Annotated in this window: 48 protein-coding genes (2 of these 48 running past the window's edge); 20 read left to right on the top strand and 28 right to left on the bottom strand. The window is 72.4% G+C overall.

Translation table 11 applies throughout. From position 1 onward, the window contains the following. Positions 1-82 carry the end of a type ISP restriction/modification enzyme gene (locus ACIBNE_RS27600; RefSeq protein WP_399276308.1) on the top strand. It extends 1070 nt beyond the left edge of the window, so the window shows 82 of its 1152 coding nt (coding positions 1071-1152); its start codon lies off the left edge, out of view; it ends in the stop codon at positions 80-82. 193 nt (positions 83-275) lie between these two features. Here ACIBNE_RS27600 and ACIBNE_RS27605 read toward each other — a convergent pair whose 3' ends face one another. Then, the gene (locus tag ACIBNE_RS27605; RefSeq protein ID WP_399276094.1) at positions 276-989 is read right to left on the bottom strand and encodes a TetR/AcrR family transcriptional regulator; all 714 of its coding nucleotides are present in this window, start codon (positions 987-989) and stop codon (positions 276-278) included. 64 nt (positions 990-1053) lie between these two features. Here ACIBNE_RS27605 and ACIBNE_RS27610 point away from each other — a divergent pair, with 64 nt between their 5' ends. Together ACIBNE_RS27610 and ACIBNE_RS27615 are read left to right on the top strand one after the other, a co-directional pair. Then, positions 1054-2046, top strand: coding sequence for an ATP-binding cassette domain-containing protein (locus ACIBNE_RS27610; protein WP_399276096.1), 993 nt, complete (start codon positions 1054-1056; stop codon positions 2044-2046). Beyond that, the gene (locus tag ACIBNE_RS27615) at positions 2043-2837 is read left to right on the top strand and encodes an ABC transporter permease (protein WP_399276098.1); all 795 of its coding nucleotides are present in this window, start codon (positions 2043-2045) and stop codon (positions 2835-2837) included. The genes ACIBNE_RS27610 and ACIBNE_RS27615 overlap by 4 nt, the downstream gene beginning before the upstream one ends. A gap of 265 nt (positions 2838-3102) precedes the next feature. Here ACIBNE_RS27615 and ACIBNE_RS27620 read toward each other — a convergent pair whose 3' ends face one another. Next, complete coding sequence (locus tag ACIBNE_RS27620) at positions 3103-3372, bottom strand: hypothetical protein (protein WP_399276100.1); 270 nt, start codon at positions 3370-3372, stop codon at positions 3103-3105. A gap of 513 nt (positions 3373-3885) precedes the next feature. Between ACIBNE_RS27620 and ACIBNE_RS27625 the strand changes: the two genes are divergently transcribed. The 4 genes from ACIBNE_RS27625 (at position 3886) to ACIBNE_RS27640 (ending at position 10236) form a co-directional block, all read left to right on the top strand. Beyond that, positions 3886-5421 carry a DUF4331 domain-containing protein gene (locus tag ACIBNE_RS27625; RefSeq protein WP_399276102.1) on the top strand — a complete coding sequence of 512 codons (1536 nt, stop codon included), beginning with the start codon at positions 3886-3888 and terminating at the stop codon, positions 5419-5421. A 236-nt stretch (positions 5422-5657) separates the two neighbouring features. Beyond that, on the top strand, positions 5658-6914 hold the full coding sequence (locus ACIBNE_RS27630) for a tetratricopeptide repeat protein (protein ID WP_399276104.1): 1257 nt from the start codon (positions 5658-5660) through the stop codon (positions 6912-6914). Next, entirely contained in the window at positions 6911-8410 is a 1500-nt protein-coding gene (locus ACIBNE_RS27635) for a nickel transporter (protein WP_399276106.1), read from the top strand. The genes ACIBNE_RS27630 and ACIBNE_RS27635 overlap by 4 nt, the downstream gene beginning before the upstream one ends. Before the next feature lie 65 nt (positions 8411-8475). Next, entirely contained in the window at positions 8476-10236 is a 1761-nt protein-coding gene (locus ACIBNE_RS27640) for a serine/threonine-protein kinase (protein ID WP_399276108.1), read from the top strand. Here ACIBNE_RS27640 and ACIBNE_RS27645 read toward each other — a convergent pair. Beyond that, positions 10220-11038, bottom strand: coding sequence for an SGNH/GDSL hydrolase family protein (locus tag ACIBNE_RS27645; RefSeq protein ID WP_399276110.1), 819 nt, complete (start codon positions 11036-11038; stop codon positions 10220-10222). The two genes, ACIBNE_RS27640 and ACIBNE_RS27645, sit on opposite strands and share 17 nt — an antisense overlap. 222 nt (positions 11039-11260) lie before the next feature. On the opposite strand from ACIBNE_RS27645, the gene ACIBNE_RS27650 reads away from it, so the two are divergent. The 5 genes from ACIBNE_RS27650 (at position 11261) to ACIBNE_RS27670 (ending at position 15949) form a co-directional block, all read left to right on the top strand. After that, positions 11261-11608, top strand: a complete 348-nt coding sequence (locus ACIBNE_RS27650; protein ID WP_399276112.1) for a hypothetical protein — start codon at positions 11261-11263, stop codon at positions 11606-11608. Between the two features lie 445 nt (positions 11609-12053). Next, positions 12054-12893 (top strand): glycosyltransferase family 2 protein, encoded by an 840-nt coding sequence (locus ACIBNE_RS27655; RefSeq protein WP_399276114.1) that lies wholly within the window; start codon positions 12054-12056, stop codon positions 12891-12893. Next, entirely contained in the window at positions 12890-13960 is a 1071-nt protein-coding gene (locus tag ACIBNE_RS27660; protein ID WP_399276116.1) for a glycosyltransferase family 2 protein, read from the top strand. The genes ACIBNE_RS27655 and ACIBNE_RS27660 overlap by 4 nt, the downstream gene beginning before the upstream one ends. A 20-nt stretch (positions 13961-13980) precedes the next feature. Beyond that, the gene (locus ACIBNE_RS27665) at positions 13981-14751 is read left to right on the top strand and encodes a polysaccharide deacetylase family protein (RefSeq protein WP_399276310.1); all 771 of its coding nucleotides are present in this window, start codon (positions 13981-13983) and stop codon (positions 14749-14751) included. A gap of 103 nt (positions 14752-14854) precedes the next feature. Beyond that, positions 14855-15949: a DUF5925 domain-containing protein gene (locus ACIBNE_RS27670; protein WP_399276118.1), complete on the top strand. Its 1095-nt coding sequence runs from the start codon at positions 14855-14857 to the stop codon at positions 15947-15949. Positions 15950-16037: 88 nt separating this feature from the next. Here ACIBNE_RS27670 and ACIBNE_RS27675 read toward each other — a convergent pair whose 3' ends face one another. Then, the gene (locus ACIBNE_RS27675; RefSeq protein ID WP_399276120.1) at positions 16038-16412 is read right to left on the bottom strand and encodes a GntR family transcriptional regulator; all 375 of its coding nucleotides are present in this window, start codon (positions 16410-16412) and stop codon (positions 16038-16040) included. Positions 16413-16511: 99 nt separating this feature from the next. On the opposite strand from ACIBNE_RS27675, the gene ACIBNE_RS27680 reads away from it, so the two are divergent. Beyond that, entirely contained in the window at positions 16512-17435 is a 924-nt protein-coding gene (locus tag ACIBNE_RS27680) for a GNAT family N-acetyltransferase (RefSeq protein WP_399276122.1), read from the top strand. Further along, positions 17416-17904 (top strand): DUF402 domain-containing protein, encoded by a 489-nt coding sequence (locus ACIBNE_RS27685; protein WP_399276124.1) that lies wholly within the window; start codon positions 17416-17418, stop codon positions 17902-17904. Before ACIBNE_RS27680 ends, ACIBNE_RS27685 begins: the two co-directional genes overlap by 20 nt. Positions 17905-18064: 160 nt before the next feature. On the opposite strand, the gene ACIBNE_RS27690 is transcribed toward ACIBNE_RS27685, so the two are convergent. The 6 genes from ACIBNE_RS27690 to ACIBNE_RS27715 form a co-directional block, all read right to left on the bottom strand. Continuing rightward, positions 18065-19246 (bottom strand): MFS transporter, encoded by a 1182-nt coding sequence (locus ACIBNE_RS27690; protein ID WP_399276126.1) that lies wholly within the window; start codon positions 19244-19246, stop codon positions 18065-18067. Between the two features lie 92 nt (positions 19247-19338). Then, positions 19339-19944: a TetR/AcrR family transcriptional regulator gene (locus ACIBNE_RS27695; RefSeq protein ID WP_399276128.1), complete on the bottom strand. Its 606-nt coding sequence runs from the start codon at positions 19942-19944 to the stop codon at positions 19339-19341. 66 nt (positions 19945-20010) lie between these two features. Continuing rightward, positions 20011-20457, bottom strand: a complete 447-nt coding sequence (locus tag ACIBNE_RS27700) for a GNAT family N-acetyltransferase (RefSeq protein ID WP_399276130.1) — start codon at positions 20455-20457, stop codon at positions 20011-20013. Continuing rightward, positions 20454-21950, bottom strand: a complete 1497-nt coding sequence (locus ACIBNE_RS27705; RefSeq protein ID WP_399276132.1) for a tripartite tricarboxylate transporter permease — start codon at positions 21948-21950, stop codon at positions 20454-20456. Before ACIBNE_RS27705 ends, ACIBNE_RS27700 begins: the two co-directional genes overlap by 4 nt. A gap of 3 nt (positions 21951-21953) precedes the next feature. After that, positions 21954-22490 carry a tripartite tricarboxylate transporter TctB family protein gene (locus tag ACIBNE_RS27710; protein WP_399276134.1) on the bottom strand — a complete coding sequence of 179 codons (537 nt, stop codon included), beginning with the start codon at positions 22488-22490 and terminating at the stop codon, positions 21954-21956. Beyond that, positions 22487-23470 (bottom strand): Bug family tripartite tricarboxylate transporter substrate binding protein, encoded by a 984-nt coding sequence (locus ACIBNE_RS27715; RefSeq protein ID WP_399276136.1) that lies wholly within the window; start codon positions 23468-23470, stop codon positions 22487-22489. Before ACIBNE_RS27715 ends, ACIBNE_RS27710 begins: the two co-directional genes overlap by 4 nt. Positions 23471-23613: 143 nt before the next feature. Here ACIBNE_RS27715 and ACIBNE_RS27720 point away from each other — a divergent pair, with 143 nt between their 5' ends. Then, positions 23614-24285 (top strand): response regulator, encoded by a 672-nt coding sequence (locus ACIBNE_RS27720; RefSeq protein ID WP_399276138.1) that lies wholly within the window; start codon positions 23614-23616, stop codon positions 24283-24285. A 260-nt stretch (positions 24286-24545) separates the two neighbouring features. Then, a complete protein-coding gene (locus ACIBNE_RS27725; RefSeq protein WP_399276140.1) occupies positions 24546-25496 on the top strand; it encodes a lytic polysaccharide monooxygenase in 951 nt (316 codons plus the stop codon). Positions 25497-25541: 45 nt separating this feature from the next. Here ACIBNE_RS27725 and ACIBNE_RS27730 read toward each other — a convergent pair whose 3' ends face one another. The 3 genes from ACIBNE_RS27730 to ACIBNE_RS27740 form a co-directional block, all read right to left on the bottom strand. Next, entirely contained in the window at positions 25542-26588 is a 1047-nt protein-coding gene (locus ACIBNE_RS27730; protein WP_399276142.1) for an LLM class flavin-dependent oxidoreductase, read from the bottom strand. Positions 26589-26642: 54 nt separating this feature from the next. Next, positions 26643-27524: an esterase/lipase family protein gene (locus tag ACIBNE_RS27735; protein ID WP_399276144.1), complete on the bottom strand. Its 882-nt coding sequence runs from the start codon at positions 27522-27524 to the stop codon at positions 26643-26645. Positions 27525-27748: 224 nt separating this feature from the next. After that, a complete protein-coding gene (locus ACIBNE_RS27740) occupies positions 27749-28309 on the bottom strand; it encodes a hypothetical protein (RefSeq protein WP_399276146.1) in 561 nt (186 codons plus the stop codon). 296 nt (positions 28310-28605) lie between these two features. Here ACIBNE_RS27740 and ACIBNE_RS27745 point away from each other — a divergent pair, with 296 nt between their 5' ends. Further along, positions 28606-29640, top strand: a complete 1035-nt coding sequence (locus ACIBNE_RS27745) for a DUF3533 domain-containing protein (protein WP_399276148.1) — start codon at positions 28606-28608, stop codon at positions 29638-29640. A gap of 111 nt (positions 29641-29751) precedes the next feature. Here the strand turns inward: ACIBNE_RS27745 and adhE are convergent, their stop codons facing one another. Further along, positions 29752-32352 carry a bifunctional acetaldehyde-CoA/alcohol dehydrogenase gene (gene adhE / locus ACIBNE_RS27750; protein ID WP_399276150.1) on the bottom strand — a complete coding sequence of 867 codons (2601 nt, stop codon included), beginning with the start codon at positions 32350-32352 and terminating at the stop codon, positions 29752-29754. Between the two features lie 229 nt (positions 32353-32581). Beyond that, entirely contained in the window at positions 32582-33772 is a 1191-nt protein-coding gene (locus tag ACIBNE_RS27755) for a TrmB family transcriptional regulator (RefSeq protein ID WP_399276152.1), read from the bottom strand. A 149-nt stretch (positions 33773-33921) separates the two neighbouring features. Between ACIBNE_RS27755 and ACIBNE_RS27760 the strand changes: the two genes are divergently transcribed. Next, on the top strand, positions 33922-36696 hold the full coding sequence (locus ACIBNE_RS27760) for a M4 family metallopeptidase (RefSeq protein ID WP_399276155.1): 2775 nt from the start codon (positions 33922-33924) through the stop codon (positions 36694-36696). A gap of 90 nt (positions 36697-36786) precedes the next feature. On the opposite strand, the gene ACIBNE_RS27765 is transcribed toward ACIBNE_RS27760, so the two are convergent. The 5 genes from ACIBNE_RS27765 to ACIBNE_RS27785 all read right to left on the bottom strand — a co-directional run bounded on the left by ACIBNE_RS27765 (position 36787) and on the right by ACIBNE_RS27785 (position 43362). Next, positions 36787-38520: a dipeptide ABC transporter ATP-binding protein gene (locus tag ACIBNE_RS27765; protein WP_399276157.1), complete on the bottom strand. Its 1734-nt coding sequence runs from the start codon at positions 38518-38520 to the stop codon at positions 36787-36789. Continuing rightward, positions 38517-39512, bottom strand: coding sequence for an ABC transporter permease (locus ACIBNE_RS27770; RefSeq protein ID WP_399276159.1), 996 nt, complete (start codon positions 39510-39512; stop codon positions 38517-38519). Before ACIBNE_RS27770 ends, ACIBNE_RS27765 begins: the two co-directional genes overlap by 4 nt. 13 nt (positions 39513-39525) lie before the next feature. Then, positions 39526-41292: an ABC transporter substrate-binding protein gene (locus ACIBNE_RS27775; protein WP_399276161.1), complete on the bottom strand. Its 1767-nt coding sequence runs from the start codon at positions 41290-41292 to the stop codon at positions 39526-39528. A gap of 43 nt (positions 41293-41335) precedes the next feature. Then, entirely contained in the window at positions 41336-42286 is a 951-nt protein-coding gene (locus ACIBNE_RS27780) for an ABC transporter permease (RefSeq protein WP_399276163.1), read from the bottom strand. 257 nt (positions 42287-42543) lie between these two features. After that, positions 42544-43362, bottom strand: a complete 819-nt coding sequence (locus tag ACIBNE_RS27785) for a slipin family protein (protein WP_399276312.1) — start codon at positions 43360-43362, stop codon at positions 42544-42546. 208 nt (positions 43363-43570) lie between these two features. Here ACIBNE_RS27785 and ACIBNE_RS27790 point away from each other — a divergent pair, with 208 nt between their 5' ends. After that, positions 43571-44437 (top strand): alpha/beta fold hydrolase, encoded by an 867-nt coding sequence (locus tag ACIBNE_RS27790; protein ID WP_399276165.1) that lies wholly within the window; start codon positions 43571-43573, stop codon positions 44435-44437. A 35-nt stretch (positions 44438-44472) separates the two neighbouring features. Here ACIBNE_RS27790 and fxsT read toward each other — a convergent pair whose 3' ends face one another. The 4 genes from fxsT to fxsA form a co-directional block, all read right to left on the bottom strand. Next, the gene (gene fxsT, locus ACIBNE_RS27795; protein WP_399276167.1) at positions 44473-48474 is read right to left on the bottom strand and encodes an FxSxx-COOH system tetratricopeptide repeat protein; all 4002 of its coding nucleotides are present in this window, start codon (positions 48472-48474) and stop codon (positions 44473-44475) included. Then, on the bottom strand, positions 48458-49765 hold the full coding sequence (gene fsxC, locus ACIBNE_RS27800; RefSeq protein WP_399276169.1) for an FxsC protein: 1308 nt from the start codon (positions 49763-49765) through the stop codon (positions 48458-48460). The genes fxsT and fsxC overlap by 17 nt, the downstream gene beginning before the upstream one ends. 402 nt (positions 49766-50167) lie before the next feature. Beyond that, a complete protein-coding gene (gene fxsBH / locus ACIBNE_RS27805) occupies positions 50168-52375 on the bottom strand; it encodes a radical SAM/SPASM protein FxsBH, inactivated beta-hydroxylase extension form (RefSeq protein ID WP_399276171.1) in 2208 nt (735 codons plus the stop codon). 164 nt (positions 52376-52539) lie between these two features. Beyond that, a complete protein-coding gene (fxsA, locus tag ACIBNE_RS27810; RefSeq protein ID WP_399276173.1) occupies positions 52540-52707 on the bottom strand; it encodes an FxSxx-COOH cyclophane-containing RiPP peptide in 168 nt (55 codons plus the stop codon). Between the two features lie 241 nt (positions 52708-52948). Between fxsA and ACIBNE_RS27815 the strand changes: the two genes are divergently transcribed. Beyond that, a complete protein-coding gene (locus ACIBNE_RS27815) occupies positions 52949-53857 on the top strand; it encodes a DUF4231 domain-containing protein (protein ID WP_399276175.1) in 909 nt (302 codons plus the stop codon). A 109-nt stretch (positions 53858-53966) separates the two neighbouring features. On the opposite strand, the gene ACIBNE_RS27820 is transcribed toward ACIBNE_RS27815, so the two are convergent. The 4 genes from ACIBNE_RS27820 to ACIBNE_RS27835 form a co-directional block, all read right to left on the bottom strand. Beyond that, complete coding sequence (locus tag ACIBNE_RS27820) at positions 53967-54446, bottom strand: hypothetical protein (RefSeq protein ID WP_399276177.1); 480 nt, start codon at positions 54444-54446, stop codon at positions 53967-53969. A 154-nt stretch (positions 54447-54600) separates the two neighbouring features. After that, entirely contained in the window at positions 54601-55512 is a 912-nt protein-coding gene (locus tag ACIBNE_RS27825; protein ID WP_399276179.1) for a S1 family peptidase, read from the bottom strand. Positions 55513-55686: 174 nt separating this feature from the next. Further along, positions 55687-56481 carry a DUF1684 domain-containing protein gene (locus ACIBNE_RS27830; protein WP_399276181.1) on the bottom strand — a complete coding sequence of 265 codons (795 nt, stop codon included), beginning with the start codon at positions 56479-56481 and terminating at the stop codon, positions 55687-55689. Between the two features lie 5 nt (positions 56482-56486). Further along, positions 56487-57085, bottom strand: partial view of an NtaA/DmoA family FMN-dependent monooxygenase gene (locus tag ACIBNE_RS27835; RefSeq protein WP_399276314.1) — the end only. 682 nt of this gene lie beyond the right edge of the window; 599 of the gene's 1281 nt are visible here — the last part of the coding sequence; its start codon lies beyond the right edge, outside the window; its stop codon occupies positions 56487-56489.

A 57085-nucleotide genomic window follows, 5' to 3' on the forward strand; every position in this document is an offset into this window, starting at 1 on the left:
GCCGGGGGCGGGGGCGCGGAGGCCTGCGTCGGTACTGGACCACGAGGAGGAGGGCCCGAACGGGCAGTTCGCGCTGCTGTAGGGGGCGGGGGGTGCGGTTTCCGCTGCGCGGGGCGGGGTGGGTACGCGCGGCGCGTGCCCCACCCTCGCGCAGTTCCCCGCGCCCCTGAAAGGGGCGCGGGGCTGTGTCGATGTGCGGCTCCGCCGCGTGGGCGCGGTCCTTTACGCCCCCGGCAGGGTTTCGGGAAGGGGCGCCCCGCCAGGGGGCCGCGGCGCTACCCCGGTGCGAAGCCGTTGAGGATGCGGCTCAGCATCCGCTCGAACACCGCGTCGAGATCGATCGGCCCCGCGCCCTCCCCGAACGCCGCCGCCAGCCTCGGATACCGCCCGGACCCGATCTCCCGCCCCAGGTGGGCGATCCGCACCGCCTGCTCCGCCTCCTGCGACCACGGCAGCGACCGCACCCGCTCCGCCGTGGACAGCTCGTTCGCGACGTACGCCGTGATCGTGCCGTTCAGCATCGCGAGCAGCTCCATCTTCTCGCCGTAGCGGATCCCCAGCGGGTCGAGGCAGGCCAGCCCGTACTCCAGGTACGCCAGCGCATGGGGGCTGAAGCCGTACACCGGCGACATGAGCCGCGGCATCCACGGGTGCCTGCGCATCAGCGCCCGCGTCTGGTGGGCGAGCGCGACGACGTCGGCGCGCCAGTCCCCCGAGGGCGCGTCGGGCAGCACGTACTCCCCGCTCACCGCGTCGACCATCAGTTCGTACAGGTCCTCCTTGCGCGGCACGTAGTTGTAGAGCGACATCGTGCCGCACCCCAACTCCGCCGCGACCTTCCGCATCGAGACGGCCTCCAGCCCGTCCGCGTCGGCGATGCGCACCCCGGCCGCCGCGATGTCGGTCCTGGAGTACGCGGGTCTCGGGCCGCGGCCCGCGCGCTCGGGGCGCGCCCAGATCACTTCGGGTTCAGCAGGTCGCCCCGCCATCGTTCATCACCTCGCTCACCATCGTAGTTACGTACACCGTACGTAGTGCGCTACAGTCGGCGGCATGACTACTACGTACACCGTACTTAGTGAGGGTCTCGGCAAACGCTTCGGCGACGTCCACGCGCTGCGCGGGCTCGACCTCGCCGTCGCCGAGGGCACCGTCTGCGGGATGCTCGGCCCCAACGGCGCCGGGAAGACCACCGCGGTCCGCGTCCTGACCACCCTGCTCGCACCCGACGAGGGGTCCGCCCGCGTCGCGGGCCACGACCTGCGGCGCGAGCCCGAAGCGGTGCGCCGCGCGATCGGCGTCACCGGCCAGTACGCCTCCGTGGACGGGGAGTTGACCGGCGCCGAGAACCTGCGGCTGTTCGCGAAGCTGCTGCGCGCCCCGCGCTCGCGCGCCGACGAGCTGCTGGAGCGCTTCGAGCTGGCCGGGGCCGCCGACCGCCCCGCCCGCACCTACTCGGGCGGCATGCGCCGCCGCCTCGACCTGGCCGCCAGCCTGATCGTCCGCCCCGCGGTGCTGTTCCTGGACGAGCCGACGACCGGCCTCGACCCGCACAGCAGGAACGGCATCTGGGACGCGGTGCGCGAGCTGGCCGACGAGGGCACCACGGTCCTGCTCACCACGCAGTACCTGGAGGAGGCCGACCGGCTGGCCGACGACATCGTGCTCGTCGACGAGGGCCGCGCCGCCCACCGCGGCACGCCCGCCGAGCTGAAGGCCGCGATCGGCAGCTACGCCGAGGTGGTGGTGGCCGAACCGGCGCAGCTGCGCGCGGCCGCCGCCGTACTGGACCGGCTGACGGGCGCCGAGCCCGTGCTCGACGCCGGGCGCGGCACGGTCGGCGCGGTCGCCACCGACCCCACGCTCACGCTGCCCCGCATCGTCCGCGAGGTAGACGCGGCGGGCGTCCTGATCGTCGACGCGGCCCTGCGCCCGCCCACCCTCGACGAGGTCTTCCTGCGCCTGACGCGGCGCCACCCGGGCCCGGCCGGCCGGGCCGCCGACCGGAACACCGCCGCCCCAGCCCCCCAGGGAGTCCGCACATGAGCAGCCCCGCACTCGTCCACGACGGCACGGCCGTCCTCGGCCGCCACCTCCAGCGGATCAGGCGCGCCCCGGCGATCACGGTCATGACACAGACGATGCCGATCGTCTTCCTGCTCTTCTTCGGGTACGTCTTCGGCAGCGCACTCGCCATGCCGGGCGAGGACTACCGGGCGTTCCTGGTCCCCGGGCTGATGGTGGCGACCGCCGCGAACGGCATCATGACCGGGATGTTCCAGGCCGCCCAGGACTCCCACCGGGGCGTCATGGACCGGTTCCGCACGATGCCGATGAGCCGGGCCGCAGTGCCGCTGGGCCAGGCGCTCGCGGACCTGCTGACCACCGCCGTCGGGCTGGTGCCGCTGGTACTGGTGGGGCTCGCGATGGGCTGGCGGATCGACGGCGGCCCGCTCGCGGCGCTCGGCGCGTTCGGGCTGCTGCTGCTCTTCCGGTTCGCCACGACCTGGGTCGGCATCCTGCTGGGGCTGGCGTCCCGGAGCGAGGAGGCGGCGGGCCAGCTGGGCGGCGCCACCTTCATGCTGCCGCTGCTCTCCAACGCGTACATCCCGACCGACGGCATGCCGGGCTGGGTGCGCACGATCGCGGAGTGGAACCCGATCTCGGCGGTGACCACGGCCGTGCGGGACCTCTTCGGGAACGCCGAGATCCCCGCGGGCGCCGCCTGGCCGGTCGCGCACCCGATCGCGGGCTCGCTGGCCTGGTCGCTCGCCCTCCTCGTGGTCTTCGCCCCGCTCGCGGTGCGGCGTTACGCGGGGGCGCGGCCCGCGCGGTAGGCCCCGCGCGACAGGCACGGGGGCGGGGGACGTGACGGGCACGTCCCGAAGGCGGGAGAACACACCGACGCAGCCCTGCGTGCCCGGGGGATGACGGACGAGCGGCCCGCAGAGCTGCGTCGGAACGGTGTGATCGCCTGAGTGTGCGGCTCAGGCTGCTTGTCTGGCGTGCCCTTTTGTTTCTTTGTCGACTGTTTCGCTGTCGGCTGTTTCGTTGTCGACGCGAGGCCGACGTGCGCGCCGCCCCGGGCTCGGACCCGAAGGGTCAGTGGCGGTTGCCGAACAGCGAGCGGCGCAGGCGCCGCAGCGGCGCGAAGAGCGAAACGCGGGCGCTCCGGCTCCTGCTCCTGCGGGCGTGTGCCGAGTCGCGGGAGGTCAGCTCGCGCATCAGCGTCGTCGCTTCGGCCGCCTCGCGCTGCGGCACGGCGGGGCCGCCGAGCACTGCGAGGTGGCGGTCGAGGCGCGAACTGGTCGCACTGCTCCCGCACGTGATGGCAGGCACCCGTGGCCTGCTGCGCACCGTTATCTGTTCCATGTCACTCCCCACCCGTACGAGGGCACTCATCCTCGGGCAGGTTAACCCTATCGCCCCCGCACCTCACTCGTGTATCCCGGTCCCGGGATTCGTCGCACCCACAAGGGGGTTGGCGATTACTCTCCGAATTCTCCAGATTCCAGGGCGAGTTGGACAGGGCGTTCGGCCGGCCAACTCCGCAGACCTCCGCAGGTCGCGACGGATCCCTTAAGTTCCCTGGTCGCAGTGGTGATTCCGGTCACTGCCCGGACGTACGGCCGAATGGCCCTACCGCCGGGACGCCCGCTCCGCCTCCTCACGGACCGTCACGGAGAGTGGTCGGCTGCCCTCTTCGCGCGCCGCGCCGACGGGACACGCCGGGGGCGCGTCGCGCGGCGGGCCGGAGGCCGCGGCGCGCCGCGCGCCGCCCGCCCCGCGGAAATCCACCCCGCGAAAAGGCGGGGCAATCCGTCCCCGCCTCCGCGCCGAATTGCTTGCGAGCGATCCGACGGGAACAGAGGAAGGACGGACGCGATGATGTCGATCACCAGCACGTGGGCGGGGCGCAGGAGCACCGCCGCCCTGTTGTGCGGTGCGCTGGCGGCCGGAGGGCTCGCGGCCGCCGGTGTGGGCGCCCTGCAGCCGGGTACGGCGGGCGCCGCGAGCCACCGGGAGGCCCCGCTGATCTCGGGGCAGCCGCAGTACGACCACACCGACGTGTACGCCTTCGTGAGCCCCGACAAGCCGGACACGACCACCCTGATAGCCAACTGGCTGCCGTTCGAGGAGCCGGCGGGCGGCCCCAACTTCTACAAGTTCGCGCCCGACGCCCGGTACGACGTCCACGTCGACAACGACGGCGACGGCCAGGGCGACCTGCTCTACCGCTGGACCTTCAAGGACAGGACCAGGAACGGCAACACGTTCCTCTACAACACGGGCCCGGTGACCTCGCTGGACGACCCGGACCTCAACTTCTCCCAGACGTACAACCTCGACCTGCTGAAGCTGGACAAGCAGCGGGTCGTCTCCACCACCCGCCTCGCGAGCGGCGTGCCGGTCGCGCCGTCCAACGTCGGCAAGGCGTCCATGCCGGACTACGGCAAGCTGCGCGACGCGGCGGTGCGGCCCGTGCGGGGCGGCGGCTCGACGTACGCGGGCCAGGCCGACGACCCGTTCTTCCTCGACCTGCGGGTCTTCGACCTGCTGTACGGCGGCGACCTCTCGGAGGTCGGCCGGGACACCGTCCAGGGGTACGGCGTGCAGTCGATCGCGCTCCAGGTGCCCACGGCCTCGCTGCGCACGTCGGCGGACCAGCCGGTGATCGGCGTCTGGTCGACCACCTCCCGCAAGAACGCGAGCGGCGGCTGGACCCAGGTGTCGCGGATGGGCGCGCCGCTGGTCAACGAGGTCGTCGTGCCGATGAAGGACAAGGACAGGTTCAACGCCTCGGCACCGTGGAACGACGCGGACTTCCTCCAGTACGTGACCAAGCCGGAGCTGCCGAGGCTGATCGAGTCGATCTACAAGATCAAGGCTCCGGCGGAGCCGCGCAACGACCTGGTGGCCGCGTTCCTGACCGGCGTGAAGGGCCTCAACCAGCCGCCGAACGTACGGCCCGCGGAAGAGATCCGGCTCAACACCGCGATCCCGCCCTCCGCGGACCCGAAGCGGCTGGGGGTGCTCGACGGCGACAAGGCGGGCTTCCCCAACGGTCGCAGGCTCACCGACGACGTGGTGGACATCGAGCTCCAGGTGCTGGAGGGCGAGCTGGTCGGCACGCCGAACGACCTGGGCGACGCGGTCGACGCCAACGACGTGCCGTTCGGCAAGTCCTTCCCGTACGTGGCCCTGCCCACGTCGGGTTCGCGGGGACCGCTCGCGGACAAGCCGTCCACGATGTCCCGCGACCTGCTCACGGGCGGCGCGGCGGTGGCGCCGGGCCGGGGCGGTGACGGCACGGACGACACGCTGCTGGTCGCCTCGTCGGCGGGCGCGGCGGGCGGGGTCCTGCTGGTGGGCCTGGCCCTGCTGTGGTGGCGCCGCAGGCGGGACGGCGAGGTGACGTGACGCCGTAGGAGAGACCGGAGGGGCCGGGGCGTGCCTCCCCCGCCCCGCCCCCTCCTCCCAGTCCCCCGGCAGGACGGCCATCCCCCCGTCCTGCCGGGTCCGGCGCGCCCCGTCCGAGGTGCGGCTCCGCCGCACGGGCGCGGGCACGAGTGCGCCCCGAAGGGGCGCGGGGAACCGCGCGACCAGCCGTCCTCCGGGCCGCACACGCCCACCCGCCCACGAGAAAGGCCACCGCCATGACCGACCCGCACCGGGCAACGGCCCACGCGCCCCGCAAGGCCCGCGCGGCCCTGGTCGCGCTCCTCGCCCTCCTCCTCACCGCCGCGGGCATCGCCCTCGGCCGCACCGACGCCCGCCCCGCCGGCCCGCCACCCGCCCCCACCGCCCTTGGTCCGCCCGCCACCAGCACCACCGCCCTCCGGGCCCACCTCAAGAAGCAGCCGAAGGACGACCGCGCCTGGGCCGCGCTGGGCGCCGCCCACGTCGAGCAGGCCCGCACCACGGGCGACCCCACCCGCTACCGCCCCGCCGAGGCCGCGTTCGCCCGCTCCCTGGCCCTCCGCCCCCGCGACAACGCCCCCGCACTCGCGGGACGCGCGGCCCTCGCGGCGGCCCGGCACGACTTCCGCGCCGCCCTGCGGGACGCGCGGGCGGCGCTCGCGATCAACCCGTACAGCGAGCAGGGCCTCGCGGTCCGGGTCGACGCCCTGGTCGAACTCGGCCGCTACGACGAGGCGTTGAAGGCCGCGCGCACCGCCGACGCCCACCGTCCCGGCATCCCCGCCTTCACCCGCCTCGCGTACGTGTACGAGCTGCGCGGCGACACCGCGGCGGCCCGGCGCGCCCTGGACCTCGCCGCCTCCACCGCGACCGCGCCAGGCGACCGTGCCTACGTCGCCACCGCGCTGGCGCAACTCGCGCTGAACACAGGCGACTTCACCACGGCGCTGCGCCACTGCGAAGCCGCCCTGGCCGCCGATCCGCTGCACCTTCCCGCCCTGGAGACCAGGGCCCGCACCCAACTCGCCGCAGGGGACGTCGAGTCGGCGACGGAAGGGATGGAGCGCGTCGTCAACCGGCTCCCGCTCCCCGCCCAACTCGCCACGCTCGGCGAGCTGTACGAGGCGGCGGGCCGCACCGCGCAGGCCCGCGCCCAGTACCGGCTGATCGGCGCCTGGACCGCCGTCGCCCGCGCGAACGGCGTCGACACGGACCTGGAGACCGCGCTCGCGGAGGCCGACCACGGCGACCGCGCCGAGGCCCTGCGCGCGGCCCGCGCCGAGTGGGCGGAGCGCCGCACCGTGCACACCGCGGACGCGCTCGCCTGGGCGCTGCACGTCAACGGCCACGACGCCCAGGCGCTCCCGTACGCGCGCCGGGCGGCGGCGACCGGTTACGTCAACCCGGTCTTCCGCCACCACCTGACCGTCATCCGCGCCGCCGTCGAGCGGGGCGCCCCCACCGGGACCACGGCCGAGCGGGGCGTCAGGTGATCACCGCAGCGGCGACCGCCGCGGCAGCCGCCGTCCTCACCGCGCTCCCCGCCCACCCCCTGGGGAACTTCACGGTCAACCAGTACGACGGCCTGGTGGTCGCGCCGGGCCGCCTCACGGTCGACCACGTCGAGGACCTGGCGGAGATCCCCGCGCTCCAGGCCGGCGCCGACACCATGTCACCGGCCGCGCTCGCGGACTGGGCAGCGGAGCGCTGCCGCGCGGCGGCCGGGGAGCGCCTGGTCGAGGCGGCGGGACGCACCGTGACCCTGACGCCGGGCGCGAGCCGGGCGACGGTCGGCCCGGGAGAGGCGGGCCTGCCGACGCTGCGCGCCCAGTGCCGTCTGACGGCCCCGCTCCCCCGCGCCGCGAACGGCCTGCACCTCACCTTCCGGGTCACCGGCGAACACCCCACGGGCTGGCGGGAGATCACCGCGCGCGGTGACCGCACGACGCTCAAGGACTCGACGGTGCCGCGCGCTTCGGCCTCGCGGCGCCTCACCCGCTACCCGGCCGACCTGCTCTCCTCCCCGCCCTCCCGCACCTCGGCGGCGCTCACCGCGCTGCCCGGCGGCCCCGCGCTCACCGACGACGGGACCGAGGCCCAGGCGCCCGCGGGTTCGGTGCTGCCGCGCGGCACGGACCGCTGGACCCGAGCGCTCACGGGCCTGGTCTCGCGGCACGACCTGACGTTCGGCTTCGCGCTGCTCGCGCTGGCCACGGCGCTGCTGCTGGGCGCGCTGCACGCACTGGCACCCGGGCACGGCAAGACCCTGATGGCGGCGGCAGCGGCCTCGGGCGGCACGGACTCGCCGCGTCAGGTCTTCGCGCTCGGGATCTCGGTGACGGTCACGCACACGCTGGGGGTGTTCGCGCTCGGCGGGCTCGTCGCGGCGGGCTCGGCGGCGGCGCCCTCGGTGGTGTCGTGGCTGGGGGTGCTGAGCGGGGCGCTCGTCGCGGGGGCGGGCGCGCTGCTCGTACGCAGGGCATGGCGCCGCACCAGTGTCCGCGCCCCGCACCACGGTCACGGACATCACCCGCACGACCACGGGCACGACCACGGGCACGGGCACGACCACGGACACGCACCCGGGCACGACCACGACCACGGGCAGCACGCGCACCACCACCATCACCATCATCACCACCACCCCCCGCCCACCTCCCTGCGCGGCATCGTCCTCCTCGGCTTCGCGGGCGGACTGGTCCCCAGCCCGTCGGCCGTGGTCGTGCTGGTGGGCGCCGCCGCGCTCGGCCAGGTGTGGTTCGGGGCGCTGCTGGTCCTCGCCTACGGCGCGGGCCTGGCGCTGACCCTCACCGCGGCCGGATTCCTCGCGGTGCGGATGGGCGGGCGGCTCCTGCGTGCCCCCGCCCTGCGCGCCCCGGGGCGCGCGACGGCGCTCGCTCGGCGCTTCGCGCCCCTGGGCACGGCGTTCGTGGTCTTCGTCCTCGGGTGTGGATTGGTGTTCAAGGGGGCTGCAGCGGCCCTCGGTTGAGCTAGCTTGGAATGGTTTCTACCGTGATGCCGCTCAGCTGCGGATGGGGGATCCCCTTGAGCGAAATGCCGGGTCGCGAAGGTGCTGGAAGTTCTGCGGGCTCCGGAGGTTCCGAGGGTCCCGGCGGTCGGGGCGGCGAGCGGGTCGTCGCGGGGCGGTACCGCCTCCTGAGCCCGCTCGGCCAGGGCGGCATGGGCGTCGTGTGGCGGGCCCGTGACGAGGTGCTCGGCCGGGAGGTCGCCGTCAAGGAGGTGCGCGCGCCCTCCGCGCTGCCCACCGAGGAGGTGCGGCGGCTGTACGCCCGCCTGGAGCGCGAGGCGTGGGCGGCCGCCCGGGTCTCGCACCGCAATGTGGTGACCGTCTACGACGTGGCGTCCGAGGACGGGCGGCCGTGGATCGTGATGGAGCTGATCCGGGGCCTGTCGCTGGCCGAGGTGCTGGACGCGGAGGGCCCGATGCGCCCGCAGCGCGCCGCGCACGTCGGAGCCGAGGTGCTGGCGGCGCTGCGCTCCGCGCACGAGGCGGGGGTGCTGCACCGCGACGTGAAGCCGGGCAACGTCCTGCTCGCCAACGACGGACGGGTGGTGCTCAGCGACTTCGGGATCGCGATGGTGGAGGGCACGTCGGCCCTCACCATGACGGGCGAGTTGATCGGCTCGCCCGAATTCCTGGCGCCCGAGCGGGCGTTGGGCCGCCCGGCGGGACCCGAGTCCGACCTGTGGTCGCTGGGCGTGCTGCTGTACGCGGCGGTCGAGGGCAACTCCCCGTTCCGCCTCGACACCCCGCTGTCCACGCTGCGCGCCGTGGTCGACGAGGAACTGCCGCCGCCCCGGCTGGCCGGGGCGCTGACCGGGGTGATCGAGGGGCTGCTGCGCAAGGACCCGGCCGAGCGGCTGTCGGCGGACGAGGCCGACCACCAGCTGCGGATCGTGGCGGCGGGCGGGGCGCCCCGCACCCCGACGACAGCGGTGCCGCCCAGGCCGTACGCCCCGACCGTCACGGCGGAGCCGGGGCAGCCGCCGACGCCCCCGATGCCGATGCAGGTGCCCACGCCGGTGCCGGGCTTCGGGCCCGGCGGCACGGGGACCACCACAGTGTCCGGCGGGGAGCCCGACGGGCGGCGCAGACGCGCGGCACTGGTGCTCGCGGCGGGCGTGGCGATCCTGCTGCTCGCGGTGGCCGGCATCACGTACGCGCTGCTGCGCGACAAGGACAACGGGGACAAGGACAGCGGCTCCGACAGCGGTTCGAGCTACGGGAGTTCGCCCCGGCCGGGGACAGGCGGCCAGAGCACCGACAGCGGCGCGAGCCCTTCGGACACCGACAGCACGGGCGAGGCGTCGCCGAGCGGTTCGGCGACCTACGGCGGCCAGAGCGGCACGCAGACCGGCGACGGCGGTGCGACCACGCTGCCGCCGGTCACCGTCCTGGTCAAGGTCCACGTGGTGCGCGACAGCTACACGGGTGCCTGTCCGCCGCCGGACGGCGAGAACCCGGCGTTCGGGGCGACGGTCACCGTGACCCGTACGCCCGCGACGGTCGAGTACCGCTGGCGGTCGACCGAGGGGGCGGGGACCGACTGGCAGACGCTCGACTTCCCTTCGGGCGGCGGGACCGAGCAGCAGATCGAATACACGGAGACGGCCTACACGGACAACGAGACCCGGTCGGGCGCGGTCTCGGTGGAGATCAGGAGTCCGCAGGAGATCACGTCGAGCGACGCCGCGTTCTCCGTCACGTGCGAGACGTCGACCCCGACCGCCACTCCGACGGACGGGGCCTCGTCCCAGGCCTTGGCGCCGAGGGCGGTCAGGCGGCGGAGCTGAAGGTGGGCAGGTAGCCGCCGGACTGTCCGGCGGCCGTGGGGTGGTAGGACTCGCCGATGTTCAGCCAGTTGACGCTGTGCAGCCAGGCGCTGCCCGAGCAGATCTCGTGGCCCGCGAACGCCTGGGTGACGGACGCGTAGGCGTAGCCGTGGTCGGCGGCGCGCTTGGCGGTCGCGGCGTTCAGGTAGTCCGACGCGTCGTTGATCGCGGAGCGCTCGCGGTCGCTGAGCCCGGCGACGCAGCTGCCCCCGATCTTGTAGAAGCGGGGGTAGCCGAGGACGACGACGCGCGCGGCGGGGGCCTTGGCCTTGATCGCCGAGTAGACCGAGTCGAGGTTGCCGGGCAGGGTGGAGTCGACGTAGGAGCGCGCCTGGGCGATGCGGCCGAGACAGGTGGACTCGGACTGCAGGACGCAGGTGGTCATGACGTCGGCGAAGCCCGCGTCGTTGCCGCCGATGGAGATGGACACGAGGTCGGTGCCCGCGTTGAGCGGGCCGAGCTGATTGGCCTTCACGTCGCCCGTACGGGCGCCGGAACAGGCCGTGAAGGCGAACGACGAGGGCGAGTTGGCGGCCGCCCACAGGACGGGGTAGGCGCGGGTCGAGCGCTTGCAGCCGCCGCTCGCGCTGTCGTAGTTGCCCGCCCCGACGCCCGAGGAGTAGGAGTCGCCGAGGGCGACGTAGTCGACCGCCTGGGCCGACGGGGCCTGTTGGTCGGCCTGCGCCGTGCTCGCGCCGGTGAGGGCGAGTGCGGCGCCGAGCAGGAGCGAGGACGAGAACGCGACGATGCGGGACAGTCTCATGAAGTCTCCCTACCAGTACCTCTGCCAGCAGTGCCGCAACTGTGGTAACAGGTCACCCGATTGATCGGTAGTGTCCATGACAAGAAGATGCTGTGAGGACTTCTTGACGCCCCCCGGAGCGTGCGCCACATTGAAGTCCGGCATCCGGCGCGCTGGGGGGCATAGTCGCCAATGCGGACCAATACCGGTAAGCCAGGACCGGCCCGGACGGATCTGACACCCGTGTTCGCGGGCTGCGCCTTCGCGGTGTCGGGCGTGGGGGCGGGGCTCGTACTGACCGGCCTCGACTCGCCGCTGCGCGCGCCGTTCGCGCTCTTCTTCCTGCTCTGGACACCCGCGGCCGCCGTGTCCAGCCTGCTCACCGGAGTGGAACCGGCCGGGCGGTTCGTCACGTCTTCAGCCGCAGCGGTCGCCGTGAACCTTCTCGTGGCGCAGTCGACGGCCGCATCGCACCTGTGGTCGGCGCGCGGCGGAGTCGTCGCGGTCGCCGCGCTCAGCGCGTTGATCGCGCTGCCCGCGTTGATCCGCCCGCTCCGCCGGCGAATTCGATCCTCCGGATCGACGCAATAGATCAACGCAACGGATCAACACAACAGATCAATGCGGCAGATCAATGCGGAAGATCACCGCAGCAGGAAGTATCAATTCCGTGGACCAGTGCGACAGTTGGGTCAAAACAGAAATAGGCGAGACCTTGCCGCAGGTCTTGCCATACGGTCCCATTCATCAATACCGTCGTACATCTCACCCGCATCGGACCATTGCACGGGCGACGCCAGGGGGAGGGCTCAGACGTCGCATTGATGGGTTCCGGCGCGGAGCGCGGTAGGGGGGTGCCGTGTTCGGCTTTCGCTATTCGCCGAGATACGGGCCGCGCGACCAGTAATGCCAGCTCCCTCATCGGGTACGGAGATCGATTCCGCCCCGACCTGGGGGAAAACCCTCCTTTCGAACCGGACATTCATCCGGACGGCCCGGGGGCGGGCCGTCCACCGGACGAGAGGGAAACAGACTCATGAGTTCCTTTCTGCACCCGGCGATACCCGGCCAAGATCCCATGGTCGACCGAGAAATCTCCCGAATACCCGCGCAGTACCGGCCCATCTCGTCGCACCTCGCGATTGCGCCGCCGGTCAGCGTCGTCATCCCCGCGATGAACGAGGCGGAGAATCTCCCGTACGTCTTCAAGACCCTGCCCGACTGGATTCACGAAGTCGTGCTGGTCGACGGAAATTCCTCGGACAACACCGTCCAGGTGGCCCGGGAACTGTGGCCCGACGTCGTCGTCGTGAAGCAGGTCGGCAAGGGCAAGGGCGACGCGCTCATCAGCGGATTCGCCGCCTGTTCCGGCGAGATCATCGTGATGGTCGACGCGGACGGCTCCGCCGACGGCCAGGAGATCGTCTCCTACGTCTCGGCCCTGGTCGGCGGCGCGGACTTCGCCAAGGGCTCCCGCTTCGCCAACGGCGGCGGCACGGACGACATGACGCCGATCAGGAAGCTCGGCAACTGGGCGCTGTGCACCGTCGTCAACCGCAAGTTCGGCGCCCGCTACACCGACCTGTGCTACGGCTACAACGCATTCTGGAAGCGCTGCCTCGACGAGGTCGTCCTGGACTGCACCGGCTTCGAGATCGAGACCCTGATGAACATCAGGGTCGTCAAGGCCGGGCTGCGGGTCCAGGAGGTGCCGAGCCACGAGTACAACCGCATCCACGGCGTCTCCAACCTCAGCGCGGTGAAGGACGGCATCCGGGTCCTCAGGGTGATCCTCAGGGAGAAGCGCGTGCGCAGGGCGTCCCGCCGCCCCGCCCACGCGTTCGGCGCCAGCACCGGCCGGGGAGAGGCGTCTTGACCGCACGCGACCACTCCGTCGTGATCTGCGCGTACACCGAGGACCGCTGGGAGGACATCCTCGCGGCGGTCGCGTCGGTGCGGCGCCAGTCGCGGCCCGCGCTGGAGACGCTGCTGGTCGTCGACCACAACCCGGCGCTGGAGGAACGGCTGGAGCGCGAGTACCGGGAGCGCCCGACGCCCGGGGGCGGACCCGGCTCCTCCGCGAGCGGGTCCGGGACCGCCGGGGGCGAGGTGCGGGTGCTCGCCAACGCGGGTCCCCGCGGCCTGTCCGCCGGGCGCAACACCGGCATCGCCGCGGCCCGCGGCGAGATCGTCGCCTTCCTCGACGACGACGCCGTGGCCGAGCCCGACTGGCTGCGGTACTTCGACGAGGCGTACGACGACCCGCGCGTCGTGGCCGTCGGTGGCAGGACCCTGCCCACGTGGGTTTCGGGCCGCAGACCGGCCTGGTTCCCCGAGGAGTTCGACTGGGTCGTCGGCTGTACGTACCGGGGGCTGCCGCCCGGCAGGGTCCGGGTGCGCAACGTGCTGGGCGGCAACGCCTCCTTCCGGCGCCGCGCCTTCGACGCGGCGGGCGGCTTCGCGACCGGCATCGGCAGGGACGGCGACAAGCGGCCGCTCGGCTGCGAGGAGACGGAGCTGTGCATCCGGCTCGCGAAGGCGCTGCCGCACGCCGTGCTGCTGATCGACGACCGGGCGGTCATCCACCACAAGGTCCCGCCCGCGAGGGAGCGCTTCGGCTACTTCCGCACCAGGGCCTACGCGGAGGGCCTGTCCAAGGCGCTCGTCTCGCGGAGCGTCGGCGCGGACAAGGGACTCGAAACCGAGCGGCGGTACACCACGCGGGTGCTGCCCGCCGGGGTGCTGCGCGGTCTGCGGGACGCGCTGCGCGGGCGGGCCGGGGGCGCGGGCCGGGCGGGCGCGATCCTCACGGGCGTGGCCGCGGCGGCGGGCGGCTACGCGGTGGGGACGGTCAGGTCGCGGCGCGGCGCGGCGGGATTCCGGGTGCCCCGGGTGGAGCCGTCGCGGACCGCGGGACCGGCTCGGGAAGGCAGGGCGGCGTGAGCGGGGCCGTACCGATCCTCATGTACCACGCGGTGGCGCACCGCCCCGCGCCCGCCACGCGCGCGCTCTCCGTCTCGCCCGAGGCGTTCGCGCGGCAGATGGAGGTGCTGGCGGAACGCGGGTTCACCCCGCTGACCACCGCGGCGCTCGCCCACGCCTGGCGCGGCGGCGGGCCGCTGCCCGAGCGGCCCGTGCTGATCACCTTCGACGACGGCTACGAGGGCGTGCACCGGCACGCCCTCCCCGCCCTCGTCGAGCACTCCTTCGCGGCCACCCTCTTCGTCTCCACCGGCTGGCTGCGCGGCGCGCACGACGCGGGCGGCGCGCCCGACGCCATGCTCGACTGGGACCAGGTGCGCGAACTGGCCGCGGCCGGCACGGAGATCGGCGGGCACAGCCACACCCATCCGCAGCTCGACCAGGTCGACGACGAGCGGCTGCGGCAGGAGGCGGTGCGCTGCACGGAGATCATCGCGGCGGAGCTGGGCGAGCGCCCGGCCTCCTTCGCGTACCCCTTCGGCTATGCGAACCGCAGGGTGCGGCGCGCCGTGCGCGGCGCCGGGTACGCCCAGTCGCTCGCGGTCGGCAACGGCCTGGCGCGGCGCGGGCAGGGGCCGTACGCGCTCCGGCGGCTGACCGTGCGGCGCTCCACGGACGTCGCGGAGTTCACGCGGATCGTCGAGGGCCGGGGCATCGCGCGGACCTTCGCCGCTGACCGGGCGCTCACCAAGGGGTACGCGCTCGTGCGCCGCACCCGCAGGGCGGGGAGTCTGCTCCTGGGCAGGACGTAGGGAGGGGCGGGGGCGCCCGCTCTCCACCGGCCGCCCCCGCACACTCCGCAAAGGTGCGGAAACCCGGATGCGCCGGTCCTGGCCGTGCCGGATCATGTGCCCCATGTCTGCCAACCCAGAGGCCGCGCTGCCGATCCGGCTCAACGTGGACGACAGCGACTCCCCCTCGGACGTCGTCGACGCGCTCTTCCTCGGCCGCTTCGCCAAGGGCGAGCAGCCGTTCTCCCACAGCCGCACCATCGACCGGGTCAAGTCGGGCGCCAACCTGATCCCTTCGGCCGCGACCGTGCTGCGCGCCGCCAGGGACGACGACCGCAGCGCGACCCTCGCCGAGGGCGACGGCTGGACGCTGCTGGTCTCCCGCTGGAACCGGGGCGCCGACGTCACCGTCACCGCGACCTCGCCCGAACTCGCGGCCGAGGTCCTGGCGCAGGCGACGGACGGCGTGCAGGACGAGCCCGAACCGCAGCCGGAGAACGTCTCGATGGGCTTCTGGTACGTCTCCCCGCGGCGCGGCCCGCACCGCACCACGCGCCAGATCTCGGCCGGCACCTGGGAGGAGGTCCGCCCCAACTACACCGCCCCGGTGGCCGACGCGATGGACCGGCTGATGAAGGTCACGCCCGACGACATCGCGGGGCGGCTGCTCCTGCTGCACGGCCCGCCCGGCACCGGCAAGACCTCGGCGCTGCGCACCTTGGCCCGCTCCTGGCGCGACTGGTGCCAGGTCGACTGCGTGCTCGACCCCGAGCGGCTCTTCAACGACGTCGGCTACCTGATGGACATCGCGATCGGCGAGGACGACGGCACGTCGGGCGGGCGCTGGCGGCTGCTGCTCCTGGAGGACTGCGACGAGCTGATCAGGGGCGAGGCCAGGCACACGGCCGGGCAGGCGCTGTCCAGGCTGCTGAACCTGACGGACGGACTGCTCGGGCAGGGCCGCAACGTCCTGGTCGGGGTCACCACCAACGAGGACCTGGAGCGGCTGCACCCCGCCGTCGTGCGCCCGGGGCGCTGCCTGGCCCGCATCGAGGTCGGGCCCCTGACGAGGCCCGAGTCGGTGGCGTGGCTGGGCACCGAGGAGGGGGTGGGCCGCGACGGGTCGACGCTGGCGGAGCTGTACGCGCTGCGCAGGGGTTCGTCGCCCGCGTCGGTACCGGCGCAGGAGCGGGGCACGGACGCGGGGCTGTACCTGTAGCGCGGGACTCGCGGCGCGGGTCACGGGTGGCGCGGGTCACGAGCAGCGCGGGTCACGGGTGGTGCGGGTCGCGAGTGGTGCGGCGGGGTCAGCCGCCGTACGCCGCCCGCAGCGCGTCGTTCACCGCCGCCAGTGCCTCCGCGCGGCTCAGCCCGAGCCGCTTGGTCTCCTCCGCGTAGGCCTGCGCGGCCCGCGCGGCACGGCGGTCGGCGGCGTCGCCCACGGCCGCGACGAACGTGCCGCTCCGCCCCCGGGTCTCGATCACCCCGTCCGCCTCCAGCGCGCGGTACGCCTTGGCGACGGTGTTCGCGGCGAGGCCCAGCTCCTCGGCGAGGCCGCGGACGGTGGGGAGCCGGTAGCCGACGGGCAGTGCGCCGGCGCGGGCCTGCTCGGAGATCTGGCCGCGCAGCTGCTCGTACGGGGCCGTGGAGACGTCCGGGTCGATCGCGATCTTCAGGGTCACGCCCCGATTCTCGCACCGCGCGCACGGCACGGGGGAAGTCCGGGGGCGCGGGGAAAAATCGGAGGCGGCGGGCGCGGGGGCGCGCATACCGTGCGGCCCATGACTGTAATCGTTCGGGAGTTCCGGCCCGAGACCGACGCCGACGGCTGGGCGCGGACGCGCCTGGCCGCGCTCCCCTACATGCTGACCACGCCCGAGCAGATCGTCCACGACGCGGCGCGGTCCCATCCCGACGCCCGGTTCAGGCCGCTGGTCGCCGAGGTGGACGGGGAGGTCGTCGGCACCGCGCAGGTGAGCCTCGCGCACGAGGCGAGCGAGCCGGGGCAGGGACTGCTCAACGTGTACGTGCACCCGGAGCACACCGGGCGGGGCGCGGGGTCGCTGCTGACGCACACGGGCGAGGAGTACCTGGCGGGGCTCGGCGCGGCGGCGGTCTACACCTGGGTGCTGGACGAGCGCCCGTACCGCACCTTCGCGGAGCGCCGCGGGTACACCGCGAGCCGCAGCGCGCACTTCCTGCACCTGGACCTGACGGGCCCCGCGCTGCCCGCGCCGCCCGCGCTCCCGCCGGGCGTGGAGCTGTGCACGGCGGCGGACTTCGCGGACGATCCGCGGCGGCTGTTCGCGGCGGACGCGGCGACCGTCGCGGACGAGCCGGGGGACGTGGACGCGCTCCTCGACGACTACGAGGACTGGCTGGCCACGACCTGGCACCACCCGCTGACGAGCCGCGAGTTGACCACGGTCGCGGTGGTGGACGGCGAGGTGGCGGCGTTCACGCTGGCCAGGACGGACGGTGCGACGCGGTACTCGACGGGCATGACGGGGACCCTGCGGGAGTTCCGGGGGCGGGGACTGGCGAAGCTGGTGAAGGCGCACGCCCTGCACCGGGCGCGGGCGGCGGGGCTCGTCGACGCGTACACCGGAAACGACACGGAGAACGAAGCGATGCTGGCCGTCAACCGGTGGTGCGGGTACCGCGTGGCGGCGACGGAGGTGCGGCATGTCCGGGAGCTCGGTTGAGGTGGTGCTGGTCAAGGCGGGGCGGACCAAGATCCGGTACCCGGCGGTGCGGGTCGCCGACGACGGGGTGCGGGTGACGGTCACCGCGCCCTGGGCCCGGGACACGGCCCGGGACTTCGGCTTCGTCAGGTTCGAGCCGGGTGACGTCTTCACGGAGCACTACTGGCGTGACCGGTGGTACGCGGTGAAGGAGGTCCGCACGGCCGACGGCGCGTTGAAGGGGTGGTACTGCGACGTGACCCGTCCCGCGGTGGTGTCGGCGTCCGGTACCGAGGTGACCGTCGAGGACCTCGATCTGGACCTGTGGGTGTCCGCGGACGGGAGCGTCGTACTGCGCCTGGACGAGGACGAGTTCGCGGAGAGCGGGCTCGCGGGGCGGGATCCGGAGGCGGGGGCGGCGGCGGTCGCGGCGCTCGACGCGCTGGAGCGCGTGGCGTTGAGCGGGGGGCTCGCGGGGCTCGTGGCATAGGAGTGCGGCGAGCCCGGGGGCGGGCGGGGCAGGTCGGGGCGCGGGACAAGAGTGGCGAGCCCGCTCGGGGGTGGGTGGGTGCGCGCGGCGTCCGCCCCGCCCCCGCGCAGCGGCCCGCGCCCCGAAAGGGGCGCGGGACCGTGCCTACGCGGGTCCGCGCCTAGCCCTGGCGGGCTCGCCACCCCGCGTCCCACCCGCCCCGCGCAGCGGCCCGCACCGCCTCGGGCAGGAGCGTCGACAGGCCGAGCACCGCCAGGCCCGCGCCCAGCCACAGCGGCGCCCGCAGTCCGTACCGTTCGATCGCCGCGCCGCCCACCGACGAGCCGACGATCACGCCGAGCGTGATGAACGACGCGTGCACCGTGTTCACCAGCGGCCGCGCGTTCCCCGCCCGCTGCACCCGCGTCGTCATCGCCGGGTTCATGGTCACCCCGACGAGCCCGATGCCGAGCATGGCCGCCACGGCGGGCACCGGGAGGTGGGCGAAGAGCGCGAACCCGGTCAGGAAGAGCAGGTTCAGCGCGAGCCCGGTCACCAGGACGGGCAGCGCGAACCGGTCGGCGAGGCGTCCCACGACGCTGTTGCCGACGACGGTCGCCGCACCGTACGCGACGAGCAGCAGCGGCACGCTGGACGCGGCGAAGCCGGTCACCTCGGTGAGGATCGGGTTGAGGTAGCTGAACGCGGAGAACGTCGCACCGATGATCAGCGTGCTCGTGACGAGCACAGGCCACAGGCGGCGGTTCCGGAAGACCTGGGCCTCCTCCCGGAAGCCCCCGCCCTCCCCGGAGTCCGCGGCGAGCGCCGGGACCCCGGCGACCGTCGCCAGCGCCGCGAGGACCGTGAGCACGGTGATCGCCCAGAACGCGGCGCGCCAGCCCAGGTGTTCGCCGATCAGCGTGGCCATGGGCAGCCCCAGGAGCGTGCCGAGCATCAGGCCGTTGAGGGTGACGGCGACGGCCCGGCCGCGCGCCTCGGGGCGGGTGAGCTGCGCGGCGATGGACAGGGCGAGGCCGAAGTACGCCTGGGACGCGACGCCGCTGACGACCCGGGCGACCGTCATCAGCGCGTAGCTCGTGGCGACGGCCGCGAGGACGTTGCCGACGAGGAAGACCGCGAAGAGCACCATCAGCGCCCTCTTGCGCGGGATCTTGAGCAGGGCCACGGTCAGGAACGGCCCGCCGACGGACATGGCGACGGCGAACGCGGTGATGAGGTAGCCGATCCGCGCGACGCCGACGCCCAGCCCCTCGGCCATCTGGGGCATGAGTCCGGCGACGACGAACTCGCTGGTGACCATGGCGAAGACGCCTAGGGCCAGCACGTATATGGCTCGGGGCACGGCGGGGACTTCCTCTGCGAGAGTTTTGGATAGGTCAGTACATAACGTGGGCAAAAGAAAGGCCGCCCGGCAGGGCAGCCCTTCGGTCGAGGTCAGCGCGCCAGCGCGTCCACCGCGATCTCCGCCGTCGACTCCAGCACTTCGCGGCCCGCGCCGCCCTGCGCCGAGACCCGCATCCCGCCGATGACGGCGTTGAGGTAGCGGGCGACGTCCGCCGGGGCGCGCCCGGTCGCGATCGAGCCGTCGCGCTGCCCCTCGGCGACGACCGCCCGCAGCGCGTCCAGCCTGCGGCGCAGGTCGCGCTCCAGGAGCCGTACGACCTCCGGTTCCGGATCCGCGCGGCCGGCCTGCTCCACGACGGTGTTCACGGTCAGGCAGCCGATGCTGCGCCCGCCGATCCGCTCCTCGAACTCGCCGTCCACGACCGCCGCGAACAGCGCGCGGATCCGCTCCAGCGGCGGGACCGACCCGTCCTCCAGGAGGGCGAGTTGGAGCGCGGCCTTGCTGTCGGCGTAGCGGGCGAGCGCACGCAGGAAGAGGTCGCGCTTGCTGCTGAAGGTGTTGTAGATGCTGCTGCGGCCCAGTCCGGTGGCCTCGCACAGCTCCTGGGTGGAAGTGGCCTCGTAGCCGTTCCGCCAGAAGGCGCGCATCGCCGCGTCCAGGGCCCGCTCCTCGTCGAACGTCCTCGGTCGGGCCATGATCCGTACCGTACACGTTTTGGATCGGTCAGTTCAATACAGTACGGCCAGTTCGATGCCGTGCGGTCAGTCCAGCACCTTGCGGTAGTGGAAGCGGTCGTACGGGCCCTCCACGCGCCGCTCCGTGAACTCGTAGCCGCAGCGGGGGTAGATCTTCTGGTTCTCCCACATCAGCGCGTTCGTCATGAGGCGCACCTCGGGCAGGCCCAGCGAGCGCGCGTGCGCGTCCACGAAGGCGAGCAGTTCCCGGCCGACTCCCCTGCCGTGCGCGTCGGGGTGGACCGCGATCGTGTCGAGGTAGAGGTGGTCCGCGTGCGGGACCAGCACGAGGAGCCCGACGACCGGGTCGCCCGTGACGTACACCCGCCCCGCCACCACGTTCTCGGCGTGGTCCTCCTCCATCGGCGCGGGGACGAGTCCGATGCGTTCGATGTAGGGCGAGAACGCCGCGTCGACCACGGACTTGACCGCGGGGACGTCGAAGGGGGCGGCGGGGCGGATGTCGGCTGTCATGCCGGTACGTTACGTCGCTTCGTGATCAGCTTCTTCAGCAGGGGCCAGGCCACGATCAGCGCGATCACCGCGTAGACCGTCACCGAGAAGGGCGTGTCGACCAGCCCGCTCACGCTGCCGTCGCTGATCTGGAGCGCGCGCCGCAACTGCTGTTCGGCGGCCGGGCCGAGGATGACGCCGATCACCGCGGGCAGCACGGGCAGCCCGTACCGCCGCATGCCGAACCCGAGCAGCCCGATCACCAGCAGGATCACCAGGTCCAGCGCCTCGCCGCCCACCGCGTACGCGCCGACGGCGGCGAAGAACAGGATGCCCGCGTAGAGGTAGGGGCGCGGGATGCGCAGCAGCTTCGCCCAGACCGGCGCGAGCGGGAGGTTCAGCGCGAGCAGCAGCACCATGCCGACGAAGAGCGAGGCGATCAGGCCCCAGACCAGGTCGGGTTCGCGCTCGAAGAGCAGCGGTCCCGGCTGGATGCCGTACTGCTGGAAGGCGGCGAGCATCACGGCGGCGACGGCGGTCGTGGGCAGTCCGAGCGTGAGCATCGAGACCAGCGTTCCGGCGGCCGACGCGGACGCGGCGGACTCGGGGCCCGCGACGCCCTCGATGGCGCCCTTGCCGAACTCCTCCTTGTGCTTGGACAGCCGCTTCTCGGTGACGTACGAGAGGAAGGTGGGGATCTCCGCGCCGCCCGCCGGGATCGCGCCGAACGGGAAGCCGATGAGCGGTCCGCGCAGCCACGCCTTCCAGGTGCGCCTCACGTCCTTCTTCTCCAGCCAGGGGCGGCCGACGGGGATCGGGGCCGCGCCCCCGCGCCGCAGGTGCGCCGCGACCCACAGGGCCTCGCCGATCGCGAAGAGGCCGACCGCCACGATCACCACGTCGATGCCGTCCGCGAGGTGCAGCGAGCCGAAGGTCAGCCGCTGCTGGCCGGTCATCTGGTCGAGCCCGACGAGCCCGATGGTCAGACCGATGAGCAGCGACGCGAGGCCCCTGATGCGGGAGGAGCCGAGCACGGAGGTGACCGCGATGAAGGCGAGCACCATGATGGCGAAGTAGTCGGGCGCGCCGATGTCCACGGCGAGGTCCGCGACGGTCGGCGCGAGCGCCACCAGCAGGCACGTGCCGATCATGCCGCCCGCGAAGTGCCCGATGGCGGCGGCGGCCAGCGCCTGGGCGCCGCGCCCCGACTTGGCCATCGGGTTGCCCTCGATGGCGGCGACGACGGCCGCGCTCTCACCGGGCGTGTTGAGCAGGATCGAGGTGGTGGAGCCGCCGAACATCGCGCCGTAGTAGATCCCGGCGAACATGATGAAGGCGCCGGTCGGTTCGAGGCCGTACGTCACGGGGAGCAGCAGCGCGACGGCCATCGCGGGGCCGATGCCGGGCAGCACGCCGATCGCGGTGCCGAGCAGCACGCCGATCGCGGCCCACAGCAGGTTGATCGGCGTCAGTGCCGTACCGAAGCCGTCCATGAGGGAGTTGAGCGAATCCATCGGTTAGAGCACCCCCATCAGCGGGCCGCCGGGGAGCGGGACCCCGAGCAGGTTGTCGAAGACGAAGTAGGCGAGGAGGGAGAGCCCGGCGGCGATCAGCGGGTCGCGGTCGAGGTGGCGGCTGCCGAGCGCGAAGGCCGCGCCCCAGAAGAGCAGGGCGCCCGCGATCGGGAAGCCGAGCGGGTCGATGAGGACGGCGAAGCCGAGGAAGACCCCGGTGAGCAGCAGGACCGTGCGCCAGTCGGCGGGTTCGGCGAGGTCGACGTCCTCGCCGCCCTCGGCCTCGCCCCGGCCGCCGCGCAGCACGTCGACGGCGAGCAGCACGGCGACGAGCAGCAGGCCGGCGCCGACGACGATCGGCACGGTCCTGGGGCCGACGGGGCCGCGCTGGGCGACGGCGACGTCCATGGTGAGGGCGTCGCCGAGGACGAGGCAGCCGAGCGCGAGCAGCAGGACGCCGACGCCGAGTTCGGAGTGGTCGCGCAGCCAGGCCTTGGCGGTGGCCGTCTCGGGCGCATCGCCGGATTCGGGGGCGGTCACAGTCCCAGCTCCTTCAGTACGGTCTCCACGCGCTCGTTCTGCGCTTCGAGGAAGTCCCCGAACTCCTCGCCGGTGAGGAAGGCGTCGCTCCAGCCGTTCTTCTTCATCGACTCGCGCCACTGCTTCGACGCGTGCAACTTCTCGACCAGCGCGATCAGCTTGTCCCGCTCGGCGTCCGTCAGGCCCGGCGGTGCGACGATGCCGCGCCAGTTGGTGAACTCGGTGTCGAGTCCGGCCTCGCGCAGCGTCGGCGCGTCCAGTCCAGGCACCCGCTCGGGGCCGGTGACGGCGAGCAGCCGCAGCTCGCCCGCCTCGATCTGGTCGAGGTACTCGCCGACGCCGGAGACGCCGAAGGCGACCTTGTTGCCGAGGATGGAGGCGAGGAGTTCGCCGCCGCCGTCGAAGGGGATGTAGTTGACGTCCCTGGGCGCGATCCCGGCGGCCTTGGCCATCAGCATCGGCGCGAGGTGGTCGGGCCCGCCGGGCGACGAGCCGCCGCCGACGGGCACCTTGCCCGGGTCGGCCTTCCAGGCGGCGAGCAGGTCGCCGATGGTCTTGTACGGGGAGCTCTTGGACACCACGACGATGTCCTGTTCCTCGGTGAGCCGGGCGATGGGGGTGGTGTCGGCGAGGGTCTTGGGCGCCTTGTTGGTGTGTACGGCTCCGACGACGCCGAGGCCCATGGACATGGCGAGCTTGCCGTTGCCGTGCTCGCCCGCGAGCCGGGCCAGGCCGACGGTGCCGCCTGCGCCGGGCAGGTTGAACACCTCGATGCCGTGGGTGAGTCCGGCGTCCTCGGCGTTCTTGGCCGCGGTGCGGGCGGTGATGTCGTAGCCGCCGCCGGGGGTGTTGGGGACCATGAAGCGCAGGCCGGGGATCTGCGTGCCGGTGTCGTCGCCGCTGCCCGTGGAGAGCAGCGGCGGTCCCACGAGCACGAGCAGCGCCGCCCCGGCCATCGCGAGCGGGGTGCGAAAACGCACGTGAGCCGCCTCTCGAAGGGGGAAGGAGGGGGTTTCCAGGAGGATGTGAGGTGGCCCACATGTTGCCTGCGCGTTAAGAACCTGTCTCCCTTCCGCAACCAACGGACGTTGTGGTCGTTGTGGTCGCGCCCTAGCGTGTGCGCGTGACGAAAGTGCTGGTGGTGGACGACGACTTCATGGTCGCCAAGCTGCACAGCCGCTATGTGTCCGCGACGCCCGGGTTCACGGTCGTCGGGGTGGCGCACACGGGTGCGGACGCGCTGCGCGCGGCCGGGCGCCTGCGTCCCGACCTGGTGCTGCTCGACATCTACCTGCCCGACATGGACGGCATCCGCGTGCTGCGCGAGCTGCGCGGGGCGGGGCTCGGGGTGGACGCGCTCTTCATCACGGCGGCGCGGGACGCGGGGACGATCCGCTCGGCGCTGCGCGCGGGGGCGCTGCACTACTTGATCAAGCCGTTCAACCAGGCCGCGCTCCAGGAGCAGTTGCGGCACGCGGCAGCGGTACGGGGGCGACTGGACGCGCTGGACGAGGCGCGCCAGGAGGACGTCGACCGGATCTTCGGCGCCCGCCCGCCGGGCTCGCGCGAGCTGCCCAAGGGCCTCGCGGCGCACACCGCGGAGCTGGTGGAGCGCGCGCTGCGGGAGCACCCCGAGGGGCTGTCGGCGACGGAGTGCGCCCAGGCGGTGGGGTCGCTGTCGCGGGTGAGCGCGCGCAGGTACCTGGAGTACTTCGCGGAGACGGGCCGCGCGGTGGTGACCCTGCGGTACGGCGGCACGGGCCGCCCGGAGCGGCGGTACGCGCCGGGGGCGTGAGCGGCGCCCACGGGGGGGCGGGCCTACGTGCGGGGCGGCCGCGCCGCACGGGGGCCCGCACGGGCGGCCGCGTCCCCGGCCCTCGTGACCCCGCATCCTCAGCGGTCTCTTACCCCTGCCTTAACGCGACCATAAAGATCGCCGCCGACCGGTCTTCGCCGTCGGTTCGGCGCCTTCACCGGGCTAGCTTGCTGATCGCCGGACCCCCCACCTCGCGTCCGGCACTCCCCCGTTCTCCCCGTCGAAGGAGTTCCGCTCCCATGGCCGCACGCCGCCACGTCGCCCGCCTCGCCCCGCTGACCGCCGTCCCGTTCGCCCTCGGCGTGCTCACCGCGCCGCCCGCCGCCGCGCACGGCACGATGACCGATCCGGTGAGCCGGGTCTCCGCGTGCTTCGCCGAGGGGCCCGAGAGCCCCGACTCCCCCGCGTGCAGGGCCGCGGTCGCGGTCGGCGGCACGCAGCCGCTCTACGACTGGAACGAGGTCAACATCGGCGACGTCGCGGGCGCGCACAAGGCACGCATCCCGGACGGGAAGCTGTGCAGCGCGGGCCGCGCCAAGTACCGGGGGCTCGACCTGCCCCGCACCGACTGGCCCTCGTCGAAGCTGGCCGCGGGCAAGCACACCTTCCGCTACCGGGCGACCGCCCCGCACCGGGGCACCTTCTCGCTGTACGTCACCAAGGACGGCTACGACCCGTCGAAGCCGCTGAAGTGGTCGGACCTGGAGGAGCAGCCGTTCGCGGAGGCCACCAACCCGAGACTGGAGAGCGGCGCGTACGTCATCGAGGGCACCGTCCCGGCGAAGAGCGGGCGGCACCTCGTGTACTCGATCTGGCAGCGCTCGGACTCCCCCGAGGCGTTCTACACCTGTTCCGACGTGGTGTTCGGCAAGGACACCGGCGGCGCGGCCGGGGCGCCCGCCGCGGCCGCGCCGAGCGACGAGGAGATAGCGGCGGGGGCCGGGAAGTCGACGGTCGACCACCAGGGGCACGGCGGTGACGCCCCGGCGGAGCACGGGGCGGGGCACGGCACGCAGGTGGCCGCGGCGGTGCCCGTCCCCGCGCCCGGGGCGAAGGGCGGCGCGGAGCACCTCGCCGCGACGGGCGGCGACTCCGACACCGCGTACTACGCCGTCGGCGGTGTCGCGGCGCTCGCGGCGGGCGGCGGACTGATGTTCGTGACGGTGCGCCGCAGGCGGTCCGAGGCGTGAGCGGCGGGTGGTCGCCCCGGACGTCCGGGGCGACCGCCCTTTCCGCTAGGCCCAGTCGGGCATGATCCGGTCGTGGATCAGGCGCAGCTGGGCGTCGGCGTCGGCGACCGGCAGGTCCCGTCCGGTGAACGCCTTCACCAGGGCGCTGTCGGTGATCGCACAGATCATGTGGTTGACGCCGCTGGGCTCGATGTCGCGGCGGATCTTCTCCAGGCACTCCTCGGGGGTGCCGGACACCGACAGCTTCTCGGCGACCTCGGGCGAGGTCAGTTCGATGCCCCGGGCGAGGTCGCCCGCGCCGATGGCGTCGATGACCGGTTTGAGCTCGGCCGGGTCGACGCCGTTGCGCCGCAGTTGCTCCTCGGGCATCGACGAGGCGTAGATGCCGACCATGGAACGGGCGGCCTCCTTGGCCCGTGCGGAGTCGGGGTCGGTGGCGAAGACCACCCACGCCCCGATGTCGAGCGTCCGCCAGTCCTTGCCCGCGCGCTCGGCGCCTGCCTTGATGTGGTGCACCGCGTAGTCGTACGCCTCGCGGGTGTAGCTCAGCGCGTGGTGGCAGCCGTCCGACAACTCCCCGGCCGCTTCGAAGGACTTGGGGCCCCGCATGGCGCCGAGCTTGACGGGAAGGCGGTCCTGCACGGGCCGCGCGAAGGTGAACAGGCCGTCGTACGTGAAGAATTCGCCGTCGTACGTGATCGTGCCCGCGTCGAGGAGGGTGCGGATGACGTGCAGCGCCTCCTTGGTCCTGGACAGCGGCTTCTGCCGGGACCAGTCGATGCCGTACTGCGCGAGGAGCCCGAAGTTCCCGCTGGAGATCACGCCTTCGGCGCGGCCGCCCGACAGTTCGTCGAGGGTGGCGAGCGCCTGGGCGATCAGCGTGGGCTCGCGCAGCACCACGGAGGACAGGCTGGGCCCGAACCGGATCCGGTCCGTCTGGCCGGCCGCGGCCGCGAAGAGCAGCCACATGTCCTTGTGCCAGGTCTCGTCGGCCGCGTAGCAGGCGTGGAAGCCGAGTTCGTCGGCGAGCCTGATCGAGGCGAGCGAGTCCTGGAGGGGTCCGTCGGGGAGCATCACGTAGCTGAACTTCACAGGTCGCCTTCCCGTAGCTGTGACCTCGGCCGGAGCCGCCGGTCAACTGTCGGTTCAGCTTAGGCAGTTGGACGGCGTCGCATGGGCGGGATCGAGGGCGTTGGCCACTTCGTGGTGGGCGACGCGGTCGCTGACGCCGATGGCGAGGTGCTCGGCGATGTCGATGGCGCAGCGGTCCTGGAGCAGGATGTTCCTGACGTTCGGCCCGTCGAGGAACTGGCTGCGGTACGGGGTGACGACCTGGTCGTAGCGGGTGGAGATCACCGTGTACGCGACGCCGGGGACGGTGTCGCCGCCCGCGTTGAGCCGGGTCAGGAACGCGGAGCCCTGGATCTGGTCGGCGAGGGCGGGGGTGGCGGTGGTGAGCAGGTCCTCGGCGCCGGGGAAGTACGGCAGCAGTTTGGTGAGCCCGAGGAGGGTGGTGCCGTGGTTGTCGGGGGCGAGGCCCACGAGGGCGTTCACCTTCGCGGCGCCGCCGAGGAACTTCAGGTAGTGGCGGGGCATCATGCCGCCCTGGGAGTGTCCGACGATGTCCACCTTGGCGGCACCGGTCGCGGCCAGCACCTTGTCGACGAAGACGTCGAGCTGCCCGGCGGACTCGGCGATGGGGCCCAGGCCGTGGAAGAAGGGGACGCCGGGGAGCCGGCCGTAGTCGAGGGAGTAGACGCAGTAGCCGCGCCGCACCAGGTAGGGGGCGAGGACCAGCCAGTTGTCGACGGAGTTCCCGAAGGTGCCGTGGACGAGGACGACGGGGCGGGGGTGGGCGGCGGACGGCTCGCAGGAGTAGTCGTTCCACCCGCTGGTGGTGGACGCGGCGGCGGGGGCGGGGGCAGGGGTGGGCGCCGCCGTGACGGCGGCGGTGGGGAGCAGCAGCGTGGCGGTCGCGAGCAGCAGGACGCTGAGCGTCCGCGCGGCGCGCCGGTTCCAGGACGGCATCGGTCGGTCTCCTTGCGGCTCAGTGGGGTGAGGCATGGGGATAGAGACGTGGAGTGCGACCTGCGGCCCGGACCACAGCTTTGATGTGCATACGACAAGCTACGGACGAGTAGCCGGTACGGGAAGTTACGCGTCGGTAAAAAGTCCCCGCACGACAGGAAGCTGCCGTACGGGGACGCGGGACGCCACGGGAGGGCGCCCGAACGGGTTTCCGTCGTGCCGCTCTAGCAGGGACTGAGGTGGTAGACCCAGCCCCAGGGGGCGTGGGCGTCCGAGGTGCCGCCCGGGGTGGTCCAGCCGACGTTGCCGTTGACGTCGTAGAACTTGGCGATCAGCGCGGCCCGCTGGTTGCTGATCCAGGAACCGGTGCCGGTCCAGGGGATGTAGGTCTTCACGCCACAGGTGAAGAGCATCAGGCCGTCACCGGTGAAGTTCTCCCCGGGCCAGGCGCACATGTAGGTCCACGGACAGGAGGCGGCGGCGGTCTTCGACCCGGGCACCGAAAGGTCGCGCCCCCGCTCCTCGCCGGGCAGCGTCAGGAGCAAGGTGCCCCCGCCCAGGTCGATCTTGTTGATGGCGACCTGTCTGCCGCCCGTCTTCGCCAGGTACCCGTCCACCCTGGCCTGAAGGCTCCTGGCCTGTGCGGCGGTGAGACCCGCTTCTCTCGCCTGGGCCGCGAAGGCGCGGCCCCCGTCGTCGCGCGGAGCGGACGCGGCCCCTGCCGCGCCCGTGGTGCCCACCAGGGCCAACAGGGCCGTCAACAACGCGACGGCGATCTTTCCCAATGCGGAGGACCTGGAGCTTCTGGTGCCTGTCACCGAGTCGCCTCTCTGCCGGTCGTTCCCACGGATGGGGGCGGGCGTCGCGCGGCGGCGGATTCCCGACAGCCGCCACGCGTCGCCCCGGCACCGATTATCGACAGCGCGTCGGGGCGCGGGATTGGCCCAGCGTGCGCACTTCCTTGGCCTGGAGTGCGATCCCGCCGCAGAAGAGGCGCGGGCCCCGGCGAACACCCCAGCCCCGCTCAGCCATTCGGCCCTCCCCACCTGCGCCGACGTCCCCCACCCCCGAGCGTGGACGCATGAGCTTCGTCGATGAGCTGAAGACCGCCGTCACCCCCCGCGCCGCCCTCCTCGTCGTCGGCGTGCTCGCCCTGCAACTGCTCTTCATCGCCTCCTACGTGGGCGCCCTGCACAGCCCCAAGCCCAAGGACGTGGCGTTCGGCGTCGTCGCCGCCTCCCCGGCCGTCGCCGAACAGCTCTCCGAGAAGCTCGGCGCGCTCCCCGGCGACCCGCTCGACCCGCGCGTGCTCGCCGACGAGGCAGCCGCGCGCCGACAGATCCTGCACCGGGAGATCGACGGCGCGCTGCTGTTCGACACCAAGGGCACCGAGGACACCCTGCTCGTCACCTCAGGCGGCGGCGCCGCGCTCGCCCACGCGCTGGAGACCATGACCGCGAAGATCGACGCCACCCAGCAGCGCACCTCGAAGGTGGTGGACGTGGCGCCCGCGTCGTCCGAGGACTTCAACGGGCTCTCCGCGTTCTACCTGGTCGTCGGGTGGTGCGTCGGCGGATACCTGTGCGCGTCGATCCTGGCGATCAGCGCGGGCGCGCAGGCCTCGAACCCGCAGCGCGCGATCATCCGCCTCGGTGCCCTCGCCGTCTCCGGCATCCTCGGCGGGCTCGGCGGCGCGATCATCATCGGGCCGGTCCTGGGGGCGCTGCCGGGCAGCGTGATGGGACTGTGGGCGCTCGGCGCGCTCGTCGTCTTCTCGGTCGGCGCGGCCACGCTCGCGCTCCAGGCGCTGACCGGGATCGTGGGCATCGGGCTGGCGATCCTGCTCATCGTGATCGCGGGCAACCCGAGCGCGGGGGGCGCGTTCCCCGCGCCGATGCTGCCGGACTTCTGGCGGGTCATCGGGCCCGCGCTGCCGCCGGGTGCGGGTACCTGGGCGGCGCGGTCGATCGCGTACTTCGAGAGCAACGCGATCTCCGGGGCGCTTCAGGTGCTGGTGATCTGGGGGATCGTGGGGTCGGTGGTGACGTTGGTGATGTCGTCGCGGCGGAAGCGGGACGACGTGGACGCGCTGCTCGCCGAGGCCCGCAAGTCCTAGCGGGAGCGGGTGCGGACCCGCGGGCCGGTGGAGGCTTGCTCGCGCGGTTCCCCGCGCCCCTGAAGGGGCGCGGGGAACCGCGCGAGGGTGGGGCACACGCCGCGCGTACCCCTACTCCCCGCCCCCGTAGTACGCCTGCCGCATCAGCCGTGTCATGTCGTCGATCATCGGCATCCGCGGGTTCGCCGGTGCGCACTGGTCGGCGTACGCGTTCATCGCCTGCTGCGGCAGCGCCGCCAGGAAGGCCGCCTCGTCCACCCCCTCCTCCCGGAAGGAGGCCGGGATGCCGCACCGCGTGCGCAGGTCCTCGACCGCGCGGGCGTAGGACTCCACGCCCTCGTCGGGCGTCGCCGCCGGCAGGCCCAGCGTGCGGGCGATCTCCTGGAAGCGCTCGGGCGCCCGGTAGACCTCGGCCTTCGGCCAGGGCGTGGCCTTGCCGCTGACCTGGCCGTTGTGGCGGATGACGTGCGGCAGGAGCAGCGCGTTCGTCCGGCCGTGCGCCACGTGGAAGGTGTTGCCCAGCGTGTGGGCCATCGCGTGGACCAGGCCGAGGAACGCGTTGGCGAAGGCCATGCCCGCCACGGTCGACGCGTTGTGCATCTTCTCCCGCGCCTCGGGGTCGTCCGCCCCGCCGACCACGCACCGCTCCAGGTTCTCGAAGACGAGCTTGATCGCCTGGAGGCAGAGGCCGTCGGTGTAGTCGTTGGCGTAGACCGAGACGTACGCCTCCGTGGCGTGCGTCAGCGCGTCGAAGCCGGAGTCGGCGGTGACCTTCGCGGGCAGGCGCAGCGGCAGCACGGGGTCGACGATCGCCACGTTCGGGGTCAGCGCGTAGTCCGCGAGGGGGTACTTCCGGGCCGCGGCCGGGTCGGAGATCACCGCGAAGGGGGTGACCTCGGAGCCGGTGCCCGAGGTCGTCGGGACCGCCACCAGCTGGGCCTTCGCGCCGAGCCCCGGGAACTTGTAGGCGCGCTTGCGGATGTCGAAGAACTTCTCCTTCGTGTCCGCGAACTCCACCTCGGGGTGCTCGTACATCAGCCACATGATCTTCGCCGCGTCCATCGCCGAGCCGCCGCCCAGCGCGATGATCGTGTCCGGTTCGAAGTCCCGCATCAGCGCGGCACCGGCCCGCACGGTCGCCAGCTCCGGGTTCGGCTCGACGTCGTCGACGACCTGGACGGCGACGGGCGAGGGCCGCGCCTGGAGGATGTCGGTGACCTTCCGTACGAAGCCCAGCTCGCCCATCGTCCTGTCGGTGACGATCGTGACCCGCTCCAGGCCCGGCATCTCGCCGAGGTAGCGGATCGCGTTGCGTTCGAAGTAGATCTTCGGCGGGACCTTGAACCACTGCATGTTGTTGTTGCGCCGTCCGATCCGCTTGACGTTGACGAGGTTCACCGCGGTGACGTTGTCGGAGACGGAGTTGTGGCCGTACGAGCCGCAGCCCAGCGTCAGCGAGGGCAGGAAGGCGTTGTAGACGTCGCCGATCCCGCCGAAGGTGGAGGGCGCGTTGACGATGACGCGGACCGCCTTGACCCGCCTGCCGAACTCCTCCGCCAGTTCCTCGTCCTCCGTGTGGATCGCGGCGCTGTGCCCGAGGCCGTGGAACTCGACCATCCGCGCGGACAGTCGGAGCCCGTGTTCCGTCGAATCGGCCTTGAGCGCGGCCAGTACGGGCGAGAGCTTCTCCCGGGTCAGCGGTTCGTTCTCGCCCACCTCGGCGCACTCGGCGAGCAGGATCGAGGTCCCCTCGGGCACCTCGAAGCCCGCCTGCCGGGCGATCCACCGCGGCGACCTGCCGACGACGTCCGCGTTCAGCTTCGCGCCCGAGCAGTTGGCGGCGAACGCCGTCGTGCCGAAGACGTACTCCTCCAGCTTGGTCTTCTCGGCGGACGTCAGCACGTGCGCGCCGAGGCGCTCGAACTCCGCGACGCCCTCGTCGTACACCTCGCGGTCGAGGACGACGGCCTGTTCGGACGCGCAGATCATGCCGTGGTCGAAGGACTTCGAGAGGACGATGTCGTGGACGGCGCGGCGCAGCTTCCCGCTCCTGGTCACGTACGCGGGCACGTTGCCCGCGCCGACGCCCAGCGCCGGCTTGCCGCACGAGTACGCGGCCTTGACCATCGCGTTCCCGCCGGTGGCGAGGATGGTGGAGACGCCCGCGTGGTTCATCAGGAGGCCGGTCGCCGCCATCGAGGGTTCCTCGATCCACTGCACGCACCCCTCGGGCGCGCCCGCCTCGACCGCCGCGTCGCGCACGACGCGGGCGGCCTGGGCCGAGCACTTCTGGGCCGAGGGGTGGAAGGCGAAGACGATCGGGTTGCGGGTCTTCAGCGCGATCAGCGCCTTGAAGACGGTCGTGGAGGTGGGGTTGGTGACCGGGGTCATCGCACAGATGACGCCGACCGGCTCGGCGATCTCGGTGATGCCGTTCAGCTCGTCGCGGTTGATGACGCCGACGGTCCTGAGCCCCGCCATGGAGTGGGTGACGTGCTCGCAGGCGAAGAGGTTCTTGACGGCCTTGTCCTCGAACAGGCCGCGCCCGGTCTCCTCGACCGCGAGCCGCGCCAGCTCGCCGTGTTCGGCGAGCGCCGCCAGCGACGCCTTCTCGACGATGCGGTCGACCTGCTCCTGGGTGAACGAACCGAACCGGTCCAGCGCGCCCAGCGCCCGCTGGACCAGTCCGTCCACCATCTCGTTGGCCTGCATGGCGGGTGCTCCTTCTCTGCGACCTTTTTCGCTGATGTCTCAATTCGACACCCGCAGGCGCACCCAACAGCTCCGAAAAGGGCCCTGACAGACAGGGAGAAGGTCCCTCCAAGATCGTGAAGATCTCCGAGAAACCCTCCCCCACCTGTGCTTTCTTCAGAGGTACAAAGTCCCTTGCGAGATTGTGAAAGCTTTCACAAAGAATGCGCGAAAAGGCGCTCCCGCCCGTTCACCCCTCTCTTTCCGAAGGACCGAGCCAGCCGCGCGTCGCCGCTTTGAGGCCCGCCTGGAACCGCGTCCCCGCCCCCAGCTCGCCGAGCAGCCCGCCGATCCTGCGCCGCACGGTGTGGACGTGGACGCCGAGCTGTCTGGCGATGGCCTCGTCGCGGAGCCCGCTGGAGAGCAGCCCGAGCAGTTCCACGCTCTCGCGCGGCAGCGGCGAAGGCGGCGCCACCGCCTCCCCCTCCGTGCCGAACGGCAGCGCGCCCTCCCACACCGCGTCGAACAGCCCGGCCACGGCGGGGCGCAGCGGCCCTCCGCTCACCAGCAGCGCGTGCGCCGTCGGGTCGGCGTATCCGCTCGGCGGCAGGAGCGCGGTCCGCCCGTCCACCACGAGGAGCTTGGTCGGTACGGTGGTGGCGACGCGCACCCGCAGCCCCCGCCCCACGAGCCCGGCCAGTTCGCGCAGCCGCCCCGGCCGCGCCAGGGCCTCCTGCCCGAGGACCAGTCGCACCTCGACCCCGCGCGCCAGCAGCGCGTCCAGCACCCCGCGCCCCGGCTCGCCCCGCCCGTCGCCCCCGTCCCCGTCGCTCCCGCCCTCGTCGATCCCGCCCCCGTCGCGCCCGTCCTTCCCTTCGCGCCCCTCCGCCCCCACGGCAGACGCCGTGACGTACGGCGGCCGGTCCAGGATCGACACCCGCTCCCCCGCCCCCGCCAGCAGCCGCTCCACGCGCGCCGCGAGCTCCGCCTCCCCCGTCACCAGCTCGATGCCCGTGCCGCTCGGCGGGGGCGCGGACTCGGCGAGGCGCCCCGCCAGTTCGTCGGCGGTCAGCCGCAGCCGCTCCAGTTCGGCGGCCCTGCGGTGCAGTTCGGCCGCCCTGCGGTGGACGAGCGCGCGCACGGCGGGCCCGGCGGGCACGGGGCGCGGCAGCACGTCCCCGTGCGGCACCGCACCCCCGTACGGCACCGCGCCCCCGTACGACGGCCCTCCGTACGACGGCCCCCCGACCGCCGTCGCCACCGGCCGTACGAACCCGTAGTCCCCCAGCCTCTCCAGCGCCTCCCTGAACTCCCCCTCCGTCATCGACAGTTCGCGGCGCAGCCGGTCGGCCCCCGCCGACCGGCCCCGCGCCAGGGCCCGGTACACCCGCTCGTCGGCGGGGCGCAGGCCCAGTTCCCCCAGCGTCGTCTCCTTGGTCATGGCTCCGATCCTTGGCGCGGACCGACGGCCACACAAGTGGGCATCCACAGTTGTGACCAGCGCTTATTTCTTGATCAACACCTCCGCAACGTCTTGCATGGCCCGGACCCGCACGACGTGCGCGCTCTCGCGCGCTGGAGGGACCCCCCTTGAGCAAGATCCGCAAGACCGGCACGAAGAGCCGTCCCCGTACGGCCGCCGGACCCGCCCGAATATCCGGCGTCGCCGCGCTCGTCGGCGCCGCGTCCCTGCTCGCGGGCACGGTCCAGGCGACCGCCGCCCCGCTGCCCCACGGCCCCGCGGCGAAGGCGCTGCCCGGCGAGGTCGTACCCGGCGAAGGCACCGCGACCCCCGCCCTCGTGGACGGCATCGCCGAGCGGACCCGGGCGACCGGGAACGCCGCGGACGCCGCCCGCGCCCACCTCGCGGGCAAGAAGGACCGCTACGCCATCGCGGACCCGGGCCGCGACCTCGCAGCGCCGAAGACCCTGACCGACGGCGGCGACGAGACGGTCCGCTTCCAGCAGCGCCACCGGGGGCTGCCGGTGCTCGGCGGCCAGTACCTGGTGCGGATGGCCAAGAAGGACGGCGCCCGCGTCGTCACCGGCACCTCCGGCCGGTACTTCACCGGCCTGGACGTCTCCCCGAAGGCGTCCGTCGCCGAGCGGACCGCCGTCGAACGCGCCGTCGCCGCGACCCGGGCCGACCTGACCGAGAAGCTCACCGCGAAGGGCGCGCGGCCCCAGCGGCAGCTGTCCGGCGCGTCCCACGGCCTGATCGTCCTGCCGCAGGGCAAGGGCGTGCTGACGTACCACGTCACGGTCGCGGGCACCGACCCGACGACCGGCGCCCCGGTCAAGGAGGAGGTGTACGTCGACGCCGCCGCCGGCTTCCCGGTGCTGCGCTACTCGGGCATCCAGACGATCCGCCACCCCGGCACCCAGGGCTCGGGCACCAAACTGGACGGCAAGAAGGTCCCGCTGGAGGTCTTCCAGCGTGGCGGCGCCTACCAGCTGCGCGACTACAAGCGCCTCGCGGGCTCCAGCAAGCAGACGCTGACCACCTGGGACGCGACCGGCGTCGAGGCCGAGGCCGCGTCCGGCACCTGGCCCGCGGGCATCAAGGAGGTGGCGTCCCCGAAGAAGGCGTTCGGGAAGGCCGCCACCGCGTCCGGCGCCGTGGACGCGCACTGGGCGGCCGGCCAGGTCTACGACTACTACAAGAAGAAGCACGGCCGCGACAGCCTCGACGGCCGGGGCATGGCCATCAACTCCCTGGTGGGCGTGGTGGAGAACGGCCAGCCGTTCGTCAACGCCTTCTGGGACGGCCAGAAGATGGTGTACGGGACGGGCGACGCGGAGTTCAAGCCGCTCTCCGCCGACCTGGACGTGGTGGGCCACGAGATGACGCACGGCGTCGTCGAGCACACCGCGGGCCTGGTGTACGTCGGCCAGTCCGGCGCCCTCAACGAGGCCGTCGCCGACTACTTCGGCAACGCCATCGACGTCGAGGTCGCGGGCAACGCCAAGTCCCCGAACGCCTCGCTGATCGGCGAGGACCTGTGCCGCACGCAGGGCCCCCGCGCGTGCGCGATGCGCGACCTGAACGACGGCCGCACCACCGCCAAGGACTTCCTCGGCGTCACGTACGGCACCGACAACGGCGGCGTGCACCTCAACTCCACGATCTTCTCCGGCGCGCTGTGGGACGTCCGCGAGGACCTGGGCGGCAAGCTCGCCGACCGGATCGTCTACAAGGCGCTGGGCGAGTACCTCACCCCGCTCGACGGCTTCACCCAGGCCAGGGCCGCGGTCGTGGCCGCAGCCAAGGACCTCGGCGTCAAGGGCGCGCGACTGCGCGCGGTGAACCGGGCGTTCGACGCGCACGGCATCGTCCCCGGCTGGGAGAAGGCCATCGGCGTCGACTCCGACCGGCTCTTCGGCGACGTCAACATCGCGGGCACCGAACCGGGCGCGGGCGGCGGCTGGTGGGCCTCGTCCAAGTCGGACGACGAGGGCGGCGAGCCGTACTCCCTCTACGTCGGACGCACCGACGGCAGGGGCACGCCGAAGATCGTCAGCCCCAACGACGGCCGCTACCACGTCCACCCGGACACCGACGGCACGTCGGTCGCCTGGGCCGCGTACGGCGCGAACGGCGTCGACCTGCTGTGGCGTCCGCTCGCGGGCGGCCCGGTCAGGAAGCTCTGGTCGTCGCCGCGGGCGATCGGCAACGTCCACGTCGCGGGCCGGACCGTGGTCTTCCAGGAGACCGGGCAGAGCGGTCTGCCGCGCGTCGGCTGGATCACGGTCGGCGACCGCGCGCCGCGGTACGCCGACGGGGGCGACTCCCGCGTCGCCACCGCGCTGCCGACGATCAGCGGCACGAAGGTGGCGTACGCCAGGACGCTGGACGGCGCGAACGGCGAGCAGCACCTGACGACCGAGATCCGCGACCTGAAGACCGGCACGAAGACCACGCTGGCGCCCAGGGGCGCGCGCTCGGGCCTCTCCTCGCCCACGCTCAACGGCCGGTACCTCTACTGGCTGGTCGACGACATCGAGGACGACTGGCGGCAGGGCCTGCGCCGCGCGAAGCTCGACGGCACGGGCGTGACCGACCTGGTCCCCGAGCAGAGCGAGAACGCCTACTTCCAGGCGGTCGACGCCTCCGACCAGGCGCTGAACCTCACGCACTGGAAGCCGCGCAGCTGGGGCCCCGTCTGGGTGCCGCTCGCCAACGAGCACCTCACGAAGGTGCTCCAGGCGGACCTGAACGGCAAGAACGTGCAGCGCGTCTCCTGCAACCGCGGCGACCAGATCGGCGCGGCGGCGGACACCGGCAGGCGCGTGGTGTGGCTGGACGGCACGACGGGCCACACGGACCTGGTGACCAGGAACCGCCCGGCGGGCCGCTGCGCGTAGGCGCGCGACGGGGCCCGCGCACCACCCCCGTGGGTGCGCGGGCCCCGTCCTGTTCCCCTTCCCCGTCCTGCCGCGCGTCCCGCCCCGCGCTCAGAGCGTCGCGGCGAGCAGTTCGCGCGTGTACGCGTGGGCGGGGCGCCCGAAGACCGCGTCCCGCCCGCCCGTCTCGACGACCTCCCCGGCCCGCATCACCGCGACGCGGTCGCAGAAGTGCCGTACGACCGCCAGGTCGTGCGAGACGAACAGCAGCGAGAGGCCGAACTCCTCGCGCAGGTCCATCAGCAGGTTGAGCACCTGGGCCTGCACCGACACGTCGAGCGCGGAGACCGGCTCGTCGGCGATGATCAGCCGGGGCCGTACGGCGAGCGCCCGCGCGATCCCGATGCGCTGCCGCTGCCCGCCGGAGAACTCGTGCGGATAGCGCCCCAGGTGCGCGGCCTCCAGGCCCACCTGCTCCAGCAGTTCGGCGGCCCGCTCGCGCCGCTGAGCGGCGTCGAGGCGGGTGTGCACGGTGAGCGGGGTGGTGACGATCTGCTCGACGGTGCGGCGGGGGTTGAGCGAGGCGTACGGGTCCTGGAAGACGACCTGCACGTCCCGGCTCAGCTCCCGGCGCAGCGCGGCGTCGCCCGAGGCCCCCGAGACGTCCCGCCCGTCGAACAGCACGCTGCCCGAGGTGGGCCGCTGGAGCCCGGCCAGCGTGCGGGCGGTGGTGGACTTGCCGGATCCGGACTCCCCGACGAGCCCCAGGGTCTCCCCCTCGGCGACGGCGAGGCTGACGCCGCGCACGGCCCGCACGGGCTCGGCGCGCCGCGCGAAGAGCCGCCGGGATCCGGCGAACTCCACGACGAGGTCCCGGACTTCGGCGATGGCGCGGCGCTCCGCACCCGGGTCGGCGGCGGGCTCCAGGACCCGGGCCGGTGCCGGTGCCGCCCCCTCCCGCGGCACCGGCCCCGCCCCGGCCTCCGGCGCCCGCCCGGACGCCGCGCCCGTCACCGGCGCCGCGTCGTCGACCGTGGGCAGCCGGCTGCCGGGCACCGTGGAGAGCGTGGGCGCCGCCCCGATCAGCGCCCGCGTGTACGGGTGTTCCGCGTCCACGAGCAGCTTCCCGGTCACGCCCTCCTCCAGCACCCGCCCCCCGCGCATCACGAGCATCCGGTCCGTGGTCCCGGCGACCACCCCCACGTCGTGGGTGACGAGGAGCACGGCCGTACCGCTCTCCCGCCCCAGCTCGCCGAGCAGATCGAGCACCTGGCGCTGCACGCGGACGTCGAGCGCGGTGGTCGGCTCGTCGGCCACGACCACGTCGGGCGCGTTCACCAGCGCCGCGGCGATCATGACGCGCTGCCGCATCCCGCCGGAGAACTGGTGCGGGAAGTCTCCCGCGCGCGCCGCGCCGATCCCGACGCGCTCCAGCACGGCGAGCGCCCGTTCCCGCGCCTCGCCGCGCCCCGCGCCCGGGTGGTGCAGCCGGTACGCCTCGGCGACCTGCGCGCCCACCGCGTGGAACGGGGAGAGCGCGGCGAGCGCGTCCTGGAAGACCATCGCGATCCGCCCGCCGCGCAGCCGCCGCAGCCGGGAGTCGGGCGCCCCGACGACCTCGGTGCCCACGACCTCGATCGAGCCGGTCACCTCGGTGCGCGCCGGGTCGTGCAGCCCCATCGCGGCGAGCCCGACGGTCGACTTGCCCGACCCCGACTCGCCGACCACGCCGAGCACTTCGCCCGCCGCCAGCTCGAAGGAGACGCCCTCCACCGCGCGTACCGTGCCGCCGCGCCCGGTGAAGGAGACGGACAGGTCGCGCACCTTCAGCACCGCGTCGCTCATGCCTGCACCCGCACTCTCGGATCGAGCCACGCCACCACCAGGTCGGCGACGGCGACGAAGAGCACCACGAAGAACGCGGCGATCAGGACCGTGCCGAGCACGGTCGGCAGGTCGTTCTGGACGACGGAGTCGACGGCGAGCCTGCCGACGCCGCTGATCCCGAAGACCGTCTCGGTGATGAACGCCCCGCCGAGCAGCGCGCCCACCTCCAGGCCGAGGAGCTGCACGAGCGGGCCCGCGGCGCCGCGCGCGGTGTACTTGAGGTGGGCGCGCAGCGCGCTCATCCCCTTGGCGCGGGCGGTGCGCACGTACCCCTCGTGCATGGTCTCCAGGAGCTGCGAGCGCGAGAGCCGGGCGAAGACGGCCGCGTTGACGAAGCCGAGGACCAGCCAGGGCAGCAGCAGCCCGGCGAGCCAGGCGCCCGCGTCCTCGCCGAAGGGCGTGTAGCCGGGGACGGGGAAGACGCCGGTGGTGTAGACGAGGAGGTACTGGAGGACGTACCCGAGGAAGAAGATCTGGACGCTGGCGCCGATCAGCGTGAAGCCGGACAGCAGCCGGTCGGCCGGCTTCCCCCGGCGCAGCGCGGCGGTGAAGCCGGTGCCGATGCCGAGGACGACGATCACGGCGAGTGCGCCGACCGCGACCGAGAGGGTCGCGGGGAAGCGGTCGAGCACGGCGTCCAGGACGGGCTCCTGGAGCACGTAGGAGTAGCCGAGGCAGGGCGCGGCGCAGTCGACGGGGGTGCCGTCGACGTTGCTGATGGTGCGCCCGGCGACCAGGCCGCGCAGGTAGTCGAGGAACTGCGCGGCGACGGGCTGGTCGAGGCCCATGGACCTGTGGAGCTCGGCGACCTGGGCCCGGTCGCACTGCGGTCCGCAGGCGGTGAGGGCGGGGTCGGAGGGGGCGGCGTAGAAGAGGGCGAAGGTGACGGCGGTGATCACGAGGAGCACCGCCGCCGCCTGCGCGGCCCGCCGCAGGACGTAGCCGGTCATGGTCGGGGCCGGGTCACTTCTTCAGGTACAGCCAGGCGGGGCTGACGGTGCCGTAGATGGGGTGGATGAAGGCGCCGCCGACGTTCGCGCCGTGCACCTGCGAGGTGTGGGCGTTGAGGAACGGCACGATCGGCACGTCCTTCATCGTGGTCTTCTCCAGGTCGACCAGGAGCTTGGTCTTCTCCTCGATGTCGGAGATCCCCTTGGCCTTCTCGATGCCCTTGTTGACGACGGGGTTGTCGTAGCGGGTGTAGTTCTCCAGCGCGTCGAGCTTCCCGTAGAAGTTCTCCGGGAGCAGCGTGGAGAGGGTCGGCCAGTTGACCGAGGTGGTCTGGAGCCAGAGGTCGTACGGGGCGGGGCCGCGGAAGACCTGGTCGGTGAAGGCGGCGTCGCTCATCGGCTTGGTGACCAGCTCGATGCCCGCCTTGCGGAAGGCGTCGACGAGGACCTGCGCGAGGCGGTCGTTGACGGGGTTGGTCTCGTACGCGTAGGTGAGCGAGGTGACCTCGGTCTTCGCCTTGGCGAGGTGTTCCTTGGCCTTGGCGATGTCGCCCTCGGGCGCGACCGGGTAGTGGTCGTACTTCTCCCAGCCCGCGACGGCCGGCGAGGAGAGGGTGGTGGCGATCTCGCCGACGCGCGGGCCGCCGAGCACCTGGCGGGCCTGCTGGCGCGGGAAGAGGTAGTGGATGGCCCTGCGGACCTCGATGTCGGTGACCCGGCTGGTCTTGATGGCGAGGCTGCTGGTGTAGGCGCCGCGGCGGCCCTCGACCAGGAGATCCTTCTTCCTGGGGTCGCGGTCGATGGCGCTGAACAGCTCGGGCGCGGTGCCGTCGCGGTCGGTGGAGGCGGTGTTCGCGCCGTCGCCGCGTCCGGAGAGGATCTCCTGCCCGGAGTTGACGGCCTTCTTGCCGAAGACGAACTCGTAGCCGTCCAGGTACTGGTGGCGGATCGGGTCGGTCTTCAGGTCCCAGTGCGGGTTGCGCTCCAGGGTCAGCGACTGGTTCTTCTTGTGCTCGACGATGCGGTACGGGCCGGTGGCGAAGGGCTTCACGTCGTAGCCGACGCCGGTGTCCTTGTCGGGGCGCACGGGCGAGGACGAGGACTGGGTGGCCATGAACGGCACGTCGGCCTGCGGCTCGGGGAAGCGGAAGACGATGGTCCTGTCGTCGGGCGTCTCGATCGCCTTGAGGTCGCCGCTCTTCGGGCCCGCGTACTTCTTGCGCGCCTCGGCGAGGTTGTCGGTGCCGGTGAGCCAGGTGGGCCAGTAGGAGGGGCCGACCTCGAAGCCGGGGGCGAAGGTGCGCTGGATGCCGTACTTGACGTGCGCGGAGGTGACGGGCTTGCCGTCCTCCCACTTCAGCCCGTCCTTGAGGCGGAAGGTCCAGGTGCGGCCGCCGTCGGAGGCCGTGCCCAGGTCGGTGGCGAGGTCGCCGACGAGCTTGGGCTTGCCGTCGACCACCTGGTACTGGGTGAGCTGGCGGCCCCAGAGGAAGGAGGTGTTGTACGTCTCGCCGCTGTAGACCTTCTGCGGGTCGAGGTGGGCGTAGTCGTTGGCGTTGAGGATCTTGACGGTGCCGCCCTTCCGGGCGCCGGGGACCTCGGGCGCCGGGCCCTGGCTGTCCTTGGCGGTGCCGATGATGGCGGCGAGCTTGGAGGTCTCCTTCTTCGGCCCCGACGCGTCCGCCGTACCGCCGGAACCGGCGCCCGCGGAGCAGGAGCAGAGCAGCACGGCGGCGGCGGGCACGGCGACTGCTGCGGTACGCAGGCTGATTCTGGGCATGGCGAACTCCGGTGTCGTACGGGTGGGTCGGGGAAGGAAGGGATCAGCGGGCGGTGCGCGGGTCGAGCGCGTCCCGCACGGCGTCGCCGAAGAGGTTGAAGGCGAGGACGAAGACGAGGATCGCCACGCCGGGGAAGACCATGTAGGTCGGGTCGTCGTAGAAGACCTCGGCGCCCCGGGAGATCATCCGGCCCCAGTCGGGGACGGGTTCGCTGATGCCGACGCCCAGGAAGGAGAGCGCGGCCTCGGCGGTGATGATGCCGGGCAGGGCGAGGGTGAGGTGGACCAGGACGGGCGCCCACACGTTGGGGAGCAGTTCCCGGAACACGATGTGGCGGCGGCTCGCGCCGACGGCCCGCGCCGCCTCGACGAAGTCCCGCTCGCGCAGCGACTTCACGGTCGTGCGGAGCACGAGGGCGAGCGGCACCCAGCCGAAGGCCGAGAAGACCAGGACGAGCACGGTGAACTGCATCCACACGGGCTCGTTCTCGCCGGGATCGACGAACCGGGTCTGGATCACCGGGCTGAGCGCGAGGAGGAGCAGCAGCGTCGGGAAGGCGAGCAGGACGTTGCAGAAGAAGGTGAAGACCCGGTCGGCGACGCCGCTCAGGTAGCCGACGGTCACCCCGAGGACGATGCCGACCACCGCGATGACGGCGGTCGCGGCGACGGCGACGAGGAGCGAGGTCCGCATGCCGTACAGGAGCTGGGCGAACACGTCGCGGCCCAGGCCCGGTTCGAGGCCGAACCAGAACTCGCCGGAGATCCCGCCGTTGGGCAGGACCGGCAGTCCTTCGGGGCTGAGGAGCCCCGGGGTGTCCTGCCCGTAGTGGTCGGTGGGGTTCTTGCCGTAGAGGCGGGTGATCAGGGGGGCCGCGAGGGCCAGCAGGACGAATCCGAGCACCACGCACAGCGCCGCCATACCGGTCCGGTCGCGCCGGAAGGCGCGCGCGGCTGCGGCGAGGGGGCTGCGGGGCGGCTGTGGTTCGGCCATTTCTGCCGTGCTCCTGGATGTGGTGCGGGGAAGTGGTGCGGGTCCCCGGTCCGGGATCTCCACCGCGGGGTCGGGGCCATCACACGGCATGGGCCGACCGCCCGGCAAATCGGATACGAGTGCGATACAGGGACGGAACTCACCCCGTACACACCAGGCAACACTCCTGAAACACCCGCGAAAGGTCTACACGCGTAAAAGGGGCATCTCACCCCGGGTTAAGCCCCAAATAAACCCCAGATGAGACTTCTCCCACGTCACGCCCCCTCGGACCCCTCCGCCCGCCCGTCGGCGTCCCGCTCCTCAGCCCCCTGCCGAGGGGTGGAGCGCTCCAGGAAGCGCAGCAGCTCCACCGGGAACGGCAGCACCAGCGTCGAGTTCTTCTCCGCCGCCACCGCCACGACCGTCTGCAGCAGCCGCAGTTGCAGCGCCGCCGGCTCCTCCGCCATCTCGTGCGCCGCCTCCGCCAGCTTCTTCGACGCCTGGAGCTCCGCGTCCGCGTTGATCACCCGGGCCCGCCGCTCCCGGTCCGCCTCCGCCTGCCGCGCCATCGAACGCTTCATCGTCTCGGGCAGCGACACGTCCTTGATCTCCACGCGGTCGATCTGCACTCCCCAGCCCACCGCCGGGCTGTCGATCATCAGCTCCAGGCCCTGGTTGAGCTTCTCCCGGTTCGACAGCAGGTCGTCGAGGTCGCTCTTGCCGATGATCGAGCGCAGCGAGGTCTGCGCCATCTGGGAGACCGCGAACCGGTAGTCCTCGACCTGCACGATCGCCTCGGCCGGGTCGATCACCCTGAAGTAGATGACCGCGTCCACCCGCACCGTCACGTTGTCGCGCGTGATGCCGTCCTGCGCGGGCACCGGCATCGTGACGATCTGCATGTTCACCTTGGCGAGCCGGTCCACGAAGGGCACCACCATCGTGAAGCCGGGTCCGCGCACCGCGGGCCGCAGCTTGCCGAGGCGGAAGACCACGCCCCGTTCGTACTGCTTGACGACCCGCGCCGCCGCCATCGCACAGGCGGCTCCCGCCCCGACCGTGACGGCCGCGGCCGTCACCAGTGCTTCGACCACCATGGCGACCCTCCGGGGTGCGACGTGGACATCGGCGCAATTGGCGTGCCCTTCGACGGTAACCCTGGTTTCGTGTCAAAGGGAGTCCTAAGAGGGCCCTGGCGAAGGCTCCTGATGGGTAATCATCAGGAGGGTGGGGAAGGGAACGGCGGGCCAACCGGGCCTGTACACAACGAGTCTCGTACACGACGAACGAAGGGGGCGGGGAGTGCGCGGTCGCGTGCGCACGGCTGACGGTCGCCATCTGATGGTCGAGCGTCTGGGGGATCCGCGGGGCAGGCCGGTCTTTCTGCTGCACGGCACGCCGGGAAGCAGGCTGGGGCCGGCCCCTCGCGGGATGGTGCTCTATCAGCGCAGGACACAGCTCATCACCTACGACCGCCCCGGGTACGGCGGCTCGGACCGGCTGCCGGGGCGCAGCGTCGTCGACGTGGTCGACGACGTCACCGCCATCGCCGACGCCATCGGCCTGGACGAGTTCGCGGTGGTCGGCCGCTCGGGCGGCGCACCGCACGCCCTGGCGTGCGCGGCCAAGCTGCCCGACCGGGTGACGAAGACGGCGGCCCTGGTCGGCCTCGCGCCCTGGGACGCTGCCGGGCTCGACTGGTTCGACGGGATGACCGCGCACAACGTGGAGGCGTACACCTCGGCGGCGGACGACCCCGACGGCCTCGTCGCCAGTTTCACCTCCCGCTCGGCGGAGATCAGGAAGGATCCGATAAGACTCCTGGAGGACCTGCGCAGGGAGCTGACCGACTCCGACCGGATGGTCGTGAACGACTCCGGCGTCCGCGCCATGCTGCTGCGCAACTTCCACGAGGGGCTGCGCACGTCGGCCTGGGGGTGGATCGACGACGCCATCGCCTTCTGCCGCCCGTGGGGCTTCGACCCCGCCGAGATCAAGGGGCCCGTGCTGCTCTGGCACGGCGAGCTTGACGTCTTCTCGCCGGTCGGCCACTCCCGCTGGCTCGCCGAGCGGATCCCGGGCGCCACCGTCGAGCTGGAGCCCGCGGCCTCGCACTTCGACGCGCTCCACGCCCTGCCGAGGATCCTCACCTGGCTGCTCGCCAGATGAGGATCCCCGAGCGGCGCCCCTGACCGCGCGGCGGACTACACCGCCAGCGGCTCCAGGTCGCGGCTGACCCGGCGCTCGTCACGGGCGATCCGGGTCAGCGGGTGGTCGTCGCCCAGCAGCCGCGCCAGCTCGTCCCCGGTCTCGGCCCGCAGGTGCCGCGCCTCGTCCTTGCGGCCGAGCACGTCCAGCGTCACCGACATGTTGGAGATGACGCCCAGCGTCTCCGGGTGGTGCGCGCCCAGCACCTCCTTGAGCCGTTCGACGGCCGACCGCTCGATCTCCAGCGCCAGCTCCGCCTCGCCCATGTCCGCCTTCACGTTGGCGAGGTTGACGGTGCAGAACAGGGTGTGCGGATGGTCCGCGCCCAGCACCTCGGAAATGCTCCGGATCACCCCTTCGAACATCTGCTCCGCCGCGTCGAGCGACCCGCAGGCGCCCTGGTAGATGCCCAGGTTGTTGAGGGCCGCCAGGGTGTACGGGTGCTTCTCGCCCGGCACCTTGATGTACTGGTCGACGACCTCCTGCGCCGCGTCCCTGGCCAGCACGGTCTCCCCCGCCGCGAAGTGGTCCGCCGCGAGGTTCAGGTCGCAGGCCAGCCAGTCCGGGTTGGGCGAGGTGTACTTGGCGCGGTAGCGGGCGCAGGTGGCCGTGGTCAGCCGCCTCGCCTCCTCGAACCGCCCGGCCCTGCGCAGCGACACCGCGAGCGACTTGGCGGCGCTGAGCGTGCCGGGGAAGGCCCGGCCCATCGTCTCCTTGTAGGTGTCGTAGGTCCGGCTGAGCAGCGCCACCGAGTCCTCGTACCAGCCGACCTCGCGCAGGTCGCGGGCGAGCGAGGAGGCGGAGGAGAGGGTGTACGGATGGTCCGCGCCCAGCACCTCCGTACGCCGGTCGAAGACGTCCTGGTCGATCTCGCGCGCCCTGGAGTACTGCCCGACCATGCGCAGGTTGAGCGCGAGGTTGTTGGCGGCCGCCAGGGTGCGCGGGTGCGACTCGTGGAAGATCTGGCTGAACCCCTCGTGCGCCTCGGTCGCCAGCTCCATCGCCCTGCCGTACTGGCCGAGCGTGCCCAGGTCCATCGCGAGGCCGCTGGTGGTCATGTACGTGTGCGGGTGCGTCGGGCCCAGTACCCGCCGCTGGCGCTCCAGGGTCAGCTCGTCGAGGTCCTTGGCCTCCACGAACCGCCCTTGCGAGCGCAGGATGTTGGAGAGGTGGAAGCGCAGGTAGAGGTACTGCCGGTCGTCGTTGCCCAGCTTCTCGCGCCAGGCGTCGCGCAGATCGCTCGCCAGGGTGTACGCCGTCCTGAAGTCGCCGCGCTTCCACAGGTAGCGCACCCGGTCGATGAGCAGCCTGCGGGTCTCGGGCTCCTTGCAGTGTCTGGCCTCGGACGGGCCGAGGTGCGGCCAGATGGTGTTGAAGCGCGGCCAGGTCGCGGGGTTGTCTATCGGCTCGTCGTCGTCGGGCCTGGCCCCGGCGAGGATGCGGTGCACGGCGTGCCGGGCGTCCTGCTGCTCCTGTTCGCTGAGCTGCGAGCTGATGACGGCCTGCACGAGGCGGTGCACCTGGATGGAGTTGGACACCTGGTCGACCTTGGCCAGCGCGAACCGGCCGATCTCCCGGATGACCCGGCCGAGCACCAGCTTCTCCTCCAGCGAGGAGTCGTACGGCTTGAGCGCGTCGATCATCTCCTTGCTGTAGAGGAGGTTCGCGGAGATCGGCTCGGGCGCGAAGAACGCGCAGAGCTGGAGCAGCCGCACGGCGGCGGGCGAGCGCTCCTTGAGGCGTTCGATGGAGACGTTCCAGGTCGCGGCGACCGGCTCCGGGTAGCCCGCGGGCTGGTTGAGGGCCAGCACGCTGGACGCCTGGCGGGCCAGCTGCTCCAGGTACTCCCCCACAGGGGTCGCGGTCTCCGCGATCCACGCCGCCGCCTGCTCGACGGCCAGCGGCAGGTCGCCGACGGCGATGGCGACCTGGTCGGCGTCCTCCACGGAGAGCCCGGGGGCGCGCCGCTGGAGGTGCTCGATGGACTCCTCGCGCAGGAAGACGTCGACGGGCAGCGCGTCGCCGTGCTGCGACCAGGTCTGGTTCCTGGAGGTGACGAGGATGTGGCCGCCGCTGCTGCCGCGCGGGAAGAAGCGGCTCAGCTGCTCGGGGTCGTCGGCGTTGTCGAAGACCAGCAGCCAGCGGTCGGACGGCACGCCGCGCATCAGGAGGTCGATGGCCTCCTGCGAGGCGGCCGCCATGTCGTCGCCGCCCTGGGCGCCGAGCCTGATCGCCAGCTCGGCCAGGCCCGCGACGACGTCGTCGACCTGCTCGGAGGAGATCCACCAGACCAGGTCGTAGTCGGCCATGAAGCGGTGCACGTACTCCAGCGCCACCTGCGTCTTGCCGACGCCGCCGAGTCCGTACAGCGTCTGGGGCTGCGGCAGTACGACGGCCATGCCGCCGCCGAGCTGGTCGCGCATCCGTTCGAGCACGAGCGAGCGTCCGGTGAAGCCCGCGTTGCGCGGGGGCGCGTTCCAGATCTTGGGCACGGTGCCGGGGAACCGCGGCCCCGGGCTGGAGGTGTCCTGGAGCTGCACGGGCCGGTCGACCGCGCGCAGCAGCGCGGCGGTGGCGTGCACCTCGTCGAGGCGGAACAGGTCGACGGGGTTGCGGTCGAGGTAGGCGGCGCCGAGGCGGACGTCGCCGACGCGCAGCGGGAGCAACTGGCGGCGGGCGCCGCTCGGGTCGTCGGCGGCGACCTGCTCCCAGACCCGTACGGCACGGGGCGACTTGAGGTAGGCGCTGGAGAGCAGGACCAGGGTGCGGCCGGCGTTCTCGGCGGACGCGGCGGCGTCCTCGTCGCCTGGGCCCGGTTCGGCGGAGGCGTCGCGGGGCACGACCCGGAAGCCCGCCCGGGTGAGGACGGACTCGATCCAGTCGGCCCACATGCGGTTCTCGGCGACGTAGCTGAGGTAGATGTCGGCGGGCAGGGTCGGGCGGCGCCGGGTGAAGGCGTCCCTGATCCTGATGCGGACCTCTTCGCTGACGGGCGGCATGGTGGTGACGCGCTGGTCGGTGACGACGGAGGTGAGCCGTTCGAAGGCGGACAGCAGCGAGTTGGTGAGCCCGGCCTCGTCCCCGAAGGTGGCCAGGGTCTCCTCGTACGCGTAGTAGGGCCTGTACGGGATCTCCACCGCGCCCCAGTAGGCGGTGAGTTCGTCGGGGTCGAGGTTGCCGGGGAACCGGTCGAACTTGAGGCGGGCCAGCGCCCGGCCCGCGTCGGCCTTCTCCTTCTCGCCCTCGTCGATGCGCATGGGCACGGGGAAGATCCGGATGCCCCGGTCGCCGTAGCGGTCGGCGATCTGCTGGGCGACGGCGGCGGCGCCGTCGATGGACTGGTCGCTGAGGGTGAAGCAGTCGACGAGGACGTCGGGCAGCTGGATGGTGCAGATGTCGGCGATGTCGCTCAGGCCGGTCCTGGAGTCGATCAGCACGTAGTCGTAGTTGGCCTTCATGTCGTCGCGCAGGGCGTCGAAGAAGTAGCCGCCGTCGAGCCGGTCGTAGAAGTTGTCCCAGTCGAAGTTGGAGATGGTCGCGGAGTAGTCGCGGTTCTGCTTGCCCGCGGAGACGAAGTCGAGGGTGCCGCCCGCGGGGAACTCCCAGCCGAGGTTCTCGGGGCTGAGCGAGACGGCGTGCCGCTGGATCCTGGCGTACTCGCGGAACCAGTCGTCCGGCCAGTCCTCCGAGCGCTCCTCGGAGCGGTTGGCGGCCCTGATCGCGGCCCACTGGAACTCGGTCAGCATCTCGATGACGCCGGTCGTGGAGCGCAGGGTGTTGGGGTCGAGGAAGGGGTGGAAGAAGCGGTGCAGGCCGGGCGCTTCGAGGTCCCAGTCGACGGCCAGGACGCGGTTGCCGTTGGCCGCGAGTATCCACGCGGTGTTGGCGAGGGCCATGGTGCGGCCGGTGCCGCCCTTGTAGGAGTAGAAGGTGACGATGCGTCCGTTACGGATGTCGCGTGCGTCTCGGCTGTCGCGGGTGTTACGGGTGACGGTCATCCGGGTCCTCCGCATCGGGCGCGCTCGGGTGCGACTCGGGTATGTAGCGCGTGGTGCCGTAGTCGGATGCCACCGGACCCGTGAGTCTGGGCCGTTCGAGGTGGCCGCCGCCGACCGGCGGGTGGTGGATGAACGCGTGGCGCAGGTACTGCTGCGCCGCCGCCTCCACCACTTGGGGCAGGAGCTGCCCGAAGGCTTCCATGCTGGGCACGCCCTTGGCGGCGGCGCGGCAGGCCGCGCGCCCCTGGCGCATCTTGGACGGCATGGTCGCTTCCAGCTTGGCGGTGAGCTCGGCCTCGGCGGCCCTGCTCTGGTGGTCGTCCCGGTTCCAGGGGACGATCATGGTGACCCAGGGCCGGTGCTCGGCGTCGAAGGCGGCCAGCCGCTGTCTGCGGTCCTCGTCCTGCAGCGCCCAGCGGTCGACCAGCAGGATCTGCGGCCGGTCGGGGGGTTGTTTGGCGTCGTACGCGGTGGACTCCTCGTCGAAGGACGTGACGGTGGGCTGGTAGTTGAGCGAGCGCACCAGGTCCTCCGTGACGTAGGCCAACGGGCGGGCGGCGAGCGGGAAGTACGGGTTCCAGTCCTGCGGAACGTCCCCGTAGTAGTCCGGTATTCGCCCTTCGGGCAGGTCGTGGCGGGTGGCGGCCGCGATGGTCACCTGCATGGGCCTGGGGCCCGAGCGCGGAGTGCCGAACGCGGCGGGCGCGAGGCGGTAGTCGACGGCTCTGCCGGGACTGATCCGGGTGCCGTCGGCGACGCTGACGATGCGTTTGGCCAGTTCGTAGACCGCCCGCTCGTATTCCTCGGCGAATATCCGGAGTTTGATGAGTCCGTAGAGCCCGTCGGTGACGTAGCGGTTCCCGAAGTCGCGGTGGTTGAACTGCAACCGCTCGGCGGGGCCCGGGAGTTGATCGGGCGGTACGGGAACCCAGAGGGCGGGCACGATGGCTTCGGCCGGCCTGTTGGAGCGCGCCTGGTGCTGGATCGCCCGCTGGGCGAAGGCGAACCACTCCTTTCCGCACATCTCACTGGCGAAATAGCGCGGCGAGAAGAGCGGTACGAACACCCGGCAGGTGGCCAGCACCTCGCCCAGCCGTTCCGACCAGCCCTCTCCCGAGCGGATCTCCCGGTCGATGAATCCGGCGGGCGTGCCCGCGGGGAGATCGGTCATGGCCAGGACGTGGTTGCAGAGGTCGGTGAAGAGCCGCTGCACCCACATGTCGGGGTCCTGGCCGCCGGTTCCCGGCGTATGGGCATAACTGAGAAAGAAGTACGGCCGGTGATCTGTCATTCGCTGCTGCGGTGATGCGTTCACACAACCCCCGTCCTGCGTGCGAAGTAATCATTCCGGAGCAGTACGCGCTCCATCCCCACGACGTTCGGTCATTCAACGCCGCTTTTCGGTCATCCAGAACCCGGTTGCGCCGGTTACTTTCTTGATCGAAAACAGCCTTGCGGTCGTTCTTCCCACTTGTCCCGTGTGTACCGGCCGTCGCGGGAAGTCCGTGCCGACCCCACTGAAGACGCTGGTTCCCGGCAAACGGATCCATAGTCCTGAGCTTTCCCGTTCGCCGACCGCAATTCCCCTCCGGCAGGGGACGGGTACGGTACGGCGTCCGGAATCGTTATTCGCCCGTACGGAAATGCTTACGAAACCCGGCGCCCGCATTGATCACCGGTTCGTTCCAGGACCTCATCCCGGTTCGGCCTCCGTTTCCGCTTCGATCGCCGCGACGAGCCGCTTTCCGTCCACGGTCAGTTCGGCGGCGCCCGCCAGCGTCACCAGTGCCCGGCGCACCTCGTCGCGCGCCTTGGGGTCGCGGGCCGCGAGCACCGCCCGTTCGTGGGCGCCCGCCAGCAGCTCGGAGACCGGCACGGGCCGGGCGCTCCACGGTGCGGGATGGTGCCACCAACCGTCCTGCGCGTACAGGTCGCAGACGTCCAGCAGGGCCCGCAGCCGCGCTCTGCGGTGGCCGCGCAGCAGCGCGTCGGCCAACTGCTCCGGGCTCCCGGCGAGCGGCACGCCGAGCGCCCCGTAGCCGTGCCCGCCCACCACGCAGTCCGTCCCGGCGACCGGGGTCAGCGTGGTGAGTTCCGCTGCCGCTGCCGCCGCCGCGTCCGGCGCGCCGCGCCGCAGCAGCGCCCACGCCTCGGCGAGCCGCGCGCTCCAGTCCTCGGCCTCGGCCGGCCCGAGCGGCCCGGCGACCGCGGCGGGGAAGCAGTCGCGGTACGGGTCGAGGTCGTCGAGCGCCAGGTCGGGCGCGCCGTCCCGGCCCAGCCGGTGCACGGGCCGCCAGTGGGCGCCGGTCTCGTCGGGGCGGGCGACCCGGCGCTCGGCGCCGTCGATCCGCACCAGGAAGCCCTTGTCCGCGGCCCGGACCTCGGCGGTGCCGTGCGCGTCGGGCCCGCCCACGCGCAGCGCGCCGACGGTGGGCAGGAGCAGCACGCCCGCCTCGTACGCCACGGGCAGCGGCAGTTCGGTGCCCGCGCGCACGGCCGCCGCCGCGACGAGCGCGGACAGCCGTCCGGCGCGCTCCGGCCGCTCGTAGGCGTCGACGAGCCGGGTGCGGGCGTAGGGGTGGGCGAGCACCGCGTCGAGCGCGTCGGGCTCCCGGACCTCGATCGTCCGCGCCGCCTCCCACGCCGCGTCCCACAGCTCGCCGCCCCGGCCCGCGAGCTCGGCGTCGAGGCCGGCGAGCAGGGTGCGGGTCAGGTCGCCCTGGGCGTCGGCGAGTTCGGCCGGGTCGGTCACGACGGCGGCGGGCGCGGTGCGGGCCTCGATGCCGTGCACCAGCTCCTTGAGGTCGGCGCAGTACACGGACGGGTGGTCGAAGCCGCCCGCCGGGCCGCCGTCCGGGCCCCGGTCCGAGCGGTAGCGGTGGGTGTAGAGGCCGCCGCCGCACGAACGTACGACGGGGCAGCTGCGGCAGGTCTCGCTGACTCCGGCGAGTCCGAGCTGCCGCGCCCTGACCCCGGGGTGGGCCGCGACCTCGTCGAAGGCGTTGCGGAACACGTCGAAGCCGGTGGCCGCCGCTCCTTCGTAGGCGCTCTTGAGCGAGTCGACCTGTTCAAGCGAGCCGTCGGTCTCCACGACGACGAGGTCGGTGGGGGCCAACCCCAGGGATTCGGTGAGGCTGGGGCCGCCGTGCAGCGTGGAGAGCAGCGAGGAGAAGAGCCGTACGGGGACGGGTCTGCCGCGTTCGGCCCAGCGGTCGTGGACGGCGAGGAGCCATTCGGCGTAGGCGGTGGGCGAGCCGTCGGGGCGGATCGGGGGCTCGTCCCAGGTGGCGTGCGGCAGCAGGAAGTCGATAAGCGGGGGGTCGAGCTCGACGAGGGCGTCCAGCACGGCGACGGGGTCGTTGCGCACGTCGATGGTGCAGAGCAGGCCGAGGTTGAGGCGGCGGTAGGGCTCCTGGTTCAGCAGTTCGACGGCCCTGAGGACCAGGGGGTGGCTGCTGCGCCCGTCGGCGTAGCGGCGGTGCCGGTCGTTGGCGGCCCGGTCCCCGTCCAGGGAGATGCCGACCTTGAGGTCGTACTCCAGGAAGAGGTCGAGGTAACGGGGGCTCAGCTGGAGGCCGTTGGTGTGGATCCTGAGGTCGAGATCGGCGATCCCGTCGAGGGCTCCGGTCAGCTCCTCGCAGACGAACCGCAGCCGGGCGGGGCCCGCGAGCAGGGGCTCTCCGCCGTGGAGGATCACGGACACGGACGGCAGGGCGTGGGTTTCGGCGTGCTCTGCCAGGCGCCGGGCCGTCGCGGAGACGGCTTCTTCGGAGATTACTTTGGGGCGGTCTCGCCAGCTCTGATCAGCAGCTTCGTAGACATAGCAGTGGTCACACGCAAGATCGCACCTACTGTGCACCTTCAGGACGATCTCACGGAATGGGACCAGGGGTCCTGTCATTCCGCCATTCTAGCGGTCACGGGCTATACGGAATCCGTACGTTCCATGTTCACATGACATTCGAATGCGGCCGGTCCGGGCGTCACGGACGGGTCCGGACCGACGACCGGCCCGTCAGAGATCGACGACGGGCCGAACGGGCATGCTGTGACTACAGACTGCTACTACAGGGCGGAGTTGAAGGTCGAGACCTTCGTGCGCGCACCGAACGACGCGGGAAGGACTCGTCCGAGCTTCCGGGCCGCTTCAGCGCCGCGCACATCGATCTCGCCCAGAGGCACGCGAGTCTTCTTCGCGACGGCGAAGGAGACAGAGGTTTCAGTGGTGTTCACGGCCGTCCTTGGGGGTTTGTTTTCTTCTGAGAGATCTGCACCGTTGCAGCCTCCGGCGGCACGACTTTACTCTCTTGGCCACTGATGGCAACTGAACCCGCCCGTCTGCAACAGCGCCGATACACGGCCCTGACAGGCTAGATGGGGAATCCGCCATTCCGTGGCAATTCAATCGATCGGGTGAAAGAGAAAACCGCAGACGAGGGTGACCATGACGGCGATTCCCGGTCCACTTCAAAGTATGGTCTTCAGGAACGCTGACCTGCCAACACTGTTCCACCATGCGGACGCCGTGGCGATCGCGCGGCAGCGTGAGGCGGTGAACACCACTAGGACGCAACTGTTACTGCTGGTCGCAGGCGCGGCACTGGCCGCACCCGGCTGGCAGGGCGAGCCGAGCGGTCCTGAGCGGGTCCTGAGCGCGCTGAGCGTGCTCGCCTACGCCGGCGCACTGGCGACGAGCTACCTCGCCAACCGCCGCAGAGCAAAGTCGCATTGGCAACTCAACCGCTCCGCGGCCGAGTTCATCAAATCACTCTGCTGGCGCTACGCCGTGCACGGAGCGCCCTTCGGCACGGCGTCCGCACACCCCGAGGCGCTGTTCGCCGCGCGGCTGGAGGAGGGGCTCCAGGAACTGCGGAAGGTCGGCTGGTCCGATCCTCGCGAATCCCTGGCCGAAGCGGCCGACGACAGCGACGGTGTCATCACCGATTCCATGCGAATGCTGCGGGCCAAGTCCTTCGGAGTGCGCAGGGACACCTACGTCAGAGATCGACTCATCGAACAGCGCAAGTGGTACCACCGCCGACGCGAGGTCTCCCGGCGGGCGAGCGCCCTGTGGTCGGCCGCGATCGCCCTGTGCACCGTGCTGGCGCTCCTCTTCGGCCTCCTGCACACCTTCGGCACCGCGGGCCCGGTCCACGTGGCGGGGACGCTGTCGGCCGCGGCGGCGGCCTGCATCGCGTGGAGCGAGATGCGCCGCCACCAGCCGCTGCTCTCCGCGCACTCCCTGGTGGAGAAGGACCTGGAGGCGATGCAGGTGGCCATGGAGACCTCGATCACCGAGCGGCAGTGGCCGTCGGCGGTGTTCGAGACGGAACGGCTGTGCTCGCCGCAGCACACGGACTGGCTGGCGAAGCTGGGCACGTGACGGCACGCCGGCCGGCGGCGCGCCGGTCCGCGGCACCAGCAGGAACACGGTGCACCGGGCACCGGGCACCGGGCACCGGAAGGGGCGACGCGGGGCGGGGCGGCGGGGCTCAGCCGCGCCGCGCGCCGTCGCGCCAGATCACCGTCACGGGGCGGCCCACTTCCCTGGCGTACGTGACGATGTCGCCCGTGCCGCCGCGGCCGCGCGCCGGGAGGCCGTCCCAGACCGCGATGAGGCGGTCGCAGTTGTCGGCGATGAAGGTCCCGGCCGCGTAGTACGCCTCGTCGGTGGCGTGCGCGTAGTCCATTCGGACCTCCTGGGTGGCGCGGTCCTTGAGGCTGCGGTAGCGGGCGAGTTCGCCGTTGTCGGCGAAGCCCGTCTCGTAGTCGCCGCTGGGGATGACCACCGTCAGCTCGGCGCCGCATTCGAGGGCGACGTCCGCGAAGAGCTGGTCGGCCCCGACCGCCAGGCTGGACAGCGCTTCCATGGCGCCCTCGTGGCCCCGCAGGACGTCGCGGATGGCCGCTCTGGCGTGTGCGTAGACCTCGGGCGGCATGGATCGGTGGCCGGTCACTCCGATGCGCTTCATCCGCCCCCGCTTCGTTCGGTCCCGTGGCGTGTCCGGCACCCTCGACCACGGATGACCACGGAAACATCCTCTCAAGTCACCTGTATGGGCGGGAGCCCCCGCCCGCAAACGTGCGGGCGGGGGCGGTGGCCCGCCGTCGGCGGCGGCCGGTGGATCAGTAGACGCTGACGCCGTAGGCGCTCAGGGCCTCGGTGACCGGCTGGAAGAACGTCGTGCCGCCGGACGAGCAGTCGCCGCTGCCGCCCGAGGTCAGGCCGATGGCGCGGCTGCCCGAGTAGAGCGGGCCACCGCTGTCGCCGGGCTCGGCGCAGACGTTCGTACGGATCATGCCGTAGACGACGTCGCCCCCGCCGTAGTTGACGGTGGCGTTCAGCCCGGTGACCGAGCCGCTGTGGGTGCCGGTGGTGGAGCCGCGGCGGGTGACGCTCATGCCCACGGTGGCGTTGGCGGCACCGGTGATGTCGACGCTGCCGACCGTCCCTGGGTGGGAGACCGAGGAGTTGCTGTAGCGCACCAGGCCGTAGTCGTTGCCGGGGAAGCTGGAGCCCGCCGTGGGGCCGATGCTGGTGGTGCGGGAGGAGTTGGTGTACCAGGGCGGATTGCCGTCGGTGCAGTGACCGGCCGTGACCATGAAGTACGCGCCCGAGGCGTCCCGTACGTTGAATCCGGCCGAACAGCGCCAGCTGGTGGCGTAGATGGCGTCGCCGCCCGATATCAGCTTGGAGAACCTGCCGGACGTGCGTTCGATGCGCAGGGCTCCCGCGTTGCCGCCCGCGGCCTGCTTGATCTTCGCTATCTCGGCCGCGGAGACGGTGCTGTCGACCGTGAGGGACACGGAGCCCGTCTTCGGGTCGACGCTCCAGGCGGTGCCCGGGACGTCGGCTTCGAGCACCGCCGCGCTCGCCGCGCTCAGCGCGCTCGCGCCGAAGGTCCGGGACACCTGGGCCGAGTCGGCGTGGGCGGTGGGGAGCGTGACGGCCGCCGCGGCCACGAGGCCGGCCGCCACAGCGGTGAACCTGGTCCGTCTGGCCGGACCGGTGCGGGGGGTAGTGCGCTTGATCCTCACTCTTTTCCTCCTAGGTGGGGGGACCCGTGAGGCGCAGCCGAGGGGCTGGAGTGGCGCGAGTTGGTGCAGTGCCCCTGACAAGCGCTGTTGGCGAGTATTCGGTGGTCCGGCCACGTGGCGCAAGAGGGCCTGTCGGCCGGAACACCCGCTTCTACCCCGGGAATTGACGGAAGGTCAGTCCTGTTTCAGCTGCCTCTCCCCCGCCTCGACCGAGACGCCCAGGGTGTTGCCCGGTGGCGGGAACGGGCAGATGAAGTGGGCCGCGAACGCGCACGGCGGCAGTACGGCGCGGTTGAGGTCGACGGTCACCGAGCCGTCCGCCGCCGGGGCGCCGGGACGCAGGAAACGGAAGCGGAAGCTGCCCCTTCCGCTGGTCGCGTCGGCGAAGACCGCCCACAGCGAGCCGTCGGCCTCCACGGACACCTGGAGGGTGTGCTCGGTCCCGTCCAGGGCGAAGGTCAGCTCGCCGCCGAGGCCCAGGTCCCGCTCGCGCCCGTCGGCGTTCTCCACCCGCACGGTGCGCTCCCCCGAGCCGTACGGCGCGAAGCGGCCCGGCACCGTCCAGCGCGGGTCGTACGCACTCGCCTCGATGCCGGGGAAGGTGCGGCGCGCCTCGGAACCCGGGTCGAAGTCCCGTACGGCCCACAGGCCTTCGCGGCGCAGCACGACGAGGCGCCGTCCGCCGTCCGCGACCCGGGCGTCGGCGACGGCCCCCTGGTCGGCGGTGAGCCTCGCCTCCCCGGTCAGGGGCTTGCCGTCCACGGTCGGCGCGCCGTCGGCGGTCGCGGTCAGCACCACCTCGTCGCCGTCCTCGCGCCAGTGGCCCGGCACGCCGGGGACGCGGCCGTCGGGGTGGTCGGCGAGCCAGTGGGTGCCGGTGAGGGAGAGGGGGCCGTAGGGGGCGGTGACGGTGGCGGTGCGCTCCGCGCGCCACTCCTGCCAGGCGCTCAGCTCTGCTGTCGTACTCATGTGGATCAACCTTTCCATACGGGCTCGGGCAGCCCGAGGTGCCGGCGCAGGGTGGTGCCGTCGTACTCGGCGCGGAAGCTCCCGCGCTCCTGGAGCAGCGGTACGACCCGGTCGGCGAACTCGTCGAGCCCGCCGGGCGTGAGGTGGGGCACGAGGATGAAGCCGTCGGCGGCCCGCAGGTCGACGAACTCCTCCAGGGCCGCCGCCACGGTCGCGGGCGAGCCGATGAAGGACTGCCGCGTGGTGGTCTCGATGACGGTCTGGCGCAGGTTGAGGCCCTTGGCCCCGGCGAGCGCCCGCCACTTCGCGACGACGGCCGCCGGGTCCGCGATCCGCACCCGGCCCTGGACCAGGGTGGACCGCGGGTCGGGCGCGATCTCGGGGAGCGGCCCTTCGGGGTCGTACGCGGAGAGGTCGCGGCCCCACACCTGTTCGGCGGCGAGCAGGGCGTTCTGCGGCGAGACCTGGAGGCGGCGGATCTCGGCGGCCTTCTCCTGGGCGTCGGCATCGTTGTCGCCGACGACGACCGTGACGCCGGGCATGATCTTGAGGTCGTCGGGCGCGCGGCCGTGCGCGGCGAGCCTGCCCTTGACGTCGGCGTAGA

Origin of the sequence: Streptomyces sp. NPDC050504, from assembly GCF_044458065.1 — a bacterium.
In the GTDB taxonomy this organism is placed as follows: Bacteria; Actinomycetota; Actinomycetes; order Streptomycetales; family Streptomycetaceae; genus Streptomyces.

Coding starts and splice junctions, on each gene's coding strand:
- ACIBNE_RS27605 (WP_399276094.1), bottom strand. CDS start 989: ATGGCGGGGCGACCTGCTGAACCCGAAGTGATCTGGGCGCGCCCCGAG.
- ACIBNE_RS27610 (WP_399276096.1), top strand. CDS start 1,054: ATGACTACTACGTACACCGTACTTAGTGAGGGTCTCGGCAAACGCTTC.
- ACIBNE_RS27615 (WP_399276098.1), top strand. CDS start 2,043: ATGAGCAGCCCCGCACTCGTCCACGACGGCACGGCCGTCCTCGGCCGC.
- ACIBNE_RS27620 (WP_399276100.1), bottom strand. CDS start 3,372: ATGGAACAGATAACGGTGCGCAGCAGGCCACGGGTGCCTGCCATCACG.
- ACIBNE_RS27625 (WP_399276102.1), top strand. CDS start 3,886: ATGATGTCGATCACCAGCACGTGGGCGGGGCGCAGGAGCACCGCCGCC.
- ACIBNE_RS27630 (WP_399276104.1), top strand. CDS start 5,658: ATGACCGACCCGCACCGGGCAACGGCCCACGCGCCCCGCAAGGCCCGC.
- ACIBNE_RS27640 (WP_399276108.1), top strand. CDS start 8,476: ATGCCGGGTCGCGAAGGTGCTGGAAGTTCTGCGGGCTCCGGAGGTTCC.
- ACIBNE_RS27645 (WP_399276110.1), bottom strand. CDS start 11,038: ATGAGACTGTCCCGCATCGTCGCGTTCTCGTCCTCGCTCCTGCTCGGC.
- ACIBNE_RS27655 (WP_399276114.1), top strand. CDS start 12,054: ATGAGTTCCTTTCTGCACCCGGCGATACCCGGCCAAGATCCCATGGTC.
- ACIBNE_RS27665 (WP_399276310.1), top strand. CDS start 13,981: ATGTACCACGCGGTGGCGCACCGCCCCGCGCCCGCCACGCGCGCGCTC.
- ACIBNE_RS27670 (WP_399276118.1), top strand. CDS start 14,855: ATGTCTGCCAACCCAGAGGCCGCGCTGCCGATCCGGCTCAACGTGGAC.
- ACIBNE_RS27680 (WP_399276122.1), top strand. CDS start 16,512: ATGACTGTAATCGTTCGGGAGTTCCGGCCCGAGACCGACGCCGACGGC.
- ACIBNE_RS27685 (WP_399276124.1), top strand. CDS start 17,416: ATGTCCGGGAGCTCGGTTGAGGTGGTGCTGGTCAAGGCGGGGCGGACC.
- ACIBNE_RS27695 (WP_399276128.1), bottom strand. CDS start 19,944: ATGGCCCGACCGAGGACGTTCGACGAGGAGCGGGCCCTGGACGCGGCG.
- ACIBNE_RS27700 (WP_399276130.1), bottom strand. CDS start 20,457: ATGACAGCCGACATCCGCCCCGCCGCCCCCTTCGACGTCCCCGCGGTC.
- ACIBNE_RS27705 (WP_399276132.1), bottom strand. CDS start 21,950: ATGGATTCGCTCAACTCCCTCATGGACGGCTTCGGTACGGCACTGACG.
- ACIBNE_RS27725 (WP_399276140.1), top strand. CDS start 24,546: ATGGCCGCACGCCGCCACGTCGCCCGCCTCGCCCCGCTGACCGCCGTC.
- ACIBNE_RS27735 (WP_399276144.1), bottom strand. CDS start 27,524: ATGCCGTCCTGGAACCGGCGCGCCGCGCGGACGCTCAGCGTCCTGCTG.
- ACIBNE_RS27745 (WP_399276148.1), top strand. CDS start 28,606: ATGAGCTTCGTCGATGAGCTGAAGACCGCCGTCACCCCCCGCGCCGCC.
- adhE (WP_399276150.1), bottom strand. CDS start 32,352: ATGCAGGCCAACGAGATGGTGGACGGACTGGTCCAGCGGGCGCTGGGC.
- ACIBNE_RS27755 (WP_399276152.1), bottom strand. CDS start 33,772: ATGACCAAGGAGACGACGCTGGGGGAACTGGGCCTGCGCCCCGCCGAC.
- ACIBNE_RS27765 (WP_399276157.1), bottom strand. CDS start 38,520: ATGAGCGACGCGGTGCTGAAGGTGCGCGACCTGTCCGTCTCCTTCACC.
- ACIBNE_RS27770 (WP_399276159.1), bottom strand. CDS start 39,512: ATGACCGGCTACGTCCTGCGGCGGGCCGCGCAGGCGGCGGCGGTGCTC.
- ACIBNE_RS27775 (WP_399276161.1), bottom strand. CDS start 41,292: ATGCCCAGAATCAGCCTGCGTACCGCAGCAGTCGCCGTGCCCGCCGCC.
- ACIBNE_RS27780 (WP_399276163.1), bottom strand. CDS start 42,286: ATGGCCGAACCACAGCCGCCCCGCAGCCCCCTCGCCGCAGCCGCGCGC.
- fxsT (WP_399276167.1), bottom strand. CDS start 48,474: ATGACCGTCACCCGTAACACCCGCGACAGCCGAGACGCACGCGACATC.
- fsxC (WP_399276169.1), bottom strand. CDS start 49,765: ATGACAGATCACCGGCCGTACTTCTTTCTCAGTTATGCCCATACGCCG.
- fxsBH (WP_399276171.1), bottom strand. CDS start 52,375: ATGACAGGACCCCTGGTCCCATTCCGTGAGATCGTCCTGAAGGTGCAC.
- ACIBNE_RS27815 (WP_399276175.1), top strand. CDS start 52,949: ATGGTCTTCAGGAACGCTGACCTGCCAACACTGTTCCACCATGCGGAC.
- ACIBNE_RS27820 (WP_399276177.1), bottom strand. CDS start 54,446: ATGAAGCGCATCGGAGTGACCGGCCACCGATCCATGCCGCCCGAGGTC.
- ACIBNE_RS27830 (WP_399276181.1), bottom strand. CDS start 56,481: ATGAGTACGACAGCAGAGCTGAGCGCCTGGCAGGAGTGGCGCGCGGAG.